Origin of the sequence: Actinosynnema sp. NPDC023658 (assembly GCF_040639995.1) — a bacterium.
Taxonomy (GTDB): domain Bacteria; phylum Actinomycetota; class Actinomycetes; order Mycobacteriales; family Pseudonocardiaceae; genus Actinosynnema.
In genome coordinates this window covers 1-55,402 of record NZ_JBFAAX010000004.1, presented here as the reverse complement: position 1 = coordinate 55,402, position 55,402 = coordinate 1, and the positions used below count along the sequence as shown (strand labels likewise).

Below are 55,402 nucleotides of genomic sequence, written 5' to 3'. Positions count from 1 at the left end.
CGCGCGCTCGCTCGTCACCGGCGGCACGAAGTCCCTGGGCCTCGCGGTGTCGCTGGTGTCGCACCCGTACTTCGCGGAGCTGATCGCGGCGATCGAGAGCGAGGCCACCCGCCGCGGGTACACGCTCGTGCTGATCGACACGCGGGACACGGCCGAGTCCGAGCAGGCCGCGGTGCGGATGCTGAGGTCGCGCCGGGTGGACGGGGTGCTGCTCACGCCGACCTCCGGCTCCGCCGCGCTGCCCGAGCTGCGCCGCCTCGGCGTGCCGACGGTGCTGGTGGACCGGTTGACCGTGGCGCAGGACACCGACCAGGTCGGACCGGAGAACGTGCAGGCCACGTCCACCCTGGTGCGCCACCTGGCGGAGCTGGGGCACCGGCGGATCGGCCTGGTGTCGGGCCAGCCGGGCCTGGCGACCACGGACGAACGCGTCCTGGGCTACCGGCTGGGCCTCGGTCGCGCCGGGTTGGCGTGGGACGAGGAGCTGGTGCGGCCGTCGCTGGAGCCGCTGCTCGGGCGCGTCACGGGCGTCGTGGTGAGCGACCACCAGGTGCTGATCGACGTGCTGCACACGGCTCGCGCGCGGGGCGTGCGGATCGGGTCGGAGCTGGCGCTGGTGACCTACGACGAGGTCGAGTGGGCCGAGCTGGTCGACCCGCCGCTGACCGCGATGGCGCAGCCGGTGGAGGAGATCGGGCGCACGGCGGTGCGGCTGCTGCTGTCCCGCATCGAGGACCCGACCCGGCCGCCGGAGACGATCCGGCTGCCCCCGGTGCTGCGGCACCGCCAGTCCTGCGGCTGCCACTGACGCCCTCCCGTCACGGCGGCGGACACCGCGGTCCTCGCCGGTAGCGTGGCCGGTGTGCTGCTACCCGGCCTGGTCTCGGTCACCTTCCGCGCGCTGACCGTCCCGGACGTGGTGGCCCTGGCGCGCGGCTGCGGGCTGCGGGCCGTCGAGTGGGGCGGCGACGTGCACGTCCCGGTGGACGACCTGGCGGCGGCCCGGGACGCCCGGCGGCGGTGCGCGGACGCCGGACTGGTCACCTCCGCCTACGGCTCCTACTACCGGGCGGGCGTGACGGACCGGGCCGAGTGGGGCTCCGTGCTGGCCACGGCCGTGGAGCTGGGTGCGCCGCAGGTGCGGGTGTGGGCGGGCACGACGGGCTCGGCCGCGACGTCGGCCGGGCAGCGGGCAGCGGTGGTCGAGGCGATCCGTGCGGCGGCGGTCGAGGCGGAGGCGGCGGGTGTGCGGGTGGCGGTGGAGTACCACCCGGGCACGCTGACCGACACCCCGGACTCCGCGACCCGCCTGTTCACCGAGGTCGGGCACGCGGCGGTGGTGCCGTACTGGCAGCCGGGCGGCGCGCAGGACGTGGCCGGGGCGGTCGGGGAGGTCCGGGCGCTGCTGCCTGCGTTGACGACGGCGCACGTGTTCTCGTGGGGTCCGGGCGGCTACTCGGACCGCCTGCCGCTGGCCGCGCGCGAAGACCTGTGGCTGCCCGTGCTGCGGGAGCTGGGCCGTGACGGGGTGGACCGGTACGCGTCGCTGGAGTTCGTCGCCGGCGACTCGCCGGAGGCCTTCCGCGCCGACGCGGCCACGTTGCTGGGGTGGCTCAGCCCTGCGACGGCGTGACCCCGCTGCGCTCCAGCAGGGCGGCGGCCTCCAACGCCATCCACCCTCCCAGCTGGACGGACAGGTCGCGCGCCGGACCGGGTCCGGCCGGCTTGACCGCGGGCTCGCTCCACTCCGGACCGAACAGCGGACCGCTCACCACCGCGGTCCGGTTCGACCACACCGCGTCGGCCGAGCGGAACACCAGGTCCGCCGCCCGTGCCGCCTCGGGTCGGTCCAGCCGCAGCGCGGCCTGCGCCAGGTACCGGGCGAGGATGCCGCTGAACAAGCCGCCGTCACCGCCGCCGTGCCCGCGCAGCACGCCGTCGGTGGCCAGGTGCTTGTCGACGCCCGCGATGATCCGCGCCGCCTTGTCCTGGTAGCGCGCGGAACCCAGCTCCACGCACGCGCCGAGGACGACGCCCTGGCAGTAGGTGTAGAGGTTCTTCTCCACCTCGCGGACCGAGCCGTCGGGGTGGACGTGCAGCCCGTCCCACAGCAGCCCGGTCTCCGGGTCGACCAGGCACTCCTCGACCCAGTCCACGATGGACCGCGCACGACCCAGGTCGGCGCGCTCGCCCAGCCTGGCGAACAGGATCGCCGCCGGGCCGTTGGCCGGGACGTTCTTGAAGTCGTCGTTGCGCCGCCACCAGATCCCGCCGCCGCCGTGGTCGGTCCACCCGGCGCGCAGCTGGTCGGTGATGGCGGCGAGCGCCTTCGGCCGGGCGATCCCGACCTCCCGCTCGGCGCGGAGCAGCGCCAGCCCGAGCCACGCCACGTCGTCGTAGTAGTCGTTGGTCCAGCCGGTCAGGTTGCGCACCCGGATCCCGCGCACCAACCGCTTCAGCAACGCCACTCGCGCCGGCCGCGGCGACCGGAGCTGGGCGTCGACGACGCAGTCGAGCAGGTGGGCCTGCCACCAGTAGCCGAACCGGGCGTGCGCGCGGCCCCGCCAGTCGGGCGGCCAGGCGACCACGCCCAGGACCGTGCCCGGCAACCCCCAGACCCGACGCAGGTGCCGGGACTCGACCGCGCGTTCGGCGACACCGGCGCGGGCGGAGAGGATCATGGGTGTGGTCACCGCACCAGCCTGCCTACTGAACCGGTCAAGAAGCTCGCCGGAACAGTTCCCAGTGGTAGAGGCCCATGGCGACGCTGGTGGTGAGGTTGTAGCTGGAGACCAGGGGCCGCATCGGCAGCGAGACCACCAGGTCGGCCCGTTCCCGCACCGCGGGCGACAGCCCGTGCCGCTCCGAGCCGAACGCCAGCACGGCGTCGTCGGGGATCCGCACGTCCCGCAGGTCCTGCCCGTCCGCGTCGAACGCGATCACCGGTCCACGCACCTCCTCCAGGCCGCCCAGCCGGCCGACCGGCAGCGCGAAGTGCAACCCGGCACTGCCGCGCAGCACGTTCGGGTGCCACGGGTCGACGTCACCGAGCGAGGCCACCCCGCCCGCGCCGAGCCCGGCGGCCACCCGGACGACGGCGCCGAAGTTGCCCAGGTTGCGCGGGTTGTCCAGCAGCACGAGCGGCGCGGTGCGCGCTGTGGTGACCGGTTCGGCGGCGGGCCGTTCGGCCAACCCGCCCACGCCGGTCGGGTGCGACCGCCCGATCACCCGTTCGAACTCCGCCGCACCGACCACCTCGGCGCGGACCTCGAACACGTCCACCAGATCGGGCGCGTGCGACCGCGCCAGCGCGACCGCTTTCCCCCGGTCCAGCACCACCACCCGCCCCAAGGCCGCCCCGAACCGAACCGCGTGCTTGACCGCGTGAAAACCCTCGAGGACCACTACGCGCATCGGGTGATGATGCCCCCGCTCTCCCCGGTGGCCCGCTGGACCCCCTAGGCTGCGCGCGGTCGTCACACGCGTGTCGCGCTTGTCCACGAGGCCTGGATGGTGTATTCCACTTCTGAAAGAATAGTGCGCAACGCGGGTTGCGCGGTCGTGGCACAGAAAAGGGAACCACGTGATCCGAGGTGGCGAGAGCGGCAGCGGCGGTAGCACCGGCAAGGTGAGCTCCCGCTGAAACGTGGCCCAGCCCCTCGGCTGGGCGCACGTCCGCGCCACTTCACGCAAGGTCGAGTCGGACGCCGAACTTCTGGTAAGCGGGCACATCGCGCACGGTGAGCGTGATCTCGAACTGCCCGGACGCGTTCACCGCACTGACAAGAGCGTGTTCACCGGCTCCTTGGGAAGCGCCGATTCGGTCGAACGACGCCCTTTCCCCGACCGGCAGGGTGATCACGTACTGCGCGAACGGCACCGGTTCGGCGAATGACACCAAAAAGGAATCCGGGCCCCGACCGCGCATCAACGGCCGGCACTTCGCGGGCCAGAACAGGTCGACCGAGAAGTGGACCTCGCTGCCCCGCGGCGCGGCCTGGTTCAGGTGCACCACCATCCTGAGCCGTCGCAGGTCGAGCCAGGAGCTGGTGAAGTCGAACCTGGTCCCGCCCTCGCCGCCGACCTCGACGCTGCGCACGTGCGCCTTGACCCGACGCTGGTACCGGCGCGGCCACGCCCAGTTGATGGCGTCGTGGAAGGTGCAGAAGTCGAGGAAGTCGCACAACACCACGATGCTGAACGAGATCCGTTGCCGGACATCGCCGTTCGACTGCACGTCGACCCGCTGCACCCAATTGGTGACGGCCCACTTCTGGCCGTACCGCGATTCCATGATGTCGCAGTACTCCAGCAGCAACCGCCGGTCCAGCACGTCCCGACCGCGCCAGACGACCCGGTTCACCACGAGCACCGCGAGCACCACCACGACGGCTCCGGCCGCCACCACCAGACCGGCCGTGCGGAGGAACCCCTGCCCCACCGCGGACGCCGTGAAACCGCACCCGAGCAGAACGGCCGACCCACCCTCCACAGGTCCCAGGACCGCGGTGCCGAACACGTAATCCCGCCACCAGGAACCCATCACCGAGGCCGGCGACCTGCGCCTCCCGCGGTGCACGGGTTCCCTCACATCAAGACGTGCCCGAGCCACCCCCATCGCCGCCCACCCTTCCCCGACCCATAGCCGAAGGATAGGGCAACGAACAGCTCCGGAATTGAGATTGGTACGGACGGGTAGCGCGATTGGGCCACCCCGGTGAAGGGTGAATGGCGACTTTATCGCTGATTGGTGAACTGCACTGAATTACCGGTCTGTTCAACACGGCGTTTGAGGTAGTAACCGATCCACGAGGTGAGCACCACGACCGCCACCACGACCTGGACCAGGCGTGCCGCGGAGTCCGGGTAGAGGACGCCGTCGATGTAGGTGTCGATGAAGCCGTTCGCCAGCTGGGGCTGCCCGGCGGCGTCGCGGAACAGGTTCTCCAGCCACGTGAGGGGACAGGCGAGCGGGAACAGGACGATCAGCAGACCCCACGCCGCCATCGCCACGTGGAAGTACAGGACCTTGGGCCACCTCAGCGCCAGGAACCCCCCGACCACGAGGAAGACCAGGACGACGAAGTGCACCACCATGACCACTTCGGCTAACGCGCGCGCGACCATAGCGACCTCCCTGACTTCCACAGTAGGCCGCCGAGCGATCACACGCCCCTCATTTCCGGCGGTGGCCGCGGAGGCCTTCCGGTGTGGGAACGGGTGTGCCGTCGGGTGCGCGCGGGCGGTGCCGGATCAGCCCCGCGGCAGGGCCTGCCAGGGCACCCGGCCCGCCACGTCCAGCAGCAGGTCGGCCAGGTGCGCCAGCGGCGCCTGCAGCAGCGGGCCGGGCACGGCGGCGGCGAGGTTGTGCTCGTCGAACGCGATCGCCACCCCGTTCGCCCTCGGGTCCTGCAGCAACGCCTGCGCGAGGCCCGAACCGAGCAGCGCCGGGGCGAACGCCGGGTTGAGCCGCCGCACCTCGTACCGGGCGTCGAACGCCGGGTCGCCGGTCGCCACGAACTGCTCGAACAGCCCCCACACGGTGTCGTTGCGCGGGCTGATCAGCACCCACGGCCCCGGCATCGGGCGCGGCACGACCACCACCGTGTAGGTGCGGTACTCGGACGTCACCACGTTGTCCGCGCGGAACACCACCTCCACGGCCAGCACCGGCACACCGCGCCAGTGGCCGACGAGCTGGAACCGCACCCGGCTGCGGTCGGCCTCCAGCATCCGGCCGATCTGCGGCACGCGTTCCTGGAAGCCCTGGTCCTCGGCCACGAACCGCCAGCCCAGCGACGCCTCCAGCGCCCGCATGCCCTGCTCCCACTGGTTCACGAACCCCTGGTTCGTGAACGGGTTCCGCTTCCGCCGCGACAACCCCACGGCGACCCCGACACCGAGGATCGCCACGACCACCAGGAGCAGGATCAGCGCGCTCACGTCAGGCCAGGCCGAGGTCGGTGAGGTCCAGCAGGTACCGGTACGGCAGCCCGGCGTCCTCGATCACCTCGCGCGCGCCCGTGCCGCGGTCCACGACCGTCGTGACGCCGACGACCGTGGCGCCGTGGGCGCGCAGGGCCTCGACGGCGGTGAGCACGCTGCCGCCGGTGGTGGAGGTGTCCTCGACCGCCAGCACGCGCTGCCCGGCGACCTCGATGCCCTCGATCTGCCGCTGCATGCCGTGCTGCTTGGCCGACTTGCGCACGACGAACGCGTCGAGCACCTCGCCCGCGCCCGCCGCGGCGTGCATCATCGCGCACGCCACCGGGTCGGCGCCCAGCGTCAGGCCGCCCGCGGCGACGTAGTCCCAGTCGGCGGTGAGCTGCCGGAGCAGCTTGCCGATCAGGGGGGCGGCGGCGTGGTGCAGCGTCGCCCGGCGCAGGTCGATGTAGTAGTCGGCCTCGGCACCCGAGGACAGCGTCACCTTGCCGTGCACCACGGCCAACTCGCTCACCAACCGCGCCAGCTCGGCCTTCGCCGCGGCGTCCAGGACCACTTCAGTTCGCACGGGTCCCAAGAGTGTCATACCGCGGCGTGCGCCGGCACACCGTGACCCTCCGCGCCGCTCCTAGGTGCGGCCGCGACCGCCGGCCACGCGGGAGGCGACGCGCCGGAGCAGGGCGCGCGGGACCAGCCGGGCGAACAGCGTGATCGCCTTGTACTGGGTGCCGGGGACGGACAGCGCCTTGCCCGCGCGCAGGTCGGCCAGGCAGTCGTGCACCACCCGGTCGGCGTCGAGGTAGAGCAGGTCGGGCGTCTTCGTCATGTCGATCTTCGCCCGCTGGTGGAACTCGGTGCGGACGAAACCGGGGCACAACGCCATCACCCGCACACCGGTGCCCGCCGTGGCCATCGACATGCCCTCGGAGAACGCCGTCACCCACGCCTTGTCCGCGCTGTACGTGGTGCCGCGGCCGGGCAGGAAACCGGCCACACTGGACACGTTGACCACCGCGCCGCGCCCGCGCGCCACCATGCCGGGCAGCGCGGCGCGGGTCAGCTGCAGCACGCTGGTGACGTTCACGTCCAGTTGCGACTGCAGTTCGCCCGGGTCGGCGGTGACGAACTCGGACGAGATCGCGAAGCCCGCGTTGTTGACCAGCAGGTCGACCTCGTGGCCGGCCAGGTGGGCGGCGACCGCGGCGCGGCCCTCGTCGGTGGCCAGGTCGGCGGGCAGCACCTCGGCGGTGATGCCGTGCGCGGCGCGCAGCTTGGCCGCCGTCTCCTCCAGCCGCTGCTCGCCTCGGGCGACGAGCACCAGGTCGTGCCCCTCGGCGGCGAGCCGGCGGGCGAACGCGGCGCCGATGCCGGACGACGCGCCGGTCACCAGGGCGGTCGGCGGCGTCACGGCTTGCGCCCGAACTGCGGCCGGTAGACCTCGCCACCGGCTTCGGCCTCGGGGTCGGCCTCGAACGGGTCGATCACGTCGGCCAGCTCACCGAGGTCGCGCAGCAGCCGTTCGAGGCGGGCGGGGGTGGAGTTCGGCGGGGCGGCGGCCAGCACCCAGTCACCTTCCAGCCAGACGACGGTGACGTCCGCGCCGATCTCCTCGGCGGCGTCGACCAGGTCGGGGGTGATGAGCTTGCGCGCGGCGGGCAGCTCGCTGACGAACGCGTACCGCGAGCCGACCGGGCCGAGCAGGTCGGGCATCTGGTCGCGCTGGAACGGCACGCTGGGCAGCCACAGCTCGATGACCACGGACAACGCCCGGCGGCAGCGGACGCCGACCAGCACCGAGTTCACCTTGCCGCCGGTCTCGTGGTCGAGCACGTAGACCTGGCGGCGGCCGTCCGCGGTGAAGGTGGAGCCCGCGACCACGTCCTTCGCCACGCCGGCGCCGTAGTAGGCGATCGCGCCGCTCTCCCAGCGGGTGGGCAGCACGTGGTCGGTCTCCTCGAACTGCCAGCCGCGCAGCGCCGCCCAGCGGCGGCGTTCGCGGTTACGCGCGGTTCGCTGTGCCCGGTCGGTGGCGAGCAGGGCGAACCCCGCGACGCCCGCGACCGCGGCGACGGTGAACCAGACCCACGCCGGTATGCCCACGGTGCGAGAGTAGCGGGCGGCGGGGAACAAACGAAGATCACTTGGGGCGTGGTTCGCGCAAACGGATCAAGCTGTTACCCGGATCGCGGGGTGGACGCGGGGCCGGTCCGCTCTCGTCCCGCCCGGCTCGCGGGGGCTTTATCCACAGGCCTCGGCGTTGTCCACAGGCACAGCCCGGACGCTCGTGCGCTGTCGGTGCCGGCCGGCAGAGTAAAGCCAGGGGTCCCCCGGTCGGGGACCCCTGCGTAGCGAGAGGGCAGGCGAACAGATCCGTGCCACGTGCGGACGGCGGAGTAGGTGTCGCGCGGACGCACCGGCATGGCGCAGGCGACCGGACAGGCGCGGCGAGGGCCAGCAGGCAGGCGCAGACCGGGCAGGCGCGGCGCGAACGCGAGCGGGCAGGCCCGGCCCAAACGAGCGGGCAGGCGCGGCGAGGGCCAGTGGACAGGCGCGGCGCGAGTGACCGGACGGCAGGCATGGCCCAGGCCGGCGGACAGCCGCAGCCCGAGCGGGCGCGGGCTAATGACCGGACGGCAGGCGTAACGCGGGCTGGCGTGGCGCGAGTGAGTGCGCTGGCGTAGTTCGAGCGGGCAGGCTTGGCGCGGGCAGGGGGTCCGGGTGAGCGGACACGCCTGCGGGATCGGGCCCAGATCGGCGGCCGGTGGGGTGTCCGGGGCCTGTGGCGCGCGGCCGGTTCCGGTGGCTGGTTGCGGTAGCAGCCGGCAGTGGTCGGCCTGAGGCGCTTGAGGCCCCGCGGCACCTGGGACGAAGGCGGTCTGAGCTGGTCAGGGCCTTGTCGGGTGCCGCGGGGCCGGGGCGGGCCGGAGTGGTGCCGGCCCGGCGAAGTGGATCAGACCTTGCCGACGATCAGGCCGGACTGGTCGTCCAGCACGTCGACCTTCACCGTGTCGCCGTCGCGCACCTCGCCCGCCAGCAGCTCCTTCGCCAGCTGGTCACCGATGGACGACTGCACCAGCCGCCGCAGCGGGCGGGCGCCGTACACCGGGTCGAAGCCGTTCAGCGCCAGCCACTCGCGGGCGGCGGGGCTGACGTCCAGGGTCAGCCGACGCTGTGCCAGGCGTGCGCCGAGCCGTTCCACCTGGATGTCCACGATGGAGGTCAGCTCCTCCGTGGCCAGCGCGTGGAACACCACGACGTCGTCCAGCCGGTTGAGGAACTCCGGCTTGAAGTGCGTGCGCACCACGGACATGACCGCGTCGTTGCGCTGCCGCTCGTCCAGCGTGGCGTCCGCGATGACGTGCGAACCGAGGTTCGAGGTCAGCACCAGGATGGTGTTGCGGAAGTCGACCGTGCGGCCCTGGCCGTCGGTGAGCCTGCCGTCGTCCAGCACCTGCAGCAGCACGTCGAACACGTCCGGGTGAGCCTTCTCGACCTCGTCCAGCAGCACGACCGAGTACGGGCGGCGGCGGACGGACTCGGTGAGCTGCCCGCCCTGGTCGTAGCCGACGTAGCCGGGGGGCGCTCCGACGAGCCGGGCCACCGAGTGCTTCTCGGAGTACTCGCTCATGTCGATCCGGATCATCGCCCGCTCGTCGTCGAACAGGAACTCCGCCAGCGCCTTGGCCAGCTCGGTCTTGCCGACGCCGGTCGGGCCGAGGAACAGGAACGAGCCGGTCGGCCGGTCCGGGTCGGCCACGCCGGCCCTGGTGCGCCGGACCGCGTCCGAGACGACCCGGACGGCCTCGGCCTGGCCGACCACGCGCTTGGCCAGCTCGTCCTCCATGCGCAGCAGCTTCGCCGTCTCACCTTCGAGGAGCCGACCCGCCGGAATGCCCGTCCACGCCGACACCACGTCGGCCACGTCGTCCGGCCCGACCTCCTCCTTCAGCATCACCGCGGCGTCCTGGGTGGTGCGGGTGGCGGTCTCCAGCTCCTTCTCCAACGCCGGGATGCGCCCGTACCGCAGCTCCGCGGCACGGCCGAGGTCGCCGTCGCGCTCGGCCCGCTCCGACTCGCCGCGCAGCTGTTCGAGCTGCTCCTTGAGGTCGCGGACCTTCTCGATCGAGCCCTTCTCGTTCTGCCAGCGGGCCGTCAGCGCGGCCAGCTCCTCGCGGTGCTCGGCCAGTTCGGCGCGCAGCGCGGCGAGGCGTTCGACGGAGGCCGGGTCCGTCTCCTTGGCCAGCGCCATCTCCTCGATCTCCAACCGGCGCACGGCGCGTTCGACCTCGTCGATCTCGACCGGCCGGGAGTCGATCTCCATGCGCAGCCGGGACGCGGACTCGTCCACCAGGTCGATGGCCTTGTCCGGGAGGAACCGGGCGGTGATGTAGCGGTCGGACAGCGTGGCGGCGGCGACCAGGGCGGCGTCGGTGATGCGCACGCCGTGGTGCACCTCGTAGCGCTCCTTGAGGCCGCGCAGGATGCCGATCGTGTCCTCGACCGAGGGTTCGCCGACGAAGACCTGCTGGAAGCGGCGCTCCAGGGCCGGGTCCTTCTCGATGCGCTCGCGGTACTCGTCGAGCGTGGTCGCGCCGACCATGCGCAGCTCGCCGCGCGCCAGCATGGGCTTGATCATGTTGCCCGCGTCCATGGCGGAGTCGCCGCCCGCGCCGGCACCCACGATCGTGTGCAGCTCGTCGATGAACGTGATGACCTGGCCGGCGGAGTCGGTGATCTCCTTCAGCACGGCCTTGAGCCGCTCCTCGAACTCGCCGCGGTACTTGGCGCCGGCGACCATCGCGCCGAGGTCGAGCGCGACGACCTTCTTGCCGCGCAGGCTCTCGGGCACGTCACCGGCCACGATGCGCTGGGCCAGGCCCTCCACGATGGCGGTCTTGCCCACGCCGGGCTCACCGATCAGGACGGGGTTGTTCTTCGTGCGGCGGGACAGCACCTGCACGACGCGGCGGATCTCGGTGTTGCGGCCGATGACGGGGTCGAGCTCGCCCTTGCGGGCGCGTTCGGTCAGGTCGACGCCGTACTTCTCCAACGCCTGGTAGGTGCCCTCCGGGTCCGGGCTGGTGACTCGCGCCGAGCCGCGGACCTTGCCGAACGCCTCCTTGAGGGCTTCGGGGGTCGCGCCGTGGCGGCGCAGCAGGTCCGCGACCTGGCCCCCGTGGTGGGCGAGGCCGACCAGGAGGTGCTCGGTGGACACGTACTCGTCACCCATCTCGGTGGCGAGTTCCTGCGCCTTGCCCAGCACCCGGACCGCGTCGCGGGAGAACTGGGGTGCCGACACGGACGAGCCGCTGGCCGCGGGCAGGGCCCTGGTCAGCTGTTCCAGCTCCTTGTGCACCTGCTTGGGGTCCGCGCCGACGGCGGTGAGCAGGGGCGTGGTGAGGCCCTCGCCCTGGGCCAGGAGCGCGCCGAGGAGGTGGACCGGGCCGACGTCCGGGTTGCCCGCGATGGTCGCCGCCTGAACGGCGGCGGACACGGCCTGTTGCGTCTTCGTGGTCGGGTTGAAAGCGTCCATTCCTCACCTCGGTCGGTGTTCCGTGCACAGCGGCCGGCGTCGCCGCACCAGCCTTCATCCAGATCAACGTCAGAAAAGTTGAGTCAGTTCCGCTCAACCTAGTCGAAGCGGTGTGGCGTGGGCCACGGGGTGAAAGTCGGGTGCGCCCCGACCGGTGTCCCTAGAAGGATCTGCGCATGACCGCACTCGTGCACAACATCACCTTCGACTGCGCGGACGCCTTCGCCCTGGCCGGGTTCTGGAGCCAGGCGACCGGCAGGCCGCTCTCCGACGACGACCACCCGGGCGACCCCGAAGCCCTGGTCACGCTGCCCGAAGGGCCGTCACTGCTGTTCATCCAGGTGCCCGAGGGCAAGTCGGTGAAGAACCGGGTCCACCTCGACCTCCAGCCCGACACGACCCGTGACGTCGAGGTCGAGCGGCTGCTCGGCATCGGGGCCACGCTGGTGTCCGACATGCGCCGGCCCGACGGGACGGGGTGGGTCGTGCTGGCCGATCCCGAGGGCAACGAGTTCTGCGTTGAACGCAGCGCAGCCGAGCGGTCCGCGCAGGCCTGACACCCGTCACCCACACGTCGCAGCCGGTTGTCCACACCGGTGCGCGAGTTGTCCACAATCCGCAGGTCGGAATCCACAGGCCGCTGCGGCCCACGCACCGGTGGGGTTTGCCGGCCGCCACTGGGGTGAACCTCGGGGTCGGTGCCCCGCCGTCGACGTGGCGGTGGGGCCGATGGCCCGTCCCGCCGTGGTCGGATCCCGCACACCGGGCGTCCGGGAGTGGGCCGCGAGCGGCGAGTTGGGTATATGTGGAGGGGAATGTCCACCCGTTCGCCGGTACGGAGTGCGACCGTCCGTGACCGCACTGCACTCGAAGGTGGCATCAAGGAGTCGACCGGCCAGTCGGCGGGTTAGTGTCCCCTCGTCGGGGATGGAAGCTTGACGAGGACGTAGCGCCCTTGCTGGCGCCGCCAGAAACGTGGAGACTGCGCCCGGACCATGACTGCGAACGCCGTGTTGAGCCCGATCCCCAGCCCACCACACCGCGAACCTCCTCCTGGTGTCACCGCTATGGTGCGGATGATCCGGGAGAGCTTCGCGGTGGTGGAGCCGCGCCAGGACGAAGTCGCGAAGTTCTTCTACGGCATGCTCTTCAGCCTCGCGCCGGCGACTCGTGAGATGTTCCCCGTGAACATGGAGGTCCAGCGCAGCCGCCTGCTGCGCGCCCTGGTCCACGTCGTGCAGATGGTGGACAGACCCGACGACCTGATCCCGTTCCTGCGCCAGCTCGGGCGCGACCACCGCAAGTTCGGCGTGATCAACGTGCACTACGAGTCCGTCGGCACGGCGCTGCTGGCGGCGGTGAAGAAGTTCGCCGGGCCCGCGTGGACGCCGAAGGTCGAGATGGCCTGGGCCGAGGCGTACACGATCATGGCCCGCGCCATGCAGGAGGCGGCCGCGGCCGACGACGGCCCGGCCTACTGGCACGCCACCGTGCTCGACCACCAGCGGGTGAGCTGGGACCTGGCAGTCGTGCGGCTGCAGCCCGACCACCCGGTCGGCTACCGCGCCGGCCAGTACGTCAGCGTCGAAACGCCCCAGCGCGCACGGCTGTGGCGGTACTACTCGCCCGCCAACGCGCCGCGCGACGACGGCATCATCGAGTTCCACATCCGCTCCGTCGAGGGCGGGTGGGTCAGCCGATCGGTGGTCGGGCACACCCAGCCGGGTGACGTGTGGCGGATCGGTCCGCCGATGGGCCGGCTCAGCGTCGACCGCAACTCCGGCCGGGACGTGCTGATGGTCGCCGGCGGGACCGGCGTCGCGCCGATGCACGCGATCATCGACGAGATGGCGCAGTGGGGCGAGAACCCGCGCGTGCACCTGTTCATGGGCGGGCGGACCCGTGAGGACCTGTACGACCTGGACAACCTCCAGCGGTTCGCCATGACCAACCCCTGGCTGACGGTCGTGCCCGTGCTGGAGTCCGACCCCGGTGCGCGCGGCGTCGAACAGGGCACGCTGGCCGACGTGGTCACGCGGTACGGGGCGTGGCAGGACCGGGACGTGCTGGTGTGCGGCTCGCCGTCCATGATCCGGGCGACCGTGTCCCGGATGCTGGTCGCCGGCACCCCGCTGGACCGGATCAAGTACGACCCGTTCACGCTGGACTGAGCACCTCTCCGAAACTTTTGCACGTTCTGGGCCGGACGTGCGGTGCGCCGGCCGGGTGCGGTCCGGCGCCGGAGCGCGACGCGCCGGCGGAGTGCGATGCGCCAGCGGAGTGCGGTTCCGCGGCGGAGTGCGGTGCGCCAGCCGGGTGCGGTTCGGCGGCGGAGCGCGGTGCGCCTGCGCGGTGCGGTTCGCGGCGCGAGGACGAGTCCCATGTCGGCTGCGGTCCGGCGGCGCGAGGGCGAGTCCGGTGGCGGACGTGGTTCGGTCGCGGTCCGGCCGGGCCGAGGTGGAGTCGGCGGGAGGCCCGTAGCGGCCCCGGCATCACTGGGTCGGGTGATTACGGCCGGCCGGGCCAGGCGGCGCCCAGGATGGCCGCCAGGGTGTCCGGGCGGCTGGTCTGCGGGCAGTGGCCGCCGTCCACCTCGATCGCCTCGACCCCGAGCCGGTCGCGCGCGGCCCGGCGCATCCAGGACGGGCGCAGCGTGCGGTCTTCGCGGGGCAGGACGTAGGTCGACGGCAGGTCCGGCAGGTCGTGCACCTCGCGGTACGTCGCGGCGGGGTAGAACAGGCGCAGGGTCCGCAGGCCCGCACGGACGCCCGCCAAGTCGCAGTCGTGGAACAGGAAGTACGAGGCGACGACCGGGTCCGCGGTGGGCGGCTCGGTGAGGGAGCGCCACTCGGGGTCGAACATCTCACCGCCGGTGTCGGCGGCCAGCTCGTCGGCCAGGGACACCGGGCCGGGGACCATCGCCGCGACCCAGACCAGGTGGGACGCGCCGAGCGCGCGGGCGATGGCGGGCATCAGCAGGCCCGCGCCGGAGTGGCCCACCAGGATCGGGGCCAGGGCGTCGCCCGCCTGGGCTCGGGCGATCGCGGCGTAGTCGACGGCTCTCAGCTCGGGCCGGTCGGTGGGCAGGTCCACGGCCGCGGTCTGGTGGCCGCGGCGGCGGAGCAGGTCCTCGACCGGGCGCCAGGCGGCCGGCGACTGGGTGGTGCCGTGCACGAAGACGTAGTCCACGTCGTCCAGTCTGGCGCGGGTTCGGCGTTCCGGTCCGGCGCGGGGTTCGGCGTCGCGGGTTTCCTCATGTGCAACCGAGGATCGGGAACAGCGTTTCCGTACATATCCGGGCGATGATCACCCTATCGGGCGACCAAGCCGAGAGCCGGAGCCGAAGAACCGCACGGCCGGGGGTCGAGCCGGGAGCCGGTCAGAGCCGGTCAGCGCTGCGAGTTCGGCTTCCACACGACCAGGGCCGTCTCGTGGCGCACCGGCACCAGGTCGCGCCGGTACGACGCGTGCACCGACGCGGCGGCGTGCTCGGCCGCGGCCATGGCGTTGGCGAGCTGTTCGCCCAGCTCCTGCACCTTGGCGCGCAGCGCGCCGACCTCGTTCTCCAGCTCGATGATGCGCTTGATGCCGGCGAGGTTGACGCCCTCCTCCTGCGAGAGCCGCTGCACCTCCCGGAGCAGCACGATGTCGCGCATCGAGTACCGCCGCCCGCCGCCGGACGTGCGGCCCGGCGACACCAGGCCCAACCGGTCGTAGGCGCGGAGGGTCTGGGCGTGCAGACCCGACAGCTGCGCCGCCACGGAGATGACGAAGAACGGGGTGTCCTCGTCGGTGCCGGGCGGGAACGGGAAGCTCACACCGACCTCTTCTCCAACAGGGCGTTGAGCTCCGCGCGCGGGTCGTGCTTCGCCGTCGCCGACGCGTAGTCCTCCAACGCCTCCCGGGCTGCGGCGTCCATGTTGTTCGGCACGGCCACGTTGAGCGTGATGAGCAGGTCACCGAGCTGGCCGTCGCGCTTGGCGATGCCCTTGCCCTTGGCCCGCAGCACCCGTCCGCTGGCCGTGCCGGCGGGCACCTTCAACGTCACCTTGCCCTCGAGCGTCGGCACGGTCAACGTCGTGCCCAGCGCCAGCTCCGGGAACGTCACCGGAACGGACACGGTCAGGTCGTTGCCGGACCGGCCGAAGATCGGGTGCGGGTTGACGTGCACGCGCACGAACAGGTCGCCGGCGGGGCCGTTGTTGCGCCCCGGCTCACCCTGGCCGGCCAGCCTGATCCGCTGGCCGTCGTCCACGCCGGCCGGGATGCGGATGGTCAGCGTGCGGGTCTTGGTGCTGACGCCGTCGCCGCCGCACTCGGGGCACGGGTCGTCCACGATCCGGCCGGTGCCGCGGCAGTCCGCGCACGGCTCGGAGAACGCGAACGCGCCCTGGCTGCGGGTCACCAGGCCGGCGCCGCCGCAGTTCGTGCACGTCCGCGGCGACGTGCCGGGACGCGCGCCGGAACCCGCGCACGTGCCGCAGGTCGACGGGCTGGACAGGCGCATGGGCACGGTCGCGCCCTTGACGGCCTCGGTGAAGTCGATGCGGACGTCGGTCTCGACGTCCTCGCCGCGGCGGGGTCTGGTCGCGGACGTGGACGTGCCACCCCTGCGGTTGAACAGCCCGCCGAGCAGGTCACCGAGCCCGCCCATGCCGCCGGCCTGCGCGTTCTGCCGGTTGAACAGGTCACCGACGTCGAACCCGCCGCCACCGGTGCCGAACCCGCCGGGGAACCCGCCGCCTCCGGAGAAGAGGCGGCGGGCCTCGTCGTACTGCTTGCGCTTCGCCGTGTCCGAGAGGATGCCGTACGCCTCGGACACCGCCTTGAACCGCGCCTCGGCCTGGGCGTCACCGGGGTTGGCGTCGGGGTGGAGCTCCCGCGCCAACTTCCGGTACGCCTTCTTGATCTCGTCGGCCGAGGCGTCGGAGGTGACGCCCAGCTCGCGGTAGAAGTCCTTCTCGATCCAGTCGCGAGCGCTCACGGACGCCGCCCCCTCTCAGTCAGTCCTGCTGCTCTTCCACCGGTTCGGCACGCTCGTCGGCCGTCGGTGCGGCGGCCGGCTCGTGGTCGGTCACCGCGACCAGCGCGGGCCGCAGCACGCGCTCGCCGAAGCGGTAACCGCGACGCAGCACGGCGGTGACGGTCGGCCCGCTGACGTCCGGGGACGTGCCGTGCTGGACGGCCTCGTGGACCGAGGGGTCGAACTCCTCGCCCTCGTGGCCGAACGGTTCGAGGCCGGTGCCGTGCAGCGCGCTGACCAGCTTGTCGGCCACCGCCTTGAACGCGCCGGTGAGGTCACCGTGCGCGCCGGCCCGCTCGATGTCGTCGAGCACGGCGAGCAGCTCGCCCGCCACCTGCGCCTTGGCCGTGGTGATCACCAGTTCCCGGTCGCGCTCGACGCGCTTGCGGTAGTTGGCGTACTCGGCCGTCAGCCGCTGCAGGTCGGCGGTCCGCTCGTCCAGCTGCGCCTTGAGCTCGACGGACGGGTCGACGGACACGGCCTCCGGCTCGTCGGGGGCGGCGTGCTTGCCGCCGACCTCCGAGCCGGCGTCCGATCCGACCTGCGACTCGACCGACTCGACCTGCGACTCGACCGGGGCGTCGGTCGGGGTGTCGACCTGGTCCTCGACCGGCGTGCCCTCGTCCGAGGGCGTCGGCCGCACCTGTCCCGTCTCCGGGTCGATGCGCCTGCGATCGCGCACGACCACCTGGGGCTGTTCCTCGGGCTGGGTCACTTCTTCTCGTCCTCGTCGACGATCTCCGCGTCCACCACGTCGTCGGCCTTCGGCGCGTCACCGGTGGGCGCACCACCCGTGGCGCCCGCGGCGTCGGCCGTGGGGGCGTTGGCGTACAGGGACTGGCCGATGGCCTGGGACTCGGTGGCCAGCTTCTCCACCGCGGTGCGGATCTTGGCGATGTCCTCGCCCTTGAGCGCCTCGGTGGTCTCCGCGATGGCCGCGTCGACCTTCTCCTTGACCTCGGCCGGGATCTTGTCCTCGTTCTCCTTGAGGACCTTCTCCGTCTGGTAGACCAGCGTCTCGGCCTGGTTGCGGACCTCGGCCTCGTCGCGGCGGCGCTTGTCCTCCTCGGCGTGAGCCTCGGCGTCCTTGATCATCCGCTCGATGTCGTCCTTCGGCAGCGCGGAGCCGCCGGTGATCGTCATCCGCTGCTCCTTGCCCGTGCCCATGTCCTTCGCGGACACGTGCACGATGCCGTTGGCGTCGATGTCGAAGGTGACCTCGATCTGCGGGACGCCGCGCGGCGCGGGCGGCAGGCCGGTCAGCTCGAACATGCCGAGCTTCTTGTTGTCCCGGGCGAACTCGCGCTCACCCTGGAAGACCTGGATCTGCACGGACGGCTGGTTGTCGTCGGCGGTGGTGAAGATCTCCGAGCGCTTGGTCGGGATCGTCGTGTTGCGCTCGATGAGCTTGGTCATCACGCCGCCCTTGGTCTCGATGCCCAGGGACAGCGGGGTGACGTCGAGCAGCAGGACGTCCTTGACCTCGCCCTTCAGCACACCGGCCTGCAGGGCCGCGCCGACCGCGACGACCTCGTCCGGGTTCACGCCCTTGTTCGGCTCACGGCCGCCGGTCAGCTCCTTGACGAGCTCGGCCACCGCGGGCATGCGGGTGGAGCCGCCGACCAGCACCACGTGGTCGATGTCGCCGACGCTGATGCCGGCGTCCTTGATCACGTTGTTGAACGGCGCGCGGGTGCGCTCCAGCAGGTCGTTGGTGATGCGCTGGAACTCGGCGCGCGACAGCGTCTCGTCCATGAACAGCGGGTTCTTGTCCGAGTCCACGGTGATGTAGGGCAGGTTGATGGAGGCGTTGTTCGAGCTGGACAGCTCGATCTTGGCCTTCTCGGCGGCCTCGCGGATGCGCTGCAACGCCATCTTGTCCTTGGTCAGGTCGATGCCGTTGGTCTGCTTGAACCGCTCGACCAGCCAGTCCACGATCCGCTGGTCCCAGTCGTCGCCGCCGAGGTGGTTGTCGCCGGAGGTCGCCTTGACCTCGACCACGCCCTCGGCCAGCTCCAGCAGCGAGACGTCGAACGTGCCGCCACCGAGGTCGAAGACCAGGATGGTCTGCTCCTTGTCGCCCTTGTCGAGGCCGTAGGCCAGGGCGGCGGAGGTGGGCTCGTTGACGATGCGCAGCACGTTGAGGCCCGCGATCTGGCCGGCCTCCTTGGTGGCCTGGCGCTGGGCGTCCTCGAAGTAGGCGGGGACGGTGATGACCGCGTCGGTGATCTCCTCGCCCAGGTAGGCCTCGGCGTCGCGCTTGAGCTTCATCAGCACGCGCGCGCTGATCTCCTGCGGCGTGTACTTCTTGCCGTCGACGTCGTCGGTCCGCCAGTCCGTGCCGATGTGGCGCTTGACGGACCGGATCGTCCGGTCGACGTTGGTCACCGCCTGGTTCTTGGCGGGCTGACCGGTGAGCACCTCGCCGTTCTTGGCGAAGGCCACGATGGACGGGGTGGTGCGCGACCCCTCGGAGTTGGCGATGACCGTCGGCTCGCCACCCTCGAGAACCGCGACGACGGAGTTGGTCGTCCCCAGGTCGATGCCGACCGCTCGCGCCATTGGAATTCCTCCTGGTAGTGCGTCTGTGAGAGCCCCGCGTTGAGCGGTACCGGCTCAAGTTTAACCGGCCCGGACGGACTTGAGTCCACCCGGCTCAATCTTCCTGCCTGTCCAACGGACGGGACCGCTCCGGTGTTCCCGCCACGGGGTGATCCGGGACACTTCCGGGTGACGGCGAAGGCCCCGGCCAGGCGACACGAGGTGTCGCTGACCGGGGCCGACGCGCGAGGGGGTGGTGCTAGGCGGGGCGCACCGTCACGTCACCGCTGCCGGAGCGCAGGACCAGCTCGGCGGTGGCGCTCGGGTCGCTCTTGACCTTGATGTCCTTGTCGCCGCTGCCCGCGTCCACGTCGACCTTGTACGCGCCCTCCGGCACGGCGACGGTCAGGCTGCCGCTACCCGCGTCGGCGTGCACCGAGTTCACGGCGGCAATCTTCACGTCCACGTCGCCGGAGTCGCTGTCGATGGTCACCGCGCCGCGCATGTCCGACAGCCTCGTGCCGCCGGAGCCGACCCGGCCGGTGAAGTCGCCGCCGACGCCGACCACCTCCAGGTCGCCCGAGCTGTTGTCGACGCGGACCGCGCCGGAGACGTCCCGGACCACCGCGTCGCCGGAGCCGACCTCGATGTCGACGCTCGCCAGGCCTTCGAGGCGGACGTCGCCGGAGCTGTTCTCGCCGGTGATCCGCACGTCCTTGGACGGAACGGTGACCTCGTAGTTGACCGTGCAGCGGTTGCCGCAGCCGTCCAGCACGAGGGTGCTGCCCTCCATGCGGTGCGACACCCCGCCGGGCTTGTCGGAGTCCTTCGGGTACTGGACGCGCCGCCGGACCTCGGTCTCGGTGGCGTCGGACCGGCTGCGGACGATGACGTTGCCCGAGCCGTTCTGGAGCCGGACCTCGGTCACCTGGTCGGTCACGGAGTGCTTGTCGTCGAAGCCGTTCTCCACGAGCCGCACGCACGACGTGAGCGCCAGCGCCGCGGCCACCGCCACGCCCGCCACCACCGCGATCCGCTTAACCACCGCTGCCCCCTCGTCACGTCAAGGTCTTCGACGTCCAAGTTAGGGGTACTCGGCCCACCACCCCACCAGGAAGGCCCCCGAGCCGATACGGGGGCTGGCCCTACCCCTCCGGTCAGCGATCGGTCAGGGGCGCGTGCGCGCCGAGCGTTCAACTCGGGTGTCCTGGACGTAGGACTCTCGCGTTCTGAACGTAGGACTCTCGCGTTCCGAACGTAGGACTCTCGCGTTCCGAACGTAGGACTCTCGCGTTCCGAACGTAGGACTCTCGCGTTCTGAACGTAGGACACGCGCGGTCCGGAGGGAGGACACGCGGTCAGGCGAGGGATTCGACGACGGCGCGCAGGGCCGGGGCGGAGCGGGCCGGGTCGACCAGGAAGCGCTGCGAGGCGATCACGTGGGTCGGCGTCATCCGCTCCCACACCACGCCCTGCACCGGCACCTCGGTGATCACCAGCCGGAACGGCCGCACGTACCGGCCGAGCCTGCCCTCGACGCCGCGCACGACCTCACCGATCGGCAGCGCGCCCCGGGACGTGACGTACCGCTGGTCGTACTCGTCCGCCGCCGCGCCCAGCGCCAGCACCGCCGCCCGCAGCGCGGGTCGGACCTGCAACGAGGGCCCGGCCGGGTCGTCCGGTGCGCCGCCGGGCAGCTCGGCGCGGGCGTAGTCGAGCACGTCGGCCCACCAGCCGAGCCACTCCTCGGCCGCACCGGCCCGGTCGACCCCCGGCGGCACCACGACCGGCACCGACGGGTCGAGCCCGGGCAGCTCCGGCACGGTCTCGACGGAGAGCGCCAGGGTGTCGCGGATGAACAGCGCGGTGTTGACCGTCTGATTCGTCCCGTGCGACACCTGCCACGACTCACGACCGGCGAACCTCATGCCGACAGTGTCCCGCGCGAAGGTCATCGACCGAGCATCAGAAGGGACACGACCGGCTCCAAATCCTGCGCCATTGGGGGGAAATCCGCGATCAACGCCTGGATCAGGAGCCCGTCGAGGCCCGCGAGCAGCGCCCGCAGCGCCACCGGGTCCCCCGAACCGGCGACCTCGGTCATCAGCGAGATCCACCGCCGGGCCGCCGGGCGCAGCTCCGGCCGGCGTGCCGCCAGCAGGTAGAGCTCGTACTCCGCGAGCGTGCGACCCCGGTGGGCGCCGGCGGCGTCCGCGATGAACCGGGCCACCGCCGCCGGCGTCAGGGGCACCTCGCGGAAGCTCGACGCCATATGGTCGGCCGACCAGGTGAGCGTCGCGATGAGCAGCTCGTCCAGGGTCGCGTAGTAGTAGGTGGTCGACGTCGTCGGCACGCCCGCCTCCCGCGCCACGGACCGGTGGCTCACCCCGGCCACGCCGTCCCGTTCGACGACCCGCAGCGTCGCCTCCAGGATTTCCCGCCGACGCCGGTCGCCGCGGGCCCGGCGGCCGTCAGGCGGCGGCACCGCTGCCCACCTCGATGGCCACCACGCCCGCGATCACGAGCAGCAACCCGACCACCATCGTGGCGTTCAACGGTTCCTCGAACACCACCACGCCGATGCCCGCGACCGCGGCGACGCCGAAGGCGGACCAGATCGCGTACGCCACGCCGATCGGCATGCCCAGGTGCAGGACCCTGCTCAACGCGCCGAACGCGACCACGTACCCGACGATGACCACGACGGAGGGGATCGGCTTGCTGAAGCCCTCGGACAACTTGAGGGACACGGTCGCGGTGATCTCACCGATGATCGCCACGGCCAGGGTGAGGTACACAAGCACGGTCAGCCCCCAACAAGTTGAACGTCTGTTCCACTAGTCTACCGGCGGTATGCGATCGACCACGTCCAAGTGGTTACCGGCGAGTAATCGGGCGTAGGCTGCCCAGCCAGGAGAACGGACGAGAAAGGCCGCCACCACAATGGGAGCCCTCCAGCTCACCCTCGGCGCCATCGGCGTCGCCGTCAGCGTGTTCGCCTGGGGTCTGTTCGTCGCCGGTGTCCTGCGGATGATCAGGATCATCCGCCTCGGCCAGCCGGACGCGACCCGCAACGGGCCGTTCGGACCCCGCCTGCGCACGCTGGTCGTGGAGTTCGTCGCGCACACCAGGATGGCCAAGTTCCGCAAGGTCGCGCCCTGGCACTGGATGGTGATGTGGGGCTTCCTCATCGGCTCCGCGGTGCTGTTCGAGGCCTACGGCGAGGTCTTCTACCCCGGCTTCCACTGGCCCGTCATCGGCACCTGGTCGCTGTGGGCGCTGCTGGTCGAGCTGCTCGGCATCGGCACCGTGGTCGGCGGCGTCGCGCTGGCGGTCATCCGCCAGCTCAACCACCCGCGCCGCGCCGACCGGCTGTCCCGGTTCGCGGGCTCCAGCTTCAAGGCCGCGTACTTCGTCGAAGCGGTCGTGATCATCGAGGGCCTGGGCATCCTCGGCGTGAAGGCGTTCAAGCAGGCCTCCGGACTGGAGGACCCGCCGCTGTGGTCGTCGTTCGTGACCGCGCCGCTGTCGAACATCCTGCCCGCGAGCCCCAACTGGGTCTCGATCATGGCGATCACCAAGCTGCTGTCCGGCATGATCTGGCTGATCGTGGTGGCGAAGAACCTCACCATGGGCGTGGCCTGGCACCGGTTCAGCGCGTTCTTCAACATCTACTTCAAGCGCGAGGACGACGGCGGCGTCGCGCTCGGCGCGTTGAAGCCGATGATGAGCGGCGGCCAGGTGCTCGACCTGGAGGAGGCCGACCCCGACAAGGACGTGTTCGGCGTCGGCAAGGTCGAGGACTTCTCCTGGAAGGGCTGGCTGGACTTCAGCACCTGCACCGAGTGCGGTCGCTGCCAGTCCCAGTGCCCGGCGTGGAACACCGGCAAGCCGCTGTCGCCGAAGCTCGTCATCACGCAGCTGCGCGACCACGCCTTCGCCAAGGCCCCGTACCTGCTCGCCGGCGGCAGCAAGGACATGGCCGGTGACGAGGTCGGCCTGACCGAGGACAAGTACGAGGACTACAAGAAGCGCCTGGAGTCCATCGACGTGCTGGCGATGGCCGAGTCCGAGCGCCCGCTCATCGGCGGCGCGGACGAGCTGGGCGTCATCGACCCCGAGGTGCTGTGGTCGTGCACCACGTGCGGCGCGTGCGTCGAGCAGTGCCCGGTGGACATCGAGCACGTCGACCACATCGTCGACATGCGCCGCTACCAGGTGCTGATCGAGTCGAACTTCCCGTCCGAGCTGGGCGGCATGTTCAAGAACCTGGAGAACAAGGGCAACCCGTGGGGCCAGAACGCCAAGGACCGCCTGGCGTGGACCGAGGGCCTGGACTTCGAGGTGCCGGTGTTCGACGGCGAGCTGGGCGACGCCGAGTACCTGTTCTGGGTCGGCTGCGCGGGCGCGTTCGAGGACCGGGCGAAGAAGACCACGCGGGCGGTGGCCGAGCTGCTGCACACCGCGGGCGTCAAGTACACCGTGCTCGGGCCGGAGGAGACCTGCACCGGCGACCCGGCGCGGCGGGCGGGCAACGAGTTCCTGTTCCAGATGCTGGCTCAGCAGAACGTCGAGGTGCTCAACACCGTCTTCGACGGCCGTGAGCCGGGTCAGCGCAAGATCGTCGTGACGTGCGCGCACTGCTTCAACACCCTGGCCAACGAGTACCCGCAGGTCGGCGGCCAGTTCGAGGTCGTGCACCACACGCAGCTGCTCAACCGGCTGGTGCGCGAGCGCAGGCTGGTGCCGGTGGCGGAGGTCGCGGAGGACGTCACCTACCACGACCCGTGCTACCTGGGCCGGCACAACAAGGTCTACGAGGCGCCGCGCGAGCTGGTCGGCGCGTCGGGCGCGACGCTGCGCGAGATGCCCCGCCACGAGGAGCGGTCCATGTGCTGCGGCGCCGGCGGCGCTCGCATGTGGATGGAGGAGCGGATCGGCAAGCGCATCAACCTCGACCGCGTGGACGAGGCGCTGGGCACCGCGCCGTCGAAGATCGCCACGGGCTGCCCGTTCTGCCGCGTGATGCTGACCGACGGCGTGACGGCGCGGCAGAACGAGGGCGCGGCGGGTTCGCACGTCGAGGTGGTGGACGTGGCGCAGCTGCTGCTGACGTCCGTGCGCCGGGGTCTGGACCGCGAGCGCCAGGACGTGCCGACGGACGAGTCGCCCACCGGCACCGCCCTGCCGGACGAGGACAAGGCCTCTTCCGGCTGAGTCCGCTGTGGACGGCGAACGCCCCTCGGTCCTCATCGGACCGGGGGGCGTTCCGCAGGGTCAGTCGCGATCCGCGACGCGGTCGTAGGCCAGGTTCAGCAGCCAGCTCGCGAGGGCGACGATGATCGCGCCCCAGAACGCGGGCCAGAAGCCGGTGACGTCGAACGGCAGGCCCAGCTCGCCCGCCAGCCAGCCCGTGAGCCAGAACAGCAGGGCGTTCACCACCAGGCCGATCAAGCCCAGCGTGACCAGGTAGAACAGGCAGCCGAAGAACTTCACCAGCGGCTTGACGACCGCGTTCACCAGACCGAAGAGCAGGGCGACGCCGATCAGCGTCCCGATCTTCGCGGGGGTCGACGCGCCCGCGTCCAGGTCGATGCCCGGGATGAGCGTCGCGACCCAGACCGCCACCGCCGTCAGCAGTACGTGCACCAAAATGCCCATGCCGCAGGCTAGCGGTGGCGGTCGGCCGAACGGGTCAGGCGCGACGACGCCCGCGTGCCGCCAAGAAGGCCAACGCGCCGCCGCCGAGCAGCAGCAGCCCGATCGCCAGGAACGACCACGGCGACGCGCCCGTGCTCGCCAACCCGCTGGAGCCACCGCCCACCTGGACGACGGCAGCGGTCGTGGTGGTGGTCGAGGTGGGCGCCGCGGTCGTCGTGGGGTCCGTCGGCGCGGTCGGGGACGTGGTCGGGGACTCCCCGGTCGTGTACTCCAGCGACACGCGCGCGTGGTTGTCCGCGAAGTTCGTCTCCCGGTGCCCGAGCGCCGAGACCGGCCGGACGAGCAGGTGGAACTCGGTGAACCCGGCGTCGTCCAACCGGTAGGTCAGGCGGACGTCGGCGGTCGCGCCCACCGCGATCGGCTCCTTGAGGCGGAACTCCTGGCCGGGCGTCACGACCTCGACCCCGCCGCCCGCCTCGACGAACTCCGGCGTCGACCCGAACACCACCATGTCCGGGTTGTCCGGGGCCTCGCCCTTGTTGGTCACCGGCACCACCAGCGTGACGACGTCACCCAGCCGGTAGGCGTCCTTCGCGGGCTCCAGCCGGGCCGCGCCCGCGACGAAGTCGGCGTCCAGGTAGGTGTAGCGGACGTCCACGCGGGTCGTCTCGCCCGGTCGGACGACGATCGACTTCCGCCGCGTCGCCGGGTCGACGTCGTACTCGGTCGACGACGGCGCCAGCTTCCGCTCCGGCACGGCGTCGGCCACGACCGACACGTCCGAGCCGACCGGCACGTCCCGGAACTCGTACTCGCCGTTCACGCCGCGCGTCGCGGGCGCCACGTCCCGCTCCTCGCCGTTCTTCTCCAGCACCAGCCGCACGGTCGGGGCACCGGGCACGTCCGGCTCGTTCCCCTGCCGGACGCCGTCGCGGTCGAGGTCCTGGAACGACCAGCCGCGCACCGTGCCGCCGAGGAAGCCGAAGTCGAACGTGCCGCCGCCGCGGACGGGGTTGACCGTGGACGGCGTGGTCGCCTTGTAGCTGTCGGCGTTGCGGTTCCAGATCGCGAGCGGCACGTCCGGCAGCCCGTCGGCCCGGTACCGGCCGTTCGCGTCGGTGCCGTACTCACCGACGAACGCCTTGGTCGTGGCGTCGTAGACCTCGATGCCGCGGCCGTTGGCCAGCGGCGGCTCGCCCTCGTCCACCACGCCGTCGGCGTCGCGGTCGAACCACACCAGGCCGGTGAGCGACACCGTGTCGGCCTGCGCGTTCGCCGGGACTGCGGTCAGCAGCACCGCGCCGACGGCCGCGACCGCGGCAGCGCGGCTGGTCACGCTTCGCACGTGAAGATCCCCCCAAAGATCGAATCCTTCACCTGCTCGTCGGATCCCGAGGGGCGATCGTTTCGAGAGCTGCGTCACACCACGTGCCGCGCGGATCTTGCCTCAGGGGCCTAACGTTCCAGTCATGCCCGAAGAGTCCGCGAAGCACGGCGGCGGGGAGAGCACGCTGACCGTCCTGCTCGCCCTGGCGGTGAACCTCGCGATCGCGGTGATGAAGGCGATCGCCGGCGTGATCACCGGGTCGGCGGCGATGATGGCGGAGGCGGCCCACTCGGTCGCGGACACGCTCACCGAGGCCCTGCTGCTGACGGCGCTGCGCCAGTCGAGCCGGCCCGCGGACCGCAGGCACCCGTTCGGCTACGGCAAGGACCGGTACTTCTGGTCGCTGCTCGCCGCCGTGTCGATCTTCGTGTCCGGCGCGGTGTTCGCGTTGTACGAGGGCATCCGGACCGTGTTCGGCGAACCGGTGGAGCAGACCAGCCCCGTCGTCGGGTACGTGGTGCTGGCCATCGCGTTCGGGCTGGAGTCGGTGTCGTGGACCCAGGCGATGCGGCAGGTGCGGCGGGGTGCGCGGGCCGAGGACCGGTCGATGCTCGCGTTCCTGCGGATGTCGGACGACCCGACGGTGAAGACGGTGTTCCTGGAGGACTCGGCCGCGCTGGTCGGGCTGGTGCTGGCGTTCGGCGGGCTGGGGCTGCACCACCTGACCGGCCAGTCGGTGTGGGACGGCGTGGCGTCGTTGGCGATCGGCGTGCTGCTCGCGTTCGCCGCGTACACGCTGGCGTCGACCAACCGGGGGCTGCTGATCGGCAGGCAGGCCGACCCGGTGCTGGTGCGCGCGGTGTGGGCGGACCTGAAGGCCGTGCCCGAGGTCGAGCAGGTGGTGGACCTGCTGACGATGGCCGTCGGCACGGACCGCGTGCTGGTGTGCGCGCGGCTCGACTTCGACGACTCGCTCGGCGCGGCCGACCTGGAGCGGGCGTGCGTGCGGATCGACGCCGAGCTGCGGGCCGCGCACCCCGAGCTGGACGAGGTGTTCCTGGAGCCGGTGCCGCGCAACGACCCGGAGCTGCGGTCGCGCGTGCTGGCCAGGTACGGCGACCTGCGGCTCTAGCGCTTGGTCGTGTCCGTGCGGTGGAAGTTGAGGTACGCCCGCGACGGCGTCGGGCCCCGCTGGCCCTGGTAGCGCGACCCCGCCTGGGCCGAGCCGTACGGGTGCTCGGCCGAGCTGCTGAGCCGGAACAGGCACAGCTGGCCGATCTTCATGCCCGGCCAGAGCGTGATGGGCAGGTTGGCGACGTTCGACAGCTCCAGCGTGATGTGGCCGGAGAAGCCGGGGTCGATGAAACCCGCCGTCGAGTGCGTGAGCAGGCCGAGGCGACCGAGGGACGACTTGCCCTCCAGCCGGCCCGCCAGGTCGTCCGGGAGGGTGACCAGCTCGAACGTCGAGCCGAGCACGAACTCGCCGGGGTGCAGCACGAACGGCTCGTCGTCGACCGGCTCGACCAGCGACGTGAGGTCGTCCTGCTGCATCGCGGGGTCGATGTGCGTGTACCGGGTGTTGTTGAAGACGCGGAAGAACCGGTCCAACCGGACGTCGATGCTGGACGGCTGCACCATGACGTCGTCGAACGGCTCCAGCACCAACCGGCCGGACTCGACCTCTTTCCGCAGATCGCGGTCACTGAGCAGCACGGGCACAGCCTAGGTGACGGCACTCGACCACCCGGCGGCCGGCTATGTGTATGATCGGGCACGCAACACGCGGGTGTAGTTCATTGGTAGAACGACAGCTTCCCAAGCTGTAGAGGCGGGTTCGATTCCCGTCACCCGCTCAGACAGACGAAGGCCCAGGTCAGCGCCGGTTTTCCGGATGACCTGGGCCTTCGTCGTTTCGGATCTACAGCGTCACCGTGCTGTCCACGTGCGGTTAGTCGCCTGGGACCAGGACGCCAGCCGAGCCGTCATCCTCGTCACCTCCGCCGCCCCGCTCCCGCTCGACCAGGCCGCTCAAGGCCGCCGCGATCTCCCGAGACGCTTCCGTAGTCGCGTGCTGGTAGATCAACGCTGCCCGAGGACTGTCGTGTCCCATCCGCGCCATCAGGTCTCTCGTGCTGGCCTTGGTGCGAGCTGCGAGCGTGTTCCCTGTGTGCCGGAGGTCGTGGAAGTGCAGGTGAGGCACGCCGATGTCAGCGACCACCTTCTTCCAGCCGGTACGCGGGTTGAAGTCACCCCGTCGCAGCGGGTTGCCACGCTGACCGGTGAACACCCAGGCGTCAGGAGCCGAGGCGGTGAACTCGTCCAGGTGAGCGAGCAGGTCAGCCCTGATAGCCTCCGGGATCGCGACGGACCGCAGGCCAGCCCGTGACTTGGGCGGACCGTAGACCAGGCCGCGACCGGGCAGCTCCACGAACGCTCCGGCAACGCGAACAGCACTCGCGTCCGGCGCGATGTCCATCCGCCGGAGAGCTGTGATCTCGCCCCACCGGAGCGTGGCGAACGCCGCCAGGAGTACGAAGGCCCGGTAGCGCCGATCAGCCATCCGCGACGCCAGGTCGAACACCTGGGCCACGGTCAGCACCGGCCGTTCGTCCGGGTTCTCCGAGCCAGCGCCGCGCACCTGGCACGGGTTGCGAGGGATGATCCGGTCTTCGTTCGCCGCCGTCATCAGCACAGCCCGCAGCAACCGGTACGCCTTGGCGGTCATCGACTCCGAGACGCCCGCAGCGAGCAGCCGTGCCCGCCACTGCCTGATCATGGGCGTGTCGAGCTGGCCGAGCTGGACCGCGCCGAGGTGCGGTGTGACGTACTTGGTCAACAGCCACTCGTACAGGTGAATCGTGCGGGGACGCAGGCCGGGCCGCTCCGCGATCCAGCGTTCCGCGTACTCCTGGAGGGACACCTTGGCCCGGTTGGGGTTCATCCACTCCTGGCGCATGATCACGCTCTCCACCTGGACCAGCCACCGGTCTGCGTCCCGCTCGGTCGCGAAGGTGTCAGGCGCGTTGTGCCGCTGGCCGTCAGGCCCGAGGTAGCTCGCCTGGAAGCGCCCCGAGGGCAGCTTGCGAACCCAGCCGAACCGGCGGCGACCGTTCTTGCGCGCCATCAGCCAGCCCTCCGCAGGTCGCGCAGGACCGAGTCAGCCGTGATCGGCTCGACCTTGCCCGCCTGGACGAACGCCTCCAGGTCCACACGCTTGAACCGCACGTGCCGACCGAGCTTGTAGAACGTGATGCGCCGATCCGCGATCAGCCGCCGGACGAACCGGACGGACGTGTTCAGGTAGGCCGCCGCTTCCGGCACCGAGTAGTGCTCGCCGCTGGTCGTCTGCTTCACCACACACCGCCTTCGCGGGGGAGGTTGTCCCACCAGGTCTTGAGGTCGGCACGGGAGCTGAGCCAGTAGCCGCCGACCTGGGTGCCGGGGATGGTGCCGTTGGCCAGGTACTCGGTGGTGACGCCGATGCTCAGGTCGAGCAGGAAGGCCACCTCGGTCAGCGTGAACAGGGACGCACGCGGGTCGATGTCGACCTCTGGCCCGTCGTACGGGTCGCCGTCGGAGGGCAGGTCGAACGGGTTGTTCGGGCCGGGAACGGGGTCGAAGGGGTTCATGCTGCGGGCTCCTCCCCGACGCGACGAGACAGCTTGCGGGACGCGATGGCTCCGGCCAGTTCGCGTTCGGCGTCGGTGCGGTAGCCGACTCCGGTCATGGCCCAGTCGTTGACCACGAGCACGGTCGAGCTGTCGGTGACGCCGAGGCGGTCGAGCTGTTCGGCGTACCGGTGCTCGGCGCGTGCCGTGCGGAGGGTGGTGAAGGTGACGGAGTAGCGGCGGGACTTGGTGAGGAAGTGGCCCCGGAAGCCGAGCATGTGCGCCCACTTGCGCAGGTTCAGCCCGGCGAACTCCGGCAGCCCGCCCAGCCGCCAGGCCGTTGAGATCATGGCCTTGTGGTGCTCGGACACGTCCAGGCCCGCGATCGACTCCTCACGCTTGATGCGGGAGTCGACGCCGGAGGTGGCTCCGGTGCCCTTGGTGGCGTACTTGGCGATGTAGCCGGCCACCTGCCGATCCCGCACCGCCGCGTCCGGATCACCCGACTCGTACGCGGCGATGGGCTCCGCGTCGACCTGCTCACCCCACGTCAGGGTGTGCTGGCCTACGGCGTCGCTGTCCTTGGTGGTGACGTGCACGGAGGAAGCCGCGGAACGCACCACCGCGCACAGCAGTTCGGGCGTCACGGCGAGTGGCGCTGGTGAGTCGGGACCGTCCGGGCCGTCCACCCGGATGACGGCGTGGAAGTGGACCAGGCCGCGCCGCTGGTACTCGGCGACCTTGGCGTACGAGACGCGCAGGTGATCGCGCAGCTCGCCGCGTCGGATGCCGAGTGCGTCGGCCAGGTGGCGGGCGGTGGTGATGGTGAAGCGCCGCCACAGCTCCGAGGCGTGCGCCTGCCACAGCACCGCCCCGACGTAGTCGTAGGTGGCCGGGTCGAGCGGGGTTCCGAGTCGGGTGTCGGCGTCGTGGTGGTACTCCCCGCAGCCGCAGCGCCGGGCCTTGCCGGAGCGGGTGCGGGGCTGGTTGTGGACCTTGCCGAACGAGGGCGGGGTCAGCGTGGCGAACACCCGCACATGCCCCGACACCGACTCCGGGACACCCTTGCCACCGGTCAGGCCGCAGCGCACGAGGTGGAAGGTGTCGGAGGCGTAGCGGGCCGAGCAGGGCTCGCACACGGCCTCACGCCGGTTGCCGCACGGCACGAACAGCGAGCCCTCGAACCCGTCCAGCACCACCCCGGCCGTGGTGTCCTCCATGCGGGTGGAGCCGACCAGGCGGACCGGGCGGGCGCAGCCGTGCACCGACTCCACCCGACGCCGCCACGACCGGTAACCGTTGGAGCGCAACAGGTTCGTCAACCGCTCGTCCTCGGTGGACAAACGCGACACCAGAGCGGCAGTGACCATCAGGCGGCCACCCCCGACACCCGACCGTGCCGCGCCGACCACGCCAACGACTCGGCGCGCTCGACCTCAGCCGTGCCCGACTCGTCCAGCACGCCGATCACGCCGCGCCCCCGGCAGACACCACACCGCCCGCGCCACTCCACCAGGCCGGACCCGCCGCACCAACAGGTCTGCTCGGTGACCGTCATCGCGACCCCCGAGCCGACAGCCGCGTGCACAGGCACACCAACGACGCACCGACCACGCCGGTCAGCGAGCCGTCCGTGTCGATCTCCACACAGGTGCCCCAGCAGTCCGGGCACGTGCCCTCCGGGGCCTTCCCCGCCGGGGGCCTGCTCAACGGGCGGTTGAGCGTCCACGGGATCACCCGCGCCCGGTGGCAGTCGACCTCCTCCACCACCTCACCCGCACGCACCAACCGGTCCCACTGCGACGCGGTGAACCCCATGTGTTCGACCACCAACGCGATGAACTCCGGCAGGTCGTCGAACCGCGACGCGCACAACGCCACACCCGTCAACGGGTTCACGTCCCAAAAGTGGAACTCCCGACCCTCACTATCAGTCCGAGAACGCCGCCCACCAGCCAAAACAGCCGTCATGTCCAACCCTTTCGAGGCATTGGACTCCACGTGGCGATTGGTTGCGAGGTACTACGCGCGGTACGCTCAGTGAGCGCATGGCCGTCCAGCTTTGCGCGTAGGCCTCACGGGTAGCCGCCCGTTGAGTCCTTGTCGGCCCGGTTGGGGTAGCCGCCCCGGCCGGGCCGTTCTGCTTACGGGATCACACCGTCTGACACCTATCATAATAGGTACAACAGCCAAGCTGTCGCAGTAGGCTGATCGGGTGAAGCTAACCTAGTAGGTATGACAGGCAGCTACTGAGAGGAGGCCGACCAGGTGACACGCTGGACCGGAACTCCTGCCTACGCGCAGATCGCGAACGACTACCGCACCAAGATCATTGAGGGTGCGCTGCCCGAGGGCTCCAAACTGCCATCCGAGTCTGAGTTGATGAACGAGTACGGCGTCTCTCGGATCGTGGCCCGACAAGCCATCGGCGTACTGCGCAACGAAGGCTTGATCATCAGCCACACCGGCAAAGGCAGCTTCGTCAAGCCGCGACAGCAGATCGACCGGTTGGCCAGGAATCGCTACCGGAGGCGCAAGCTCACAGGCGAGTTCGCTGACGATGCACGGCGCGCGGGCGCAACGGCCAACATCGAGGCGAGTTCCGCACCGGCCCCGGCTTCGAACAACATCGCGGCCAGGCTCAAGATCGACGCGAGTACACCGGTGATGCGAACCGCGTACCGCTTCCTCGCGAACGGCCGTCCCATCCAGGTGTCCACGTCGTACGAGCCGCTGACGTTGACAGAGGGCACCGACATCGAGCGTCCCGAGGAAGGCCCGCTAGCCGGTCTGGGAGTCATAGGCCGTATGGACAGCATCGGCGTCCGCGTGACCGAGGCCATCGAGTCGGTGACAACCCGCGCTCCGTTGCCGTGGGAAGTCGAGGCCCTGGACATCCCGCCAGGTGTCCACGTGCTCAGCATCGAGCGGACGTTCCTCGCTGATGATCTACCGGTCGAGACGTGCGACATCGTCGTGCCCGGTGATCGCTACGGCCTGACCTACCGGATCCCCGTCGTTGACGAGTGATCACGGCTCCGTGCCTGCTCAGGTCCACTGGTGAGGATTTTCTCTACTGGTTCAAGGCGGCCCCTGGCGGGGCCGCTCGGCCGCGCTCTGTCCTCTCCGCTCGCCAGGTCCTTTTCGGCCCCGTCCTTGTGTCGCTCGGGCAAGCGGGCGGGGCCCGGCCTTCGGCCACCCACCCGCGCCCGGCGACGGGAGGCAGGGCCGGGACCGGGCGAGCGGGACAGCGGCCGACCGACCCCGCCAGCGTCCGCAAAACCGAAAGATCATGTCCTCGCCGGACGGGCAGGCCAGCAGGATGACCGGAGGACACCGGCAACTCGTGAACCAGCGGGGACCGGGTTTCGTGTCATCCCGCCGACCTCCACGAGGGCAACCACACGCGTCAAGGGGGCAGACCCAGCCCAACCACCCCGTGTGGACGGAAAGTGCCCCCTTGACACGCGCGGTTGGGACAAGCCAGGTCGGCGGGATGACACGAAGCCCCTCACTTAGGTGAGCAAATCGGTGGTCAACCACCGTAAGCAAGCACCTGAGTGGACAAGAGCACGCGCACCCTGTCAGCGGAGCGTAGTTACAACTCCACCCGCGAGGCGGCTTGCCGGTGCGATAGCACAGACAGCAAGCTAGCCGCGTTGATCGAGCTCGCGTCGCTCCCTTCCACAGTCACGACGCGAGCTTCACTCCCAACAACGCACAGGAGCACTACCAGCATGTATCAACAAGAACTGGCGACGGTAGCCGCCTTTGGTGTGACATGGGCGCTTGCCACTGTCAGCATGCTCGCAGCAGTCGCGGTGCTGTCCCCCCACCCTTGGCAACGAAAGGCGGCTTTGGGCGTCCTCGTGCTACTCCTACGGGGACGCCCCTAAGCCCCTCCCGCATCAACACTCAGGGCGAGGCGCACCATGCTGGTCACGATTATGACCGGTTGATCGGGTGCCCGAGCTGACAAGAGGTCAGCAGGAAGTCAGCGAACCGGCCGACACGAGTCCCTACGTAGCGGCACGGGACAGAACGAACCGCGAGTTCAGCGACTCTGATCGAGACCTACTGACCTGGGATAGCAGCGTTCGGGACGAAGAGGTCGCAGGTTCAAATCCTGTCACCCCGACCAGGTCAGGCCGGGTCTGTCGCGAGACGGACTCGGCCTGATTTGTGTTCCGGGGCAGTCCGAGGCGTCATCGTCGGGTGCTTGGGGAGTAACGCGGTTCTCCTACCGGCCGACTGGGCAGGCGAGGGACTTCGGGAGGAACCGTGAAGATCCGATCAGCCGCCACGTTCGTCGTCGCTGCCGCACTGGTTGTCGGTTGCACCCCGAACACCAGCAGTGCGCCCGAGGTGAACCGGAGTCAGGGCACGACAACCGAGGTCGTGGCGCCCACGATGGCCACGACGACCACCATCTCGCCGACGCCGGCCGTCACGGCTCCGGTGACGGCCGGGACGTGCACCGTGCCGGACGTCGTCGGCATGGTGCACCAGCACGCCCAGGACACCATGCAGGCGGCCGGGTTATTCAACCTGCGCGAGGAGGACGCCACCGGGCAGGGCAGGGTGCTCGTGCTCGACCGCAACTGGACGACCACGGCGCAGAGCGTGGCCGCCGGTCAGGTGGTGGACTGCACGACCGAGATCCTGTTGTCGGCCAAGAAGATCGGCGAGTAGGCCCACCCGACCGCGGACTGCGGGGTCAGGTCAGGCGGGCCTTCCAGATCTCCTCGCTCGGCCACTGGTGCGCCCACGCGGAGGACACCTCGGCGTACTCGCGGTGGGCCGGGGCGGGTGCTTGGACTTCGATCAGGTCCTCCACGGTGAAGCCGGCGGAGCGGAGGAGGCGCAGCGTTTCGCCGTGCGGCAGGGTGAACTCGGTGGACGTGCCGTAGTCGACGCGGCGGAGGCCGAACTGGGGGCGTTGCAGGGTCGTGGACGCGGTCGTGGCGTCGCGGGCGCACAGGGCGAACAGCGGTGAGCGGCTCAGGAAGACCAGGTGGCCGCCCGGTCGGAGCAGGCGGGCGGCTTCGGGGATCCAGCGGTGCGGGTCGCACCACAGGGACGCGCCGTACTCGCTGATCGCCAGGTCGAACGTGCCGTCCTCGCGGGGGACCTGTTCGGCGTCGCCCAGCAGCAGCGGGAAGTCGAGGTCGAACTCGACCTGCATCTCGCGGGCGGTGGCGAGCTGGCGTTCGGAGATGTCGATGCCGACGGGGCGCGCGCCGAGCCGGGCGAGCCAGGCCGAGACGTAGGCGGTGCCGCAGCCGAGTTCGATGACGTCCAGCCCGGACACGTCGGGCGGCAGGACGCCGAGCTGCGACTCGGGCGTCGCCCACAGGCCCCAGCAGGGTTCGGTCCGCGCCCAGTGCTCGCGGGCGAGCGGGCCGTGCGCGGCGGCGGCGCTGTCCTCCCAGTGGCGGCGGTTGAGCTCGGTGTGGTCGATCATGCGCCCCATTGCAGTGGTGCGTCGGCCGGCGGGCCAGTGGTTTTCGGCCGACCGCGCGGCCGGTCGCTCCGACCGGCCGCGCGGCCCGGCGTGACATAACGTTCGGGGGCAGCGCCGCGAGGCGTCGGAGGAGCTCGCCGACCTCGTTCCAGTCGAGCTTGGCGGACTCGCCGGGCGGGGTGTGGATGCAGACGTTGCCCTCGTCGGTGAGCGACACCTCGAGCGTCCGCCGGCGACCGAGGGCGTCCACGCACCCGACGCGACCGCCCTGCCGAACCGTGTTCTCGATCATCGGTCAAGCCTCCCCTATGCCAGCTCCACCATCCGTGCAATTCGTGATTCGTTCGGACGAACGAGGACGTTACGAACTACTCCTCGCTGTTGCTTAATTCCCGAGCACGGGCCCCACTCGAACAATAGTCACGTTCCGTTAACCCGATCGAGTGATCGTTGAGGATTCAAGTCACTGCGCGTAACGAGCGGGGGAGCCCGTGCGACGACGAGTAGACGCCTCCGAACCGGCGCCCGCCACCGCCAGCAGGGAGAACCCCATGACCACCACCACCCCCGTCAAGAGCTGGGTCCCCGTCGTCGCGTGGACCCAGGTCGCGCTCGGCTTAGCCGGCCTGCTGGCGGTCGTGACCTCGCCCGCGGCGGCCGTCGTCGTCGGGACCGCGGCCGGGTTGATCGCCCTGGCCGGTCGCGCCCTGGTCCGCGCGTCGCGCGCGGTGGACCGGATCATGGCCGAGGAACTGGACGACCGGGACGGTCGGGCGCGGCCGTCCCGCTAGTCCCGCCGGCCGGGCCGGTCGACGCCGCACCCGGTCGGACCGCGCACCGGCAGGTCACCCTCCGTCGCGTCCGGCGCCGAGGCCGTCTCACGCACCGTGAACGGGACCGGCGCCGGACCGCGCTCCCGCCGGCCTGGCGAGGGTGCGACCGGCTCCGCCCCGGCATGGGCATGATCACGGGTGTGCGAGACGAACTGCGCCGGGCGTACGGCTCGGGTGACCTGGCCGCGTTGCCGGTGTTCGCCGGCGGCTTCATCAACTTCGGCTACTGGCGGGACGTGGACCTGACCGGCGACCTCACCGCCGACCAGCGCGTCGCCAGCCAGGAGGCGCTGTACGACGTGGTGCTGGACGCCCTGGTCGTGGGGGCCGGTGACCGGGTGCTGGAGGTGGGGTGCGGCCGGGGGGTGGGCGCGCGCCGCGTCCTGCGCCGCGGACCGGACCTGGTCCGGGGCGTGGACCTGATGCCGGAGCAGGTCGCGCGGGCGACCGCGGCCAACGACGACCCGCGGGCGGCGTTCGTTCAGGGCCCGTGCGACGACCTGCCGTTCACCGACGCCTCGTTCGACGCCCTGCTGTCCGTGGAGGCCGCCCAGCACTTCGAGGACGTCGCCGGGTTCGCGCGGGAGAGCGCCCGCGTGCTCGCGCCGGGCGGCCGGATCGCGGTGACCACGTTCCTCGCCCGGCACGACGGCGCGGGTCCGGCGCTCGCCGAGCTGCTGGAGACGTTCGCCTCCGGGCTCGACCGCGCCCACCCCGTCGACGGCGTGCTGCGCGACCTGCGTGACGCCGGGTTGGCCGACGTCGCCGCGCGCAGCATCGGTGAGCACGTGTGGCGCGGCCTGGACCGGTGGATCGAACTGGGACCGCACCGCGACCGGTGGGACCGCAACTGGTTGCGCGCCGCCGAGCGCGGTCTGCTGGACTACTACCTGGTCACCGGCCGGAAGCCGGCAGGATCGGGTGCGTGACGACGCACCCGACCGCCGAAGTGCCCGACCCGCTGTTCTCCGACGCCGAGGCCGAAGCCCGCTGGCGGGCCCGCTTCACCGCCCCGCGGGTGAGCCTGCCGGGGTGGGCCGAGGACGCGCCCGACCGCAGCCTGTACCTGTCGAACTCCAGCGGGGTGTGGGAGATCTACGCCTGGGACCGGGCGACCGACACCCACCGCAAGGTCACCGACCGCCCGAACGGCACGTCACACGGCACGCTCAGCCCCGACGGCGACACGATCTGGTGGTTCGCCGACACCGACGGTGACGAGTTCGGGACGTGGGTGAGCGAGCCGTTCGCCGCGGGCGGTGGCGCCGCCGCGCCCGCGGTGGCCGGTGTGCCCGCCGGGTACCCGGCCGGGCTGGAGATCGGGCACGGGGTCGTCGCGATCGGCACGTCCACCGACGACGGCACCACGGTGCACGTCTCGCGCGACGGCGGGCCGGCCGAGGTGATCTACGCGCACGAGAACGACGGCGGCGTGTCCGCGCTGTCCAAGGACGAGACGCTGGTCGTGCTGTCGCACTCGGAGCACGGCGACAACCGGCACGCCGCACTGCGCGTGGTCACACCTTCGGGTGAGAAGGTCGCGGAGAAGTGGGACGGTCCGGGCCTGGGCCTGGACGCCATCGCGTTCAGCCCGGTGCGCGGCGACAACCGGCTGCTGGTCGGGCACGAGCGGCGCGGCAAGGAGGAGCTGCTGATCTGGGACGTCGAGGCGGACACCGAGACCGAGGTCGTGATCGACCTGCCCGGCGAGATCAGCGCCGACTGGTACCCCGACGCGCGGTCGCTGCTGGTCCTGCACACGTTCCAGGCGCGCAACACGGTGTACCGCTACGACCTGGCCACCGGCGCGCTGTCCGCGTTGGACACCCCGCACGGGACGGTCGGCGGCGCGCACGTCCGGCCCGACGGCGCGGTGGAGTACTCGTGGTCGTCGGCCGCGCAGCCGGGTGTCGTGCGGGTGCTCGGCGTCGACGGTGACGAGCGCGTGCTGCTGGAGCCGCCGGGCCACAAGGCGCCGCCGTCGGTCGACCTGACCGACGTGTTCGTGGGCGAGGTGCACGCCCTGGTCGCCCGGCCGGCGGGTGCGCCGGACGGTCCGCTGCCGACCGTGTTCCACCTGCACGGCGGGCCGCACTCGTCCGACGAGGACCGCTTCTCGGCCTACCGCGCGGTGTGGCTGGACGCCGGGTTCGCGGTCGTGCACGTGAACTACCGCGGTTCCACCGGGTACGGCTCGAAGTGGCGTGACGCGATCGAGGGCCGGCCGGGGTTGACCGAGCTGGAGGACGTGGCGGCGGTGCACGACTGGGCCGTCGAGTCGGGGTTCGCGGATCCGGCGAAGTGCGTGGTCAACGGCGCGTCGTGGGGCGGGTACCTGTCGCTGCTGGCGCTGGGGACGCAGCCGGAGCGGTGGGCGGCCGGTGTCGCGGGCGTGCCGGTCGCGGACTACCTCGCCGCGTACGAGGACGAGATGGAGCCGCTGCGCGCGTTCGACCGGGCGTTGTTCGGCGGGTCGCCGGAGGAGCTGCCCGACCGGTACCGCGAGTGCTCGCCGCTGACGTACGTGGACGCGGTGCGCGCCCCGGTGCTCGTGCTGGCGGGTGAGAACGACCCGCGCTGCCCGATCCGGCAGATCGACAACTACCTCGACCGGCTGGCCGAGCGGGGTGCGGCGTACGAGGTGTACCGGTACGACGCCGGGCACGGCTCCCTGGTGGTCGCGGAGACCATCCGGCAGACGGCGGCGGAGGTCTCGTTCGTGCAGCGGATGCTCTGAGCCGCCCCGCAGGGCAGGAATCCGGTGAGACGGACGCCCGGGTCCACCGACCGACCGACCGACGGTCGGCGGGCCCGGGCGCGTCCGGTCGTGCTCAGGCCTGCTGGGCCTGCCACATCCAGTGCGCCTGCTCGAAGTTCTTCGTGATCTCGATCAGCAGGTCCTGGGTGACCAGGTCGGACTTGTCGGTCTCGTCGATCCGCGCGCGGAGCCGTTGGATCAGCTGCGAGAGCGCCGTGACGACCGCCGTGACGACCTCGTCCTCCTTCAACCAGCCGCTGGGGAACTCGGGCACGCCCGAGCCCTCGGCCACCGTCCGCGCCCTGCCGTCGGGCGAGATGCCCAGCGCGGACGCCCGTTCGGCCACCTCGTCGGTGTAGGTGCGGGCGGTGGTGACCAGCTCGTCGAGCTGGAGGTGGACGCTGCGGAAGTTCTTGCCGACCACGTTCCAGTGCGCCTGCTTGGCGACCAGAGACATGTCGACCAGGTCGACCAGGGTGGCCTGGAGCACCGCCCCGACCGACGCCTTGTCGGAGTCGGACAGCGGGCTGGTGATCGGAGACTTCTGCGACTTGCTCATGGGTCTGACGCCTCCTCAGACGGTGGTCGTGAGAGCCACGTCGATGTTGCCTCGCGTGGCGTTGGAGTAGGGGCAGATCCGGTGCGCGGCGGCGGCCAGCTGCTCGGCCGTGTCCTGGTCGACGCCCGGGATGTGCGTCCACAGCTCCACGGCCAGCTGGAAGCCGCCCTCGCCGTTGGCGCCGAGACCGACCTTCGCGGTCACCGACGTCTCACCGATCTTGACCTTGGCCTGCCGCGCGGCGACCTTCAGCGCGCTGTGGAAGCACGCCGCGTACCCGGCAGCGAACAGCTGCTCCGGGTTCGTCCGGTCGCCGCCGGGCCCGCCCAGCTCCTTGGGCGTGGAGAGCTGCTCGTCGATCACGCCGTCGGACGACCGGACCTCGCCGTTGCGCCCGTCCCCGACTGCGATGGCCTCCGCGGTGTACAGCACCTGCATGTGAACGCTCTCCTCCGAGCTGGTGATCGGACCCGTCGATCGGTCCAACACCCGGCCGAAGCCGAACCACACCCGGTCGTGCGGCAGCTCACGCCCTCCAACACCTACCCCGTCAGCCCGCCCTCGACACGGCGAACTCGGCTACCTGTCGCCCGATCGTGCGCAATTGGTCGGCCACGGAGGGGACCGTGCAGCCGCCGTCCGGGGCGAACTCGACCTCGCGCGAGTTGACCGCCGCGCCCAGCGGCGTGGGCCAGCCGCGCAGGGCGTGCACGATCGAGCGCAACGCGGTGAGCGTGGTCACCGACGCCTGCCAGCCCTGGGCCGTCGCCACGCAGCCGACCGCCCGGCCGTCGAGGTAGGGGCGCTCGTCGCCGCGCAGGTCCTCGATGTAGTCCAGGGCGTTCTTGACCAGGCCGGACACCGTGCCGTGGTAGCCGGGCGAGACCAGCACCACGCCGTCCGCGACGCGCAGCGCCTCGACCAGCCGGCGGGCGTTGTCGGTCCGGTCGGGGATGGCCGGGTCGTAGAACGGCAGCACCAGCTCGGGCCCGGAGACCTCGACCACCTTCGCCCCCGCGTCCACGGCGCCCTCCAGGGCGATCCGCATCGCGCGCTCGGACTGCGAGTTGGGGCGGAGGGACCCGCCGATGCCCACCACGGTGACCGTCATGGTTTCCGATCCTGCCACCTGCACCTAACTGGAGGTCCACTCGCTCGCACCAACCCCTACCGGCTAGTAACGTACGTCTCATGGCGAACCTCGGCGAGTCGATCCCTCCCGGTGTCCTGGCCGGCGCACTGCGCTTCGTGTTCGGTCTGCCCGCGCCGCTGCGCAGGCTGATCGCCGGCCGACCCATCACCCTCGACGGCCAGCGGCTCCACCCGGAGGCCCAGCTGCTGCTGAGGTTGCAGCAGCTCAGCGGCGACGACTGGCAGACGACCACGCCCGCCGACAACCGCAAGGCCCTGACCCGCAGCAGCGCGCTGGTGTGCGGGCCGGTCATCGGCGGCGTGGCGGTGCGGTCGCTGTCGCTGGACGGCGTCGGCGCGCGGTTCTACGAGCCGACCGGGCTGGCCGCCGGGTCGCCGCTGCTGGTCTTCTACCACGGTGGCGGGTGGGTCAGCGGTGACCTGGACAGCCACGACAACCTGTGCCGGTTCCTCGCCGTCGAGGGCGGGGTGCGGGTGCTGTCGGCGGACTACCGGCTCGCGCCCGAGCACCCGTTCCCGGCCGCGGCGGACGACGCGCAGGCCGCGTTCGAGTACGCGGTCGCGCACGCCGAGGAGCTGAAGATCGACCCGCGGCGGATCGCGCTGGGCGGTGACAGCGCGGGCGGCAACCTGGCCGCCGTGACGGCGCTGCACGCGGGCGAGGTGAAGCCGGTGTTCCTGCTGCTGTTCTACCCGGCGGTGGACGCGTCGGTGCGGCGGCGGTCGCGGGAGCTGTTCGGCCGGGGGTTCTTCCTCACCGACGAGAAGATGGACTGGTTCCTGGACCACTACGCGCCCTCGCGCGACACCCACACCGACCCGCGGCTGTCCGTGCTGCTGGCGGAGGACCTGAGCGGGCTGCCGCCGACGTACCTGGCGACGGCCGGGTTCGACCCGTTGCGCGACGAGGGCGAGGCGTTCGCGGAGAAGCTGGCCCGCCAGGGCGTGCCGGTGGTGCTGCGCCGGTACGAGGGGCTGTTCCACGGGTACGCGAACGTCCTCGGCGTGGGCGGGGTGTTCCGCGAGGCGGTGGCGGAGGCCGTCGGGTCGCTGCGCACGGGGCTGGCGCTGGCCAACACCAGGCAGGACATCCCCGAGACGGCGTGACCAGCGGGAGGGGCGGCCCGGCGGTCAGCGCCCGTGGCACTCCGGGCACAGCCCCCAGAACAGGACCTCCGCCTCGTCCACGGTGAAGCCGACCGCGTCGGAGGGTTCCAGGCAGGGCGCGGCGCCGTGGACGCAGTCGACGTCCTCGGTCCGGCCGCAGCCGCGGCACACGAGGTGGTGGTGGTTGTCGCCGGTCCGCCTCTCGTACCGCGCCGGGTGCCCGGCGGGTTCGATCCGGCGCAGCAGCCCGGTCCGCGCGCACGCGTTGAGGACGTCGTAGACGGCCTGCGTCGACACGGACCCCAACCTGGTCCGCACGCCGGCGGCGACCGCGTCGGCCGTGGCGTGGGGGTGCTCGACGAGCCATTCGAGCACCGCGACCCGGGGTGCGGTGACGCGCAGTCCGACGTCCTTGAGCAACTCGCGTGGTCCTGGGGTCATGGCTCCACCACTCCATCGCGCTTTCTGGAACAGGTCAAGAAAACGAACGGTTAAACATGTTGCCCGGACGGGTGAAGATGAGTGGGTGAACGTCTCGCCCTACCTGGCCGTCCTCCGCACTCCTCGCGTACCCGGTTTCATGCTGTTGATGCTGGTGGCGCGCGTGCCGGCGACGGCCGCAGGCATGACGATCACCATGCACGTCCTCCTCGGCCTGGAACGAGGTTACGGCGCTGCGGGCCTGGTCGGCGCGGTGAGCACGGTGGGCATCGCGCTGGGCTCGCCCCTGATGGGTCACCTGGTGGACCGCCGCGGGCTGCGCGCGATGCTGCTGCTGTCGATGGCGACCGAGGGCGTCTTCTGGTTCGCCGCGCCGCTGCTGTCGTACGAGGTGCTGCTGGTCACGTGCTTCGTCACCGGCATCACGGTGATGCCGGTGATGTCGCTGGGCAGGCAGATCCTCACCGCGCTGGTGCCGGACGACCGCAGGCGCACCGCGCTGGCGATGGACTCGATGGCCGTGGAGCTGTCGTTCATGGCCGGTCCGGCGCTGGGCGTGGCGCTGACCACGCAGGCGTCGAGCCGGACCGCGATGTGGGTGGTCGGCGCGTCGATGCTGGTCGTCGGCGCGATCCTGTACGCGGTGGACCCGCCGGTGCACGACGAGGGCGGGTCGCGGGAGCGCGTGCCGCGGCGGGAGTGGCTGGACGGCCGGCTGCTCGGCGTGCTGATCAGCGCGGGCGGTGCGACGTTCGTGCTGTCGGGCGTCGAGGTGTCGCTGGTGGCGTCGATGCGCGGGCTGGGGTTGACCGAGTGGACCGGCGCGCTGGTCGCGGTGATGTGCCTGGCGTCGCTGCTCGGCGGGTTCGTCTACGGCGGGCTGACGCGCGTGCCGCCGTTGTGGGCGCTGATGGGCGGGATGGGGCTGCTGGCCGTGCCGATCGGCCTGTTCGGCTTCTCGCCGTGGTGGCTGGCGGTGGCGCTGGTGCCGACGAACTTCCTGTGCGCGCCGACGATCACCGCGACCGGTGAGGCGATCACGAAGTACGCCCCGCCGTCGGCCCGCGGGGTGGCGATGGGCCTGCAGGGGTCGGCGTTCACCCTGGGTGTGGCGCTGGGGCAGCCGCTGACCGGGTTCGTGATCGACCACAGCTCCCCCGAGTGGGGCTTCGCCGCGGCGGGGCTGGGCGCGGTCGTGATCGCGGCCGGGACCGTGGTGCTGGGCCGCCGCCCGGCGATGGTCGACGTCAGGTGACGGGCGGGCGCACGGCGGTCCCGCTCGGTCACACCAGGTCGTGCAGGGCCTGGTAGAGGCGGTCGATGCCGGGGCGGGCCCGGGCGTAGTGGCGGACCGCGTCGGGGTCCGGGGAGATCGTCTTCACCGGTTCGACGAGGTCCGCGGCGATGGTCAGCGACCCGATCTCGCCCAGTGCCCGCCAGGCGACCAGGGCCGCGCCCACGCCGGAGCCCTCGCTGTCGTCGGCCAGTTCCAGCTCCAGGCCCAGCGCTGACGCCAGCACGGTCGCCCACAGGTCGCTGCGGAACGCACCGCCGGTGACGCGGACCGCGTGCACGTCCGCCACCGACCGCACCGCGTCCAGCACCAGGGCCAGCTGCTGCGCCACGCCCTCGACCAGCGCGCGGGTCACCTCGGCCCGCCCGTGCTCGCGCCGCAGGCCGATCAACGCCGACCTCGCGTCCGCGTCCCACCACGGCGCGCGCTCGCCCAGCAGGTACGGCAGGGCGGTCACGCCGGCCGCGCCCACCGGCACGGCGGCGGCCTCGTCCAGCAGCGCGTGCACGTCGACGCCGAACGTCTCGGCGGCCCACTGCGCGACCACACCGCCGTTGCTGACGGCGCCGCCGAGCACCCACAGCCCTTCAGCGATGGCGTAGCAGAACACCCGGCCCTGCTCGTCGACCGCCGGTGACGAGCGGACCACGCGCAACGCGCCGCTCGTGCCCAACGACACCGCCGCGACCCCCGGCACGACCGCGCCGACGCCGAGGTTCGCCATCGGGCCGTCACCGCCGCCCAGCACGACCGGCAGGCCGGCGGTCAGACCGGGGACGTCGAGCGTCAACGGCAGCGAGTCGACCGGCGCGTGCAGCGCGGGCAGCTGCTCGGCGCGCACACCGGCGAACGCCAGCGCGTCCGGGTGCCAGTCCAGGGACTCCAGGTCCATCAGCCCGGTCGCGGACGCCGACGAGTGCTCGGTCGCGAGGACACCGGTGAGCTGGAGGCCCACGAAGTCCTTGAGCCCGCACCACCGGGCGGCGGAGAAGCCCTGCTCGTGGAACCACGCCAGCTTCACCAGCGGCGACATGGTGTGGATCGGGGTGCCGGTCGCGCGGTGCAGCGCGGTGCCGCGCGGGGTGCCGCGCAGCCGGGCCGTCTGCTCGACCGCGCGGTTGTCCGCCCACGACAGCGACGGCGTGACGGGCGTGCCCGACTCGTCCAACCCGACCAGGGTGTGCATCGCGCCGGTCAACGACAGCGCCCGCACCGCGTGCCCCTGCGCCGCGACCTCGCGCAGCGCCAGCAGGGCGGCGCCCCACACCTCTACCGGGTCGTGGGTCGCCTCACCGGAGGGCGTGGTGCGCATCGGGTAGCCGTGCTCCGCCGATGCGACCACGCCCGCGTTCCGGTCCACCGCGATGACCTTGGTCGACGTCGTCCCCAGGTCGATCGCGAGCACTACCTCAGCCATAGGGGTGAACCTACAGGCGGTTCGCCAGCTCCTCGGCGATCTCGTAGGTGTTCAACGCCGCACCCTTGCGCAGGTTGTCGCCGCACACGAAGAAGTCCAGCGTGTTCGGGAAGTCCAGCGCCTGCCGCACCCGACCGACGTAGGTCGGGTCGCCGCCCACCACGTCGGCGGGCGTCGGGAACCGCTTCGCCGCCGGGTCGTCCACCAGCACCAGGGACGGCTGCGCCTCGAAGATCTTGTGCGCCTGCTCGACGGTGACCTCGCGGGCGAACGTCGCGTGCACCGCCAGCGAGTGCGTCGTCACCACGGGCACGCGCACGCAGGTCGCGGACACCTTCAGCTCCGGGATGCCCAGGATCTTGCGGGCCTCGTTGCGGACCTTCAGCTCCTCGCTGGTCCACCCGTCGTCCTTCAAGGACCCGGCCCACGGCACCACGTTCAGCGCCAGCGGCGCGGGGAACGGCGACTCGGACACCGGCAGGCCCGCGGCCTCCAGCGTCTCCCGCACGTCGCCCGCGCGGACGCCGACCTCCTTGCCCGCCAGCGCCGAGATCTCCGCGTACAGCCGGTCGATCGCCGCCTGCCCGCCGCCCGAAGCCGCCTGGTAGGACGCCACGACCAGCTCGCGCAGCTCGAACTCGCGGTGCAGCGCGCCCAACGCGGCCATCATCGACAACGTCGTGCAGTTCGGGTTCGCGATGATCCCCTTGGGGTGCTCACCGATCCGGTCGGCGTTGACCTCGGGCACCACCAGCGGCACCTCGGGGTCCATCCGGAACGCGCCCGAGTTGTCCACCGCGACCGCGCCCCGGGACGCGGCGATCGGCGCCCACTCGGCCGACACCTCGTCCGGCACGTCGAACATGGCCACGTCCACGCCGTCGAACGCCTCGGCCGACAGCGCGACGACGGTCAGCTCCTCGCCGCGCACGGTGATCTTCTTGCCCGCCGAGCGCGGCGACGCGATCAGCCGGATCTCCCCCCACGGCACGGACTCCCGGCCGTTGAGGATGTCGATCATGACGGTGCCGACGGCACCGGTGGCTCCCACCAGAGCCAGACTCGGCCGGCGCCCGACACCCGCGCCTGAGGACTCGCTGCTCATCGCCCACTCCCCGCGTACACCACGGCTTCTTCGTCGCCACCGAGCTCGAACGCGTCGTGCAGCGCGCGCACGGCGTCGTCGAGCTGCGTGTCGCGGCAGATGACCGAGATCCGGATCTCCGAGGTGGAGATGATCTCGATGTTGACACCGGCCGAGGCCAGCGCCTCGCAGAACTGGGCGGTCACGCCGGGGTGCGAGCGCATGCCCGCGCCGACCAGCGACACCTTGCCCACGTGCTCGTCGTAGAGCACCTGGTCGAAGCCGATCTCCTCGCGCGACTTCTCCAGCACGGCGACCGCGCGCGGGCCGTCGTCCTTCGGGAGGGTGAACGTCACGTCGGTGCGGCCGGACACGGCCTGCGAGACGTTCTGCACGACCATGTCGATGTCGAGCTCCGCCTCGGCCACGACGCGGAAGATGCGCGCCGCCATGCCGGGCAGGTCGGGCACCGCGGTCACGGTCACCTTGGCCTCGGACCGGTCGTGCGCGACGCCGGTGATCATCGCCTGTTCCACGGGAAGGTCCTCCACTGACCCGGACACGATGGTCCCGGGCTTGTTGCTGAACGAAGATCGGACGTGCACCGGGACGCCGTACCGGCGGGCGTACTCGACGCAGCGCAGCATGAGCACCTTGGCCCCGCTCGCCGCCATCTCCAGCATCTCCTCGTAGGTGATGCTCTCCAGCCGCTTGGCGTTCGGCACGATGCGCGGGTCGGCGCTGAACACGCCGTCCACGTCGGTGTAGATCTCGCAGACGTCGGCCTTCAACGCGGCCGCCAGCGCCACCGCGGTGGTGTCGGTGCCGCCGCGGCCGAGCGTGGTGATCTCCTTGCTGTCCTGGCTGACGCCCTGGAAGCCCGCGACGATCGCGATGGCGCCCTCCGCGAGCGCGTCCTGGATCCGGCTGGGCGTCACGTCGATGATGCGCGCCTTGCCGTGCACGGACGTGGTGATCACGCCGGCCTGCGAGCCGGTGTAGGAGCGCGCCTCGGCGCCCAGCGAGCTGATCGCCATCGCCAGCAACGACATGGAGATGCGCTCACCGGACGTGAGCAGCATGTCCATCTCGCGGGCGGGCGGCACCGGGGACACCTGGCGCGCGAGGTCGAGCAGCTCGTCGGTCGTGTCGCCCATCGCGGAGACCGCGACGACGACCTCGTTGCCCGCTTTGCGGGTCGCGACGATGCGCTCGGCCACCCGTTTGATCCGCTCGGCGCTCCCGACCGAGGAACCGCCGTACTTCTGGACGACGAGCGCCACAGACCCACTCCTCCCAGGTGCTTCAAGCCCAGCTCACCGGGGAGACTACCTGGCCCAAGGAGTGGACAGCGGTCGCCGTGACGGCCACTACCCTCAAGCCCGTGCCGACCGTGGAGGCCGTTCGCGTGGACCCCGACGACGCGCCCGAGGCGCGCGGGCGGCCGGTCCTCGCCGCCGGACACCGGGTGATCCTCGCGCTCGCCCCCGCCGTGCTCTACCTCGCCGTCAGGGAGCTCGGCCTGCTCGCGCTGCGGCTGATGGCCGCGCGCTGGGACAAGGACGTCTCCAAGGCGCTCACCTCGTGGGACGGGCAGTGGTTCCTCGGCATCGCGGAGGGCGGCTACGCGGACGTGCCGACGTGGCTGGTCGACGCGTTCGGGCGGCGCACGGCGGAGACGCCGCTGGCGTTCTTCCCCGGCTACCCCACGCTCGTGCGGTGGGTCGACGGGCTGCCCGGCGTGCCCGCGGTGGGTGCGGCGTTCGCGGTGAGCCTGGTCAGCGGCGTGGTCTGCGCCTACGGCCTGGCCCGGCTCGGGTCGCGGGTGTCCGGCGGGTCGCAGCGGGCCGGGCTGGTGCTCGTGGTGCTGTTCGCGGCGTCCCCGATGGCCGTGGCGCTGTCGATGGCGTACTCCGAGGCGACGTTCTGCGCGCTGGCCGCGTGGTCGCTCGTGGGCGTGGTGGAGCGGCGCTGGCTCCTGGCCGGGGTGTGCTGCGCGGCGGCGGGGCTGGTGCGGCCGACGGCGGCGGCGCTGGTCGTGGCGGTGTGCGCGGCGGCGGCCGTGGCGGTGTGGCGGCGCCGGGACGACTGGCGGGCGTGGGTCGGCGGGCTGGTCGCGCCGCTGGGGCTGCTCGGCTACCTGGCGTACGTGGCGGTGCGCACGGGCCGGTGGGACGGCTGGTTCGCGGTGCAGCGCCACGGCTGGGACTCCCGGTTCGACGGCGGTGCGGCCACGGCGAGGTTCGCGCTGGCCATCCTGGGCGAGCCGAGGTCGGTGCTGGAGCTGGCCACGGTGTGGTTCCTCGTCGCGGCGCTGGCCCTGGTGGTGCTGAGCGCGCGGCGCGGGCTGGAGTGGCCGCTGGTCGTCTACGGCGTGGGGGTGCTCGCTATGGACCTCGGGTCGAACGGGTTGATGAACTCCAAGGCCCGGCTGCTGCTGCCGGCGTTCACGCTGCTGGTGCCGGTCGCGGTGGCGCTGGCCCGGCGGCGGCCCGGCACGGCGGTGGCGGTGCTGGTCGGCGCGTCGGTGTTCAGCGCGTGGTTCGGTGCGTACGCCATCACGGCTTGGCAGTATGCGATCTGATGGAACCCCACTCGTTGATCACGCAGCGCTGGAGCCCCCGGGCGTTCGACGGCACGGCCGAGGTGTCGCCGGACACCGTGCGCGTGCTGCTGGAGGCGGCCCGCTGGGCGGCCTCGCACGGCAACACGCAACCCGCCCGGTTCCTCGTCGGCTACCGCGGCGACGACACGTTCCAGCGGATCTTCGCCGCGCTGCGGCCCGGCAACCGGACGTGGGCGGGGCGGGCGTCCGTGCTGCTCGTGGGCGCGGTGGCCGAGACCGACGAGCGCGGACCGGTGCCGAACACCGAGTTCGGGCTGGGTCTGGCGGTGCAGAACCTCGTGCTGCAGGCCGTGGACCTCGGCCTGGTCACGCACCAGGTGGGCGGGTTCTCGCCGGACGAGGTGCGCGGGGCGTTCGGGCTGCCGAACCACGTGCGGCCCGTCGTGGTGATCGCCGTGGGGGTGCTCGGCGACCCGGAGGAGCTGCCCGAGGACCTGCGGGCGCGGGAACGGCGGCCACGCGTGCGCAAGCCGTTGAGCGAGACGGTCTTCGCAGGTCGGTGGGGTCGGCCCGCGTTCCCCGACGAGTCCGCGGCCGGGTCCGCCGAGCCCTCAGCCGAGGCGGCGGACGAGCTTCAGCACGAGTGACCGGACGACGAGCCAGAAGATCGCCGCGAGACCGTGGTTCACCAGCACGGCGAGCTTCGCATCCTGCGGGGTGAACAGGTCGCGGAACCCGAGCGCGAACCGGTCGGCCCAGGTCGCGACGGTCGTCGTGATCGAGTTGGCCGGGTTCGCGCCGCCGACGGTGAGCAGCACGTGGGCCACCAGGACCACCGCGATCAGCAGTCCCGCCCAGCTCAGCACGCCCGCCACGACCGCGACGGCCCTCGATCGCACCGAAGCGTCCGCGGTCCGGTCTTCCACCATGTCGGCAGCCTAGGAAAAACGCCCGGTCCCCGCCGCAGGGGGGAGGACGGCGAGGACCGGGACGGAGGTGGGCTAGCGCGCTACGACGCGGGCCAGCAGGCCTGCCACGACGAGCCAGAAGACCGCCGCGAGGCCGTAGTTCAGGATCACGTCGAGGTTGTTGTTGCCGGTCTGGAACAGCCCCGGGAAGAAGAGCGCCAACGGCTCGGCGAGCTGCTGGATGAAGCGGAAGAACGCGTTGGCCGTGTTCACCCCGATGAGGAGCATCAGGATGTACAGCACCTCGATGCCCGCGAAAACGGCACCGACACCGCGGATCACTCGGGCAGCGGTGTAGTTGCCGCTGCGCGTTGAGGTTCGCCATCTCGACATGTCAAGAAGGTGCCCGAACCACGATCGAGTGAAACTCGACCGGGTGAAGTTCCACCATCTGGGCGCTCGGTTCCACCTCGGCGCGGAATGCGGTTAACCTGTCCCGCATGGCACGTGCCCTCCTGCTTCGCCGCCGTGACGGGGTCTGATCAGACCGGCCCCCCGTCGCGGGATCGAGCGTTGCCGCCGGTCGTCTCCTCCCACCGGCACCCAGGAGCACCCCGATCATGAGCACGAGCCCCGACGCCTACACCACCGGCACGAGCCGCATCCGGCCCCCGGCGCGTCCCGTACCCGGCCAGCCCGTCTGGAACCCGCAGCGCGACACGTCGATGCCCGTCCACCGCTACCGGCCGTTCCACGAGCAGGTGGAGACGGTCGACGTACCGGACCGCACGTGGCCGACCAAGCGGATCACCAAGGCGCCCCTGTGGTGCGCCGTCGACCTGCGTGACGGCAACCAGGCGCTGATCGACCCCATGTCGCCCGCCCGCAAGCGCAAGATGTTCGACCTGCTGGTGCGGATGGGCTACAAGGAGATCGAGGTCGGCTTCCCGGCCGCGTCGCAGACCGACTTCGACTTCGTCCGCGAGATCATCGAGGACGGCGCGATCCCGCCCGACGTGACCATCCAGGTGCTCACCCAGTGCCGCCCCGAGCTGATCGCCCGCACGTTCGAGTCGCTGCGCGGCGCGGCCAAGGCCATCGTGCACTTCTACAACTCGACGTCGATCCTGCAGCGCCGGGTCGTGTTCAAGTCCGACCGCGAGGGCATCAAGAAGATCGCCACCGACGCCGCCTCGTTCGCGCTGGCGCAGGAGAAGGACTACCCGGAGACCGAGTTCCGCTACGAGTACTCGCCCGAGTCCTACACCGGCACCGAGCTGTCGTACGCGCTGGAGGTCTGCGACGCGGTCTCCGCGATCATCAAGCCGACGCCGGACAAGCCGCTGATCATCAACCTGCCGGCGACGGTCGAGATGGCCACGCCCAACGTGTACGCCGACTCGATCGAGTGGATGTCGCGCAACCTGGCCCGGCGCGAGTCGATCATCCTGTCGCTGCACCCGCACAACGACCGCGGCACCGGCGTGGCGGCGGCCGAGCTGGGCTACCTGGCGGGCGCCGACCGCATCGAGGGCTGCCTGTTCGGCAACGGCGAGCGCACCGGCAACGTGTGCCTGGTGACGCTGGGCATGAACATGTTCAGCCAGGGCGTCGACCCGCAGATCGACTTCTCCGACATCGACGAGATCCGGCGCACGGTCGAGTACTGCAACCAGCTGCCCGTGGCCGAGCGCCACCCCTACGGCGGTGACCTGGTCTTCACCGCGTTCTCCGGCTCGCACCAGGACGCGATCAAGAAGGGCTTCGAGGCCCTGGAGGACGCCGCCAAGGCCGCCGGGCAGCACGTGGACGAGTACCCGTGGGACGTCCCGTACCTGCCGATCGACCCGAAGGACGTCGGCCGCAACTACGAGGCCGTCATCCGGGTGAACTCGCAGTCCGGCAAGGGCGGCGTGGCGTACCTGATGAAGACCGAGCACCACCTGGACCTGCCGCGCCGGTTGCAGGTGGAGTTCTCCAAGGTCATCCAGGAGGTCACCGACACCCGCGGCGGCGAGATCGGTCCCAAGGACATGTGGGACTCGTTCGCCGACGAGTACCTGGACCCGACCGCGCCGCTGAGGCTGCTGCGGCACAAGGTGTCCGGCGACGGCAGCGGCAGCGAGCAGATCAAGGCCGTCGTGGTGGTGGACGGCGAGACGCAGGAGATCACCGGCAGCGGCAACGGCCCGATCGCCGCGTTCGTGGACGCCCTGGCCACCGTCGGCTACGACGTGCGGGTGCTGGACTACTTCGAGCACGCCATGTCGTCGGGTGACGACGCCCGTGCGGCGGCCTACCTGGAGTGCGCCGTCTCCGACCGCGTGCTGTGGGGCGTCGGCATCGACAGCTCCACGGTGGCCGCGGCGCTGCGCGCCCTGGTCTCCGCGATCAACCGCGCCCACCGGTAGGACGGCTCACGGGGTTCCCCGCCGCCCCGCGGTGGCGAGGAACCCCGCCCACCGGGCCGCGGGGAACGCCAGCACGGCCCCGTCGACGTTCTTCGAATCGCGGACGGCGATCGAGGCCGGTGCGGCGGCCACTTCGACGCAGCTGCCGTTCTCCATCGAGTAGCTGGACTTGACCCAGCGTGGCGAGGTGGTCACGGCGACCTCCAGTTGCTACCGCGCCCGGACCAGTGACGCGATGAGCGAAGCGGACTCGTGCCGGTCCAGGGCAATATCGCGAAGAGTTTTCGCAGTCATGCTATAGGCCCTGACCTTCGCCGAGTCGTTGAGGTAGACGGCGTCCTCCTGCAATTCCACGTACACGGCGTCGTCGAACTCCTCGAACCCGAACAGGGTGAACTCACCGGTCAACCCGGGGTGCATGCCGACCCCCGCCTCGATGACCTGGATGTCCACACCGGGCAGTCGTGCCGCCTTCACCAAGTGCTCCGCCTGGCGGCGCAGGACCTCTTCGCCACCGATCGGCCGGAGGAGCGCGGTCTCCTCGATCACGAAGTGCAGCTCCAGCGGGCTCGCTCCCTCGACCAGTCGCCGTTGGCGCTCCATGCGGAACGCCACCATTCGGTCCATGTCGACCGGTCGTACCCGACGCGCCGAGGCCGCCACCGCGGTGGCGTACTCCTCGGTTTGCAGCAGGGCGTGCACGAAGAGGGGCGAGTACACGAAGGCGGACGCGGCCATGCCTTCCAAGCCGGCGAAGAGCCGGAGCCAGTCGGGCAGCACCCCGGACCACGGGGCCCACCAACTGCCGGTCTCCTCCTGCTGCGCCAAAGCGACGATCCGCGCGCTGCGCCCGGGCTCGGCACCATAGAGCGCGAGCAGTGCGGCGATCTCTTCCGGCGACTGCCCGTAGCGGCCGGACTCCATGTTGCTGATCTTGCTCTCGGAGACACCGAGGTGCGCGGCGGCGTGCCCCAACGTCTTCCGTGCCGCCTTGCGGTGGTTGCGGAGCGTGGCGCCCAGGAGCCACTTAAGTGCGACGGTGTCGCGTCGGGACATGAGCGCCATCCTGCCCGTTCCTGCTTGCACCCCATTGGGCGACTACTGTTCCAAAGTTTTTGGGTTTAGTTTTGGGCCACAAAGCGGGGTTGATCGTCGGGAGGGCTCGTGTGGCAGGAACTGCATCTCCAGGTCCGGGACCGACTGGAAGTGATCAACCAGGTCGCGGTCGTGGGGGATGACCGGGTGGCGGCCGACCTCGCCCGGTCCGAGGTGCCGTTGCTCGTGGCGGCGGTCCGGGCTCTGCTGGACGGCCACCGGCCCGACGCCGACGGCTACTGCCGCGCGTGCTGGGGCAGGCGGTGGTGGCAGCGGCCGACGGTGCCGTGCCGGCAGTACGTGCTCGCGCGGGTGGCGTTGCTCGACTTCGGTGCGGACGCGCGGCGTGGCCTGGAGGCGGCGTGATGGCGGTGCCCACGTTGCGGGGACGGCTGTTGGGGCAGGAGATCCGCGCACTGCGGGAGGCGGCCGGGTTCAGCGTCGAGGACCTCGCGGCCCGGTCACGGGTGGCGGTGAGGCGGATAGAGCGCGTCGAAGCCGGTTACGCACCGGTCCGGTTCCCGGACGTGGTGGCGTGTGCACCCGCGCTCGGCGACGAGTACCAGCGGCTGTTCGCGGCGTCCCAGCAGGCGCACCTGCCCGAACTGCGGTGTCCGTGGGGCACCGAGGCGACCCGTGCGCTCGACCTGTTGCACTCCACGGCCGCCGGGGTGCACACGGTCGCGAGCGGAGCGCGGCCGTTCACGTTGTTCCTGATGCCGGAGGGGCCGGACGTCGTCTTCCACGCCCACCTCACCACCGCCTTCTTCACCGAAGACCCGGGCGAGACGTGTGCCGCACGTAACACCGTCGCCGCTCTACCAGCGGATTCGTGAGACGTAGCTGACGAAATGCTGAAGACGCGGCCCGGTCGGGGATGGTCCGGGAACAACCGGGCGTTCCCCCGGACATGACCGAGCTCGTGGTGCTGTTCCTGGTCGCCCTCGTGCCGATGGCGCCCACGGAGGCGGTGCTGATCGGCTGCGGCGTGCTCGCCGCGTCCGGCGACCTCCCGCTGCACGCCGTGATCGCCGTGGCGGCGCTCGGCTGCACCCTGTCGGACCTGGTCAACTTCTCCATCGGCCGCGGGCTCGGGATGCGGGCGCTCACGCGGTTCAGCCGACGGCCCCGGCCGCGCGCGGTGGTCGCGTGGACCGCCTCCCAGCTGGCCACGCGGGGCGAGTCGATCCTGGTCGCGGTGCGGTTCGTGCCCGGCGGCGGGATCGTCGGGGCGCTCCTGGCCGGGTCGCTGCGGTGGCCGGTGCGGCGGTTCGCGCCGATCGCCGTGGTCGGCGCGGCGCTGTGGAGCGCCTACACCGCGGTCCTCGGCTACTTCGGCGGGCAGCTCTTCAGCAACCCGCTGGTGGCCACGCTGGTCTCCCTCGCGGTGGCCGCGCTGGTCGGCGTGCCGATCGGGATGGCCGTCAGGGCCGCTCAGCGCCGGGTCGCGGACGCCGCCCCGGCCGCCTGAGCCAACCGCCCGCGCACCGCCACCCGCGCCCGGTCGTAGGCGCGCGGGTCGTCGTGCAGCACGGACTGGACGTTGGCCATCTCCAGGAACGCGATCAGCTCGAACGCCACCTGGTCCGGGTCGGTGACCCCCTCGACCGCCGCGACGGTCTCGCGGACGTAGTCGTTCCACTCGCGCCCGTAGCGGGCGACCGCGTCGCGCACCCGGCCCGGCCGGGCGTCGAACTCGGCCTGCACGGCGTAGAAGAAGCACCCGCCGGGGAACGTGCGGTCCTCCGAGTACTCCAGCCAGCCGTCCAGCAGCAGTCTCAACCGCTCCAACCCCGGCGGCACGGCCAGCGCGGGCTCCACGACCCGCGCCACGAAGATCGCCGCCGCCGCGCGCACGGTCGCCAGCTGCAGCTCCTCCTTGGACCCGAAGTGCGCGAACACCCCGCTCTTGCTGACCCGCAGCTCCGTCGCGAGCCGCCCGATCGACAGGCCCTCCAGCCCCTCGACCGACGCGATGTCCGCGGCCCGCCGCAGGATCTGCCGCCGCGTCTGCTCGCCCCGCTCCACCCGTCCGTCGACCTTCACACCGACCACGCTAACCCCCTTGACCGTTCCCGAACTAATTGTACGATCGTTCGTACAACTTGAGGGGTGGATGAACATGGATCTCCTGGACCTGAACCGGTCGTCGCTCGACCTCAACCTGAAGCTCATGGCGGAGCTGGACGAGAGCCACCTGGACCTGGCCACGCCGTGCGCCGGCTGGACCGTCTACGAGCTGCTGCGCCACCAGGTCGAGTCGACGCTGTCGTTCAACGCGGCCATCCGCCGCACGACCGTCGACGCGCCGGCGAGCGACGACATGATCACCGCCTACCGGGTCGCGACCGACGCGGCCACCGAGGCGTTCCGCGCGGACGGCGTGCTGGAGCGGGAGGCCGAGTTCCCCGGCTACGGCCGCCGACCCGGCAGCCACCTGGTGGCCGCGCACTTCGTGGACAACCTCACGCACGCCTGGGACCTGTGCCGGGCCATCGGGGTCGACAGCACGCTGGACACCGAGCTGGCCACGGCCGCCTACCGGATGGCGCTGCGCTACCCGACGACGCCGGACGTGCGCGGTCCGGGCGCGGCGTTCGCGATGCCGGTCGCCGTGCCGGAGGACGCGCCCATCACCGACCGCCTGGTCGGCCTGCTCGGGCGCTCGCCGAACTGG

At 71.4% G+C, this 55,402-nt stretch carries 60 protein-coding genes and 1 tRNA gene (1 of these 61 cut by a window edge); 21 read left to right on the top strand and 40 right to left on the bottom strand.

The features are described 5' to 3' along the window. Both AB0G02_RS01425 and AB0G02_RS01420 read left to right on the top strand, forming a co-directional pair. Nucleotides 1–808, top strand: the 3' portion of a protein-coding gene (locus AB0G02_RS01425) for a LacI family DNA-binding transcriptional regulator (protein ID WP_360787569.1). 149 nt of this gene lie to the left of the window's left edge; only the last 808 of its 957 coding nucleotides appear in the window; its start codon lies off the left edge, out of view; its stop codon occupies nucleotides 806–808. 54 nt (nucleotides 809–862) lie between these two features. Next, entirely contained in the window at nucleotides 863–1,633 is a 771-nt protein-coding gene (locus AB0G02_RS01420) for a TIM barrel protein (RefSeq protein WP_360787566.1), read from the top strand. Here AB0G02_RS01420 and AB0G02_RS01415 read toward each other — a convergent pair. From AB0G02_RS01415 to clpB, 9 genes are all read right to left on the bottom strand, one after another. Further along, the gene (locus AB0G02_RS01415; protein WP_360787563.1) at nucleotides 1,614–2,693 is read right to left on the bottom strand and encodes a glycoside hydrolase family 76 protein; all 1,080 of its coding nucleotides are present in this window, start codon (nucleotides 2,691–2,693) and stop codon (nucleotides 1,614–1,616) included. The genes AB0G02_RS01420 and AB0G02_RS01415 overlap by 20 nt on opposite strands. A gap of 25 nt (nucleotides 2,694–2,718) precedes the next feature. Further along, entirely contained in the window at nucleotides 2,719–3,414 is a 696-nt protein-coding gene (locus AB0G02_RS01410) for a TrmH family RNA methyltransferase (RefSeq protein ID WP_360787560.1), read from the bottom strand. Nucleotides 3,415–3,685: 271 nt separating this feature from the next. Next, entirely contained in the window at nucleotides 3,686–4,441 is a 756-nt protein-coding gene (locus AB0G02_RS01405; RefSeq protein ID WP_360787557.1) for a hypothetical protein, read from the bottom strand. Nucleotides 4,442–4,737: 296 nt separating this feature from the next. Continuing rightward, nucleotides 4,738–5,127: a DUF2784 domain-containing protein gene (locus AB0G02_RS01400; RefSeq protein ID WP_360787554.1), complete on the bottom strand. Its 390-nt coding sequence runs from the start codon at nucleotides 5,125–5,127 to the stop codon at nucleotides 4,738–4,740. A gap of 126 nt (nucleotides 5,128–5,253) precedes the next feature. Beyond that, on the bottom strand, nucleotides 5,254–5,943 hold the full coding sequence (locus AB0G02_RS01395) for a hypothetical protein (RefSeq protein WP_360787551.1): 690 nt from the start codon (nucleotides 5,941–5,943) through the stop codon (nucleotides 5,254–5,256). 1 nt (nucleotide 5,944) lies between these two features. After that, a complete protein-coding gene (pyrE, locus tag AB0G02_RS01390; RefSeq protein ID WP_360787607.1) occupies nucleotides 5,945–6,499 on the bottom strand; it encodes an orotate phosphoribosyltransferase in 555 nt (184 codons plus the stop codon). A gap of 72 nt (nucleotides 6,500–6,571) precedes the next feature. Then, the gene (locus tag AB0G02_RS01385) at nucleotides 6,572–7,351 is read right to left on the bottom strand and encodes an SDR family oxidoreductase (RefSeq protein ID WP_360787549.1); all 780 of its coding nucleotides are present in this window, start codon (nucleotides 7,349–7,351) and stop codon (nucleotides 6,572–6,574) included. Then, nucleotides 7,348–8,043 carry a hypothetical protein gene (locus AB0G02_RS01380; protein WP_360787545.1) on the bottom strand — a complete coding sequence of 232 codons (696 nt, stop codon included), beginning with the start codon at nucleotides 8,041–8,043 and terminating at the stop codon, nucleotides 7,348–7,350. Before AB0G02_RS01380 ends, AB0G02_RS01385 begins: the two co-directional genes overlap by 4 nt. Nucleotides 8,044–8,893: 850 nt before the next feature. Further along, entirely contained in the window at nucleotides 8,894–11,476 is a 2,583-nt protein-coding gene (clpB, locus tag AB0G02_RS01375) for an ATP-dependent chaperone ClpB (RefSeq protein WP_360787543.1), read from the bottom strand. A 176-nt stretch (nucleotides 11,477–11,652) separates the two neighbouring features. Between clpB and AB0G02_RS01370 the strand changes: the two genes are divergently transcribed. Together AB0G02_RS01370 and AB0G02_RS01365 are read left to right on the top strand one after the other, a co-directional pair. Beyond that, the gene (locus tag AB0G02_RS01370; RefSeq protein WP_360787540.1) at nucleotides 11,653–12,033 is read left to right on the top strand and encodes a VOC family protein; all 381 of its coding nucleotides are present in this window, start codon (nucleotides 11,653–11,655) and stop codon (nucleotides 12,031–12,033) included. Between the two features lie 510 nt (nucleotides 12,034–12,543). After that, the gene (locus AB0G02_RS01365) at nucleotides 12,544–13,647 is read left to right on the top strand and encodes an FAD-binding oxidoreductase (protein WP_360787537.1); all 1,104 of its coding nucleotides are present in this window, start codon (nucleotides 12,544–12,546) and stop codon (nucleotides 13,645–13,647) included. A gap of 337 nt (nucleotides 13,648–13,984) precedes the next feature. Here the strand turns inward: AB0G02_RS01365 and AB0G02_RS01360 are convergent, their stop codons facing one another. The 9 genes from AB0G02_RS01360 to AB0G02_RS01320 all read right to left on the bottom strand — a co-directional run bounded on the left by AB0G02_RS01360 (nucleotide 13,985) and on the right by AB0G02_RS01320 (nucleotide 21,844). Beyond that, entirely contained in the window at nucleotides 13,985–14,665 is a 681-nt protein-coding gene (locus AB0G02_RS01360; RefSeq protein WP_360787534.1) for an alpha/beta hydrolase, read from the bottom strand. A 200-nt stretch (nucleotides 14,666–14,865) separates the two neighbouring features. Then, a complete protein-coding gene (locus AB0G02_RS01355) occupies nucleotides 14,866–15,294 on the bottom strand; it encodes a helix-turn-helix transcriptional regulator (RefSeq protein WP_360787531.1) in 429 nt (142 codons plus the stop codon). Continuing rightward, nucleotides 15,291–16,460, bottom strand: coding sequence for a molecular chaperone DnaJ (dnaJ, locus tag AB0G02_RS01350; protein WP_360787528.1), 1,170 nt, complete (start codon nucleotides 16,458–16,460; stop codon nucleotides 15,291–15,293). Before dnaJ ends, AB0G02_RS01355 begins: the two co-directional genes overlap by 4 nt. Before the next feature lie 19 nt (nucleotides 16,461–16,479). Continuing rightward, entirely contained in the window at nucleotides 16,480–17,214 is a 735-nt protein-coding gene (gene grpE, locus AB0G02_RS01345) for a nucleotide exchange factor GrpE (protein ID WP_360787525.1), read from the bottom strand. Continuing rightward, nucleotides 17,211–19,061, bottom strand: coding sequence for a molecular chaperone DnaK (gene dnaK / locus AB0G02_RS01340; RefSeq protein ID WP_360787522.1), 1,851 nt, complete (start codon nucleotides 19,059–19,061; stop codon nucleotides 17,211–17,213). The genes grpE and dnaK overlap by 4 nt, the downstream gene beginning before the upstream one ends. A gap of 238 nt (nucleotides 19,062–19,299) precedes the next feature. Next, on the bottom strand, nucleotides 19,300–20,085 hold the full coding sequence (locus AB0G02_RS01335) for a DUF4097 family beta strand repeat-containing protein (RefSeq protein WP_360787519.1): 786 nt from the start codon (nucleotides 20,083–20,085) through the stop codon (nucleotides 19,300–19,302). A 313-nt stretch (nucleotides 20,086–20,398) separates the two neighbouring features. After that, on the bottom strand, nucleotides 20,399–20,968 hold the full coding sequence (locus AB0G02_RS01330; protein ID WP_360787516.1) for a hypothetical protein: 570 nt from the start codon (nucleotides 20,966–20,968) through the stop codon (nucleotides 20,399–20,401). Nucleotides 20,969–20,991: 23 nt separating this feature from the next. Next, complete coding sequence (locus tag AB0G02_RS01325) at nucleotides 20,992–21,525, bottom strand: TetR family transcriptional regulator (protein ID WP_360787513.1); 534 nt, start codon at nucleotides 21,523–21,525, stop codon at nucleotides 20,992–20,994. Beyond that, nucleotides 21,512–21,844, bottom strand: a complete 333-nt coding sequence (locus tag AB0G02_RS01320; protein ID WP_360787510.1) for a multidrug efflux SMR transporter — start codon at nucleotides 21,842–21,844, stop codon at nucleotides 21,512–21,514. Before AB0G02_RS01320 ends, AB0G02_RS01325 begins: the two co-directional genes overlap by 14 nt. Before the next feature lie 139 nt (nucleotides 21,845–21,983). On the opposite strand from AB0G02_RS01320, the gene AB0G02_RS01315 reads away from it, so the two are divergent. Next, a complete protein-coding gene (locus AB0G02_RS01315) occupies nucleotides 21,984–24,257 on the top strand; it encodes a (Fe-S)-binding protein (protein WP_360787507.1) in 2,274 nt (757 codons plus the stop codon). A gap of 60 nt (nucleotides 24,258–24,317) precedes the next feature. Here AB0G02_RS01315 and AB0G02_RS01310 read toward each other — a convergent pair whose 3' ends face one another. Then, nucleotides 24,318–24,701, bottom strand: coding sequence for a phage holin family protein (locus AB0G02_RS01310; protein WP_360787504.1), 384 nt, complete (start codon nucleotides 24,699–24,701; stop codon nucleotides 24,318–24,320). Nucleotides 24,702–24,735: 34 nt separating this feature from the next. Then, a complete protein-coding gene (locus AB0G02_RS01305) occupies nucleotides 24,736–26,037 on the bottom strand; it encodes a hypothetical protein (RefSeq protein ID WP_360787501.1) in 1,302 nt (433 codons plus the stop codon). Between the two features lie 133 nt (nucleotides 26,038–26,170). On the opposite strand from AB0G02_RS01305, the gene AB0G02_RS01300 reads away from it, so the two are divergent. Further along, a complete protein-coding gene (locus AB0G02_RS01300) occupies nucleotides 26,171–27,160 on the top strand; it encodes a cation diffusion facilitator family transporter (protein WP_360787498.1) in 990 nt (329 codons plus the stop codon). On the opposite strand, the gene dcd is transcribed toward AB0G02_RS01300, so the two are convergent. Further along, on the bottom strand, nucleotides 27,157–27,741 hold the full coding sequence (gene dcd, locus AB0G02_RS01295; protein WP_360787495.1) for a dCTP deaminase: 585 nt from the start codon (nucleotides 27,739–27,741) through the stop codon (nucleotides 27,157–27,159). The genes AB0G02_RS01300 and dcd overlap by 4 nt on opposite strands. A 69-nt stretch (nucleotides 27,742–27,810) precedes the next feature. On the opposite strand from dcd, the gene AB0G02_RS01290 reads away from it, so the two are divergent. Further along, a tRNA-Gly gene (locus AB0G02_RS01290) sits at nucleotides 27,811–27,881 on the top strand. Nucleotides 27,882–27,976: 95 nt separating this feature from the next. Here the strand turns inward: AB0G02_RS01290 and AB0G02_RS01285 are convergent. From AB0G02_RS01285 to AB0G02_RS01260, 6 genes are read right to left on the bottom strand one after another with little or no spacing between them, the layout of a single operon-like run. Further along, a complete protein-coding gene (locus AB0G02_RS01285; RefSeq protein WP_360787492.1) occupies nucleotides 27,977–29,152 on the bottom strand; it encodes a tyrosine-type recombinase/integrase in 1,176 nt (391 codons plus the stop codon). Continuing rightward, nucleotides 29,152–29,382 carry a helix-turn-helix domain-containing protein gene (locus AB0G02_RS01280; protein WP_360787489.1) on the bottom strand — a complete coding sequence of 77 codons (231 nt, stop codon included), beginning with the start codon at nucleotides 29,380–29,382 and terminating at the stop codon, nucleotides 29,152–29,154. Before AB0G02_RS01280 ends, AB0G02_RS01285 begins: the two co-directional genes overlap by 1 nt. Then, a complete protein-coding gene (locus AB0G02_RS01275; RefSeq protein ID WP_360787486.1) occupies nucleotides 29,379–29,657 on the bottom strand; it encodes a hypothetical protein in 279 nt (92 codons plus the stop codon). Before AB0G02_RS01275 ends, AB0G02_RS01280 begins: the two co-directional genes overlap by 4 nt. After that, complete coding sequence (locus tag AB0G02_RS01270) at nucleotides 29,654–31,006, bottom strand: replication initiator (protein ID WP_360787483.1); 1,353 nt, start codon at nucleotides 31,004–31,006, stop codon at nucleotides 29,654–29,656. Before AB0G02_RS01270 ends, AB0G02_RS01275 begins: the two co-directional genes overlap by 4 nt. After that, a complete protein-coding gene (locus AB0G02_RS01265) occupies nucleotides 31,006–31,194 on the bottom strand; it encodes a hypothetical protein (RefSeq protein WP_360787480.1) in 189 nt (62 codons plus the stop codon). Before AB0G02_RS01265 ends, AB0G02_RS01270 begins: the two co-directional genes overlap by 1 nt. Next, a complete protein-coding gene (locus tag AB0G02_RS01260; protein WP_360787477.1) occupies nucleotides 31,191–31,535 on the bottom strand; it encodes a hypothetical protein in 345 nt (114 codons plus the stop codon). Before AB0G02_RS01260 ends, AB0G02_RS01265 begins: the two co-directional genes overlap by 4 nt. 369 nt (nucleotides 31,536–31,904) lie before the next feature. Between AB0G02_RS01260 and AB0G02_RS01255 the strand changes: the two genes are divergently transcribed. Further along, nucleotides 31,905–32,666, top strand: coding sequence for a GntR family transcriptional regulator (locus AB0G02_RS01255; protein WP_360787474.1), 762 nt, complete (start codon nucleotides 31,905–31,907; stop codon nucleotides 32,664–32,666). A 1,251-nt stretch (nucleotides 32,667–33,917) separates the two neighbouring features. After that, the gene (locus tag AB0G02_RS01250) at nucleotides 33,918–34,328 is read left to right on the top strand and encodes a hypothetical protein (RefSeq protein ID WP_360787471.1); all 411 of its coding nucleotides are present in this window, start codon (nucleotides 33,918–33,920) and stop codon (nucleotides 34,326–34,328) included. A 25-nt stretch (nucleotides 34,329–34,353) separates the two neighbouring features. Here AB0G02_RS01250 and AB0G02_RS01245 read toward each other — a convergent pair whose 3' ends face one another. Next, nucleotides 34,354–35,100, bottom strand: a complete 747-nt coding sequence (locus AB0G02_RS01245) for a class I SAM-dependent methyltransferase (protein WP_360787468.1) — start codon at nucleotides 35,098–35,100, stop codon at nucleotides 34,354–34,356. 551 nt (nucleotides 35,101–35,651) lie between these two features. Here AB0G02_RS01245 and AB0G02_RS01240 point away from each other — a divergent pair. The 3 genes from AB0G02_RS01240 (at nucleotide 35,652) to AB0G02_RS01230 (ending at nucleotide 38,670) form a co-directional block, all read left to right on the top strand. Then, entirely contained in the window at nucleotides 35,652–35,891 is a 240-nt protein-coding gene (locus AB0G02_RS01240) for a hypothetical protein (RefSeq protein ID WP_360787465.1), read from the top strand. 182 nt (nucleotides 35,892–36,073) lie between these two features. Then, nucleotides 36,074–36,862, top strand: coding sequence for a methyltransferase domain-containing protein (locus AB0G02_RS01235; protein ID WP_360787462.1), 789 nt, complete (start codon nucleotides 36,074–36,076; stop codon nucleotides 36,860–36,862). After that, on the top strand, nucleotides 36,859–38,670 hold the full coding sequence (locus AB0G02_RS01230) for a prolyl oligopeptidase family serine peptidase (RefSeq protein ID WP_360787459.1): 1,812 nt from the start codon (nucleotides 36,859–36,861) through the stop codon (nucleotides 38,668–38,670). The genes AB0G02_RS01235 and AB0G02_RS01230 overlap by 4 nt, the downstream gene beginning before the upstream one ends. A 94-nt stretch (nucleotides 38,671–38,764) precedes the next feature. On the opposite strand, the gene AB0G02_RS01225 is transcribed toward AB0G02_RS01230, so the two are convergent. From AB0G02_RS01225 to AB0G02_RS01215, 3 genes are all read right to left on the bottom strand, one after another. Next, a complete protein-coding gene (locus AB0G02_RS01225) occupies nucleotides 38,765–39,250 on the bottom strand; it encodes a DNA starvation/stationary phase protection protein (protein WP_360787456.1) in 486 nt (161 codons plus the stop codon). Between the two features lie 15 nt (nucleotides 39,251–39,265). Next, nucleotides 39,266–39,688 carry an organic hydroperoxide resistance protein gene (locus AB0G02_RS01220; protein ID WP_360787453.1) on the bottom strand — a complete coding sequence of 141 codons (423 nt, stop codon included), beginning with the start codon at nucleotides 39,686–39,688 and terminating at the stop codon, nucleotides 39,266–39,268. Between the two features lie 112 nt (nucleotides 39,689–39,800). After that, nucleotides 39,801–40,361, bottom strand: coding sequence for an NAD(P)H-dependent oxidoreductase (locus AB0G02_RS01215; protein ID WP_360787450.1), 561 nt, complete (start codon nucleotides 40,359–40,361; stop codon nucleotides 39,801–39,803). Between the two features lie 80 nt (nucleotides 40,362–40,441). Between AB0G02_RS01215 and AB0G02_RS01210 the strand changes: the two genes are divergently transcribed. Beyond that, entirely contained in the window at nucleotides 40,442–41,509 is a 1,068-nt protein-coding gene (locus AB0G02_RS01210) for an alpha/beta hydrolase (protein ID WP_360787447.1), read from the top strand. A gap of 24 nt (nucleotides 41,510–41,533) precedes the next feature. Here AB0G02_RS01210 and AB0G02_RS01205 read toward each other — a convergent pair whose 3' ends face one another. Continuing rightward, on the bottom strand, nucleotides 41,534–41,950 hold the full coding sequence (locus AB0G02_RS01205) for a Fur family transcriptional regulator (protein ID WP_360787445.1): 417 nt from the start codon (nucleotides 41,948–41,950) through the stop codon (nucleotides 41,534–41,536). A gap of 85 nt (nucleotides 41,951–42,035) precedes the next feature. Between AB0G02_RS01205 and AB0G02_RS01200 the strand changes: the two genes are divergently transcribed. Further along, nucleotides 42,036–43,205 carry an MFS transporter gene (locus tag AB0G02_RS01200; protein ID WP_360787442.1) on the top strand — a complete coding sequence of 390 codons (1,170 nt, stop codon included), beginning with the start codon at nucleotides 42,036–42,038 and terminating at the stop codon, nucleotides 43,203–43,205. Between the two features lie 28 nt (nucleotides 43,206–43,233). On the opposite strand, the gene AB0G02_RS01195 is transcribed toward AB0G02_RS01200, so the two are convergent. The 3 genes from AB0G02_RS01195 to AB0G02_RS01185 are packed head-to-tail and all read right to left on the bottom strand — an operon-like array spanning nucleotide 43,234 to nucleotide 47,028. Further along, complete coding sequence (locus AB0G02_RS01195; RefSeq protein WP_360787439.1) at nucleotides 43,234–44,661, bottom strand: gluconokinase; 1,428 nt, start codon at nucleotides 44,659–44,661, stop codon at nucleotides 43,234–43,236. Between the two features lie 10 nt (nucleotides 44,662–44,671). Next, nucleotides 44,672–45,766, bottom strand: coding sequence for an aspartate-semialdehyde dehydrogenase (locus AB0G02_RS01190; protein ID WP_360787436.1), 1,095 nt, complete (start codon nucleotides 45,764–45,766; stop codon nucleotides 44,672–44,674). Beyond that, entirely contained in the window at nucleotides 45,763–47,028 is a 1,266-nt protein-coding gene (locus AB0G02_RS01185) for an aspartate kinase (RefSeq protein WP_360787433.1), read from the bottom strand. The genes AB0G02_RS01190 and AB0G02_RS01185 overlap by 4 nt, the downstream gene beginning before the upstream one ends. A 101-nt stretch (nucleotides 47,029–47,129) precedes the next feature. On the opposite strand from AB0G02_RS01185, the gene AB0G02_RS01180 reads away from it, so the two are divergent. Together AB0G02_RS01180 and AB0G02_RS01175 are read left to right on the top strand one after the other, a co-directional pair. Next, nucleotides 47,130–48,329, top strand: a complete 1,200-nt coding sequence (locus AB0G02_RS01180; protein ID WP_360787430.1) for a hypothetical protein — start codon at nucleotides 47,130–47,132, stop codon at nucleotides 48,327–48,329. Beyond that, nucleotides 48,329–48,958: a nitroreductase family protein gene (locus AB0G02_RS01175; RefSeq protein WP_360787427.1), complete on the top strand. Its 630-nt coding sequence runs from the start codon at nucleotides 48,329–48,331 to the stop codon at nucleotides 48,956–48,958. Before AB0G02_RS01180 ends, AB0G02_RS01175 begins: the two co-directional genes overlap by 1 nt. Here the strand turns inward: AB0G02_RS01175 and AB0G02_RS01170 are convergent. Continuing rightward, nucleotides 48,923–49,240 carry a hypothetical protein gene (locus AB0G02_RS01170; RefSeq protein ID WP_360787424.1) on the bottom strand — a complete coding sequence of 106 codons (318 nt, stop codon included), beginning with the start codon at nucleotides 49,238–49,240 and terminating at the stop codon, nucleotides 48,923–48,925. The genes AB0G02_RS01175 and AB0G02_RS01170 overlap by 36 nt on opposite strands. Before the next feature lie 72 nt (nucleotides 49,241–49,312). Further along, nucleotides 49,313–49,612 carry a hypothetical protein gene (locus AB0G02_RS01165; protein WP_360787421.1) on the bottom strand — a complete coding sequence of 100 codons (300 nt, stop codon included), beginning with the start codon at nucleotides 49,610–49,612 and terminating at the stop codon, nucleotides 49,313–49,315. 227 nt (nucleotides 49,613–49,839) lie between these two features. Between AB0G02_RS01165 and leuA the strand changes: the two genes are divergently transcribed. Continuing rightward, nucleotides 49,840–51,630, top strand: a complete 1,791-nt coding sequence (gene leuA / locus AB0G02_RS01160; protein ID WP_360787418.1) for a 2-isopropylmalate synthase — start codon at nucleotides 49,840–49,842, stop codon at nucleotides 51,628–51,630. A 6-nt stretch (nucleotides 51,631–51,636) separates the two neighbouring features. Here the strand turns inward: leuA and AB0G02_RS01155 are convergent, their stop codons facing one another. Then, complete coding sequence (locus AB0G02_RS01155) at nucleotides 51,637–51,825, bottom strand: DUF397 domain-containing protein (RefSeq protein WP_360787415.1); 189 nt, start codon at nucleotides 51,823–51,825, stop codon at nucleotides 51,637–51,639. A 15-nt stretch (nucleotides 51,826–51,840) separates the two neighbouring features. Continuing rightward, on the bottom strand, nucleotides 51,841–52,686 hold the full coding sequence (locus AB0G02_RS01150; RefSeq protein WP_360787412.1) for a helix-turn-helix transcriptional regulator: 846 nt from the start codon (nucleotides 52,684–52,686) through the stop codon (nucleotides 51,841–51,843). Between the two features lie 108 nt (nucleotides 52,687–52,794). Between AB0G02_RS01150 and AB0G02_RS01145 the strand changes: the two genes are divergently transcribed. The 3 genes from AB0G02_RS01145 (at nucleotide 52,795) to AB0G02_RS01135 (ending at nucleotide 54,196) form a co-directional block, all read left to right on the top strand. Further along, nucleotides 52,795–53,091 carry a hypothetical protein gene (locus AB0G02_RS01145; RefSeq protein ID WP_360787409.1) on the top strand — a complete coding sequence of 99 codons (297 nt, stop codon included), beginning with the start codon at nucleotides 52,795–52,797 and terminating at the stop codon, nucleotides 53,089–53,091. Then, the gene (locus AB0G02_RS01140; RefSeq protein ID WP_360787605.1) at nucleotides 53,091–53,561 is read left to right on the top strand and encodes a helix-turn-helix transcriptional regulator; all 471 of its coding nucleotides are present in this window, start codon (nucleotides 53,091–53,093) and stop codon (nucleotides 53,559–53,561) included. The genes AB0G02_RS01145 and AB0G02_RS01140 overlap by 1 nt, the downstream gene beginning before the upstream one ends. Before the next feature lie 74 nt (nucleotides 53,562–53,635). After that, nucleotides 53,636–54,196, top strand: a complete 561-nt coding sequence (locus AB0G02_RS01135; RefSeq protein WP_360787406.1) for a DedA family protein — start codon at nucleotides 53,636–53,638, stop codon at nucleotides 54,194–54,196. On the opposite strand, the gene AB0G02_RS01130 is transcribed toward AB0G02_RS01135, so the two are convergent. After that, nucleotides 54,160–54,771, bottom strand: coding sequence for a TetR/AcrR family transcriptional regulator (locus tag AB0G02_RS01130; RefSeq protein WP_360787403.1), 612 nt, complete (start codon nucleotides 54,769–54,771; stop codon nucleotides 54,160–54,162). The genes AB0G02_RS01135 and AB0G02_RS01130 overlap by 37 nt on opposite strands. A gap of 76 nt (nucleotides 54,772–54,847) precedes the next feature. Between AB0G02_RS01130 and AB0G02_RS01125 the strand changes: the two genes are divergently transcribed. Then, the coding region (locus AB0G02_RS01125) for a TIGR03086 family metal-binding protein (RefSeq protein ID WP_360787400.1) at nucleotides 54,848–55,402 on the top strand (555 nt) is incomplete at its 3' end.

Coding starts and splice junctions, on each gene's coding strand:
- dnaK (WP_360787522.1), bottom strand. CDS start 19,061: ATGGCGCGAGCGGTCGGCATCGACCTGGGGACGACCAACTCCGTCGTC.
- AB0G02_RS01285 (WP_360787492.1), bottom strand. CDS start 29,152: ATGGCGCGCAAGAACGGTCGCCGCCGGTTCGGCTGGGTTCGCAAGCTG.
- AB0G02_RS01300 (WP_360787498.1), top strand. CDS start 26,171: ATGCCCGAAGAGTCCGCGAAGCACGGCGGCGGGGAGAGCACGCTGACC.
- leuA (WP_360787418.1), top strand. CDS start 49,840: ATGAGCACGAGCCCCGACGCCTACACCACCGGCACGAGCCGCATCCGG.
- clpB (WP_360787543.1), bottom strand. CDS start 11,476: ATGGACGCTTTCAACCCGACCACGAAGACGCAACAGGCCGTGTCCGCC.
- AB0G02_RS01245 (WP_360787468.1), bottom strand. CDS start 35,100: ATGATCGACCACACCGAGCTCAACCGCCGCCACTGGGAGGACAGCGCC.
- AB0G02_RS01150 (WP_360787412.1), bottom strand. CDS start 52,686: ATGTCCCGACGCGACACCGTCGCACTTAAGTGGCTCCTGGGCGCCACG.
- AB0G02_RS01195 (WP_360787439.1), bottom strand. CDS start 44,661: ATGGCTGAGGTAGTGCTCGCGATCGACCTGGGGACGACGTCGACCAAG.
- AB0G02_RS01275 (WP_360787486.1), bottom strand. CDS start 29,657: ATGAACCCCTTCGACCCCGTTCCCGGCCCGAACAACCCGTTCGACCTG.
- AB0G02_RS01370 (WP_360787540.1), top strand. CDS start 11,653: ATGACCGCACTCGTGCACAACATCACCTTCGACTGCGCGGACGCCTTC.
- AB0G02_RS01215 (WP_360787450.1), bottom strand. CDS start 40,361: ATGACGGTCACCGTGGTGGGCATCGGCGGGTCCCTCCGCCCCAACTCG.
- AB0G02_RS01310 (WP_360787504.1), bottom strand. CDS start 24,701: ATGGGCATTTTGGTGCACGTACTGCTGACGGCGGTGGCGGTCTGGGTC.
- AB0G02_RS01165 (WP_360787421.1), bottom strand. CDS start 49,612: ATGTCGAGATGGCGAACCTCAACGCGCAGCGGCAACTACACCGCTGCC.
- AB0G02_RS01140 (WP_360787605.1), top strand. CDS start 53,091: ATGGCGGTGCCCACGTTGCGGGGACGGCTGTTGGGGCAGGAGATCCGC.
- AB0G02_RS01365 (WP_360787537.1), top strand. CDS start 12,544: ATGGTGCGGATGATCCGGGAGAGCTTCGCGGTGGTGGAGCCGCGCCAG.
- AB0G02_RS01270 (WP_360787483.1), bottom strand. CDS start 31,006: ATGGTCACTGCCGCTCTGGTGTCGCGTTTGTCCACCGAGGACGAGCGG.
- AB0G02_RS01205 (WP_360787445.1), bottom strand. CDS start 41,950: ATGACCCCAGGACCACGCGAGTTGCTCAAGGACGTCGGACTGCGCGTC.
- AB0G02_RS01330 (WP_360787516.1), bottom strand. CDS start 20,968: ATGAGGTTCGCCGGTCGTGAGTCGTGGCAGGTGTCGCACGGGACGAAT.
- AB0G02_RS01225 (WP_360787456.1), bottom strand. CDS start 39,250: ATGAGCAAGTCGCAGAAGTCTCCGATCACCAGCCCGCTGTCCGACTCC.
- AB0G02_RS01135 (WP_360787406.1), top strand. CDS start 53,636: ATGACCGAGCTCGTGGTGCTGTTCCTGGTCGCCCTCGTGCCGATGGCG.
- AB0G02_RS01175 (WP_360787427.1), top strand. CDS start 48,329: ATGGAACCCCACTCGTTGATCACGCAGCGCTGGAGCCCCCGGGCGTTC.
- AB0G02_RS01265 (WP_360787480.1), bottom strand. CDS start 31,194: ATGACGGTCACCGAGCAGACCTGTTGGTGCGGCGGGTCCGGCCTGGTG.
- AB0G02_RS01315 (WP_360787507.1), top strand. CDS start 21,984: ATGGGAGCCCTCCAGCTCACCCTCGGCGCCATCGGCGTCGCCGTCAGC.
- AB0G02_RS01210 (WP_360787447.1), top strand. CDS start 40,442: ATGGCGAACCTCGGCGAGTCGATCCCTCCCGGTGTCCTGGCCGGCGCA.
- AB0G02_RS01400 (WP_360787554.1), bottom strand. CDS start 5,127: ATGGTCGCGCGCGCGTTAGCCGAAGTGGTCATGGTGGTGCACTTCGTC.
- AB0G02_RS01410 (WP_360787560.1), bottom strand. CDS start 3,414: ATGCGCGTAGTGGTCCTCGAGGGTTTTCACGCGGTCAAGCACGCGGTT.
- AB0G02_RS01170 (WP_360787424.1), bottom strand. CDS start 49,240: ATGGTGGAAGACCGGACCGCGGACGCTTCGGTGCGATCGAGGGCCGTC.
- AB0G02_RS01240 (WP_360787465.1), top strand. CDS start 35,652: ATGACCACCACCACCCCCGTCAAGAGCTGGGTCCCCGTCGTCGCGTGG.
- AB0G02_RS01190 (WP_360787436.1), bottom strand. CDS start 45,766: ATGAGCAGCGAGTCCTCAGGCGCGGGTGTCGGGCGCCGGCCGAGTCTG.
- AB0G02_RS01220 (WP_360787453.1), bottom strand. CDS start 39,688: ATGCAGGTGCTGTACACCGCGGAGGCCATCGCAGTCGGGGACGGGCGC.